Here is a 57,671-nt window from a genome sequence, read left to right as displayed (position 1 = left end):
ATCAATGGCTAAACTGCCTCATTCTTTGTGATCGCGCCATGTTTTCAATGGCGAAGGCCATTTATGTACATCGAAATCAAATCATACCTTTATCCATCAGCCTATCCATGAACGATCTGCTCAGACTAATTCGCTCGGATGCTGAGCCGTGTTTAGATATGGTGTTGTTTATGGGTACCATGCATTATCTGGTTTCCGGAGAGGAAGAAGCATCCAGGGAGACGATGAAGCTGGAGGAAGTAGACATGTTGCTTTATAAAACAGACTCTATTCTAGAGCGTATGTCGCGGCGCATTGTAGCTAATCCATCGAAGAGGTATCCGTCTATTTTTAAAGAAAACCCGTTCAATTAAATTGTTAAATTTTTTAATCTCCACATCAGAAAGGATGTTATTTGATATGCCTACATACAACAAGCTGGTGCGGGACCGGATTCCGCATATCATTATGTCTCAGGGGAAGGAATGTCGGACACGCATTTTGGACCTAGAGGAGTATAAGCAGGAACTGCGAACGAAGCTTCGTGAAGAGACAGAGGAATATTTTGCAGCAGATAAAGATCAGGACGCGCTGGAAGAGCTGGCGGATATGCTGGAAGTCATCCGAGCGCTGGCAGAAGTACATGGAGCGAATGTACCCGAGCTGGACAAGCTGCGGGCGGACAAAGCCGAGGCCCGAGGCGGATTCCAGGAGCGGGTATTCTTAATTGATGTCGATGAAGTTTAACGTCAAGCTCATTCGGATAACTTAGCGGATGAGCTTATAGCTCGAATACAACATGCCTTCGGGGTAAAGCTGTTGGCTCCGCATCTAAAATAGCTTTTCAATCAATTGCAACTACCCTCCATTGCCCCTCATTGTTTTTTATTAAAGTAATCCCCTCCCCTCACCACAAAGGTTAAAATTTTATAAAAAAAGTTCAAAACCTGCAAAGACCTTTCCCGGCCTGGAATGATACCATGTGTTTGCACATAAAAAAGGAGAGGTGCTCATTGCCTCACTTATGTAAGCGCTATCTAAATTCTAGTCTAATTAGCACTGACCTGAGGATTTTACAAAATCCTTACCTTCAAATGACCTGCATCACATGAGGAAAGGGGAACTTCATATGAAAAAAGGAGCTGTTGTCGTTTGGCTTCTGATTTTGGCCCTGATGCTTTCGGCCTGCAATCTGGCGGAGAGTGGAACGGGCAGCAAGGAAAAAGGCTATGTGGGTATTTCCATGCCGACCAAATCGTCCGAGCGTTGGGTAGGGGACGGGGAGAATATGGTTCGGTTGTTTCAGGAGCAAGGCTATAAAACGGATTTACAGTATGCCGAGGATGTGGTGGAAAATCAAATTTCCCAAATCGAAAATATGATCACCAAGGGCGTCAATGTCATGGTCATCGCTTCGGTCGACGGAAACACGCTGACGGATGTAATTCAGAAGGCACACGACCAAGGGATTCAAGTCATTTCTTACGACCGTCTGATTCGCAACACACCGTATCTGACGTATTATGCGACTTTTGATAACTTCAAGGTAGGCGTGCTACAGGCGGCATATATTGAGAAAAAGCTGGGTCTCAAGGATGGCAAGGGCCCTTTCAATATCGAGCTGTTCGGCGGATCGCCGGATGACAATAACGCCTATTTCTTCTTTAATGGTGCGATGTCTGTACTTAAACCATACATCGATTCCGGTAAGCTGGTCGTGCGCAGCAAGCAGATGACGATGGCACAGATCGCTACGCTGCGATGGGACGGAGCTTTAGCACAGTCGCGGATGGATAATCTGCTGAGTGCCTACTATTCAGGGGCCAATCTGGACGCGGTGCTCTCCCCGTATGACGGCATTAGCATCGGTATTATTTCATCCCTGAAAGGGGTCGGATACGGAACAGCGAGCAAGCCGCTGCCGATCATTACCGGACAGGATGCGGAGCTGGCTTCGATCAAGTCCATTGTGGCTGGAGAGCAGACACAAACCATATTTAAGGATACCCGCAAGCTGGCTGAGCAAACGGTTGTGATGGCCAACAGCATTTTACAGGGCAAGCAAGCGGAAGTGAATGATGTCAAATCCTATAACAACGGGAAAAAGATAATCCCTGCTTACTTGCTTGATCCAATCTCGGTGGATCGGACGAATGTGGAGAAGGATATTGTCGGCAGTCACTATTACACCAAAGAGCAAATTGGTCTCAAATAAGAGTAAGAATCCAACCGAAAGGAGCGTATCCCATGACTGGAATCATTTTGGAAATGAAGGGAATTACCAAAACCTTTCCTGGCGTAAAGGCATTGGAAAATGTAAATCTCAAGGTCAAGGAAGGCGAGATTCACTCGCTGTGCGGCGAGAACGGTGCGGGCAAGTCGACGCTAATGAAGGTACTGAGCGGTGTATATCCGCATGGAACCTACGAAGGGGATATTATTTTCCAAGGCAAAACGTGTGAGTTCAAGGATATCAAGCAGAGTGAGGAATTGGGCATCGTCATTATCCATCAGGAGCTGGCATTGATCCCGTATCTCTCGATTGCGGAAAATATTTATCTGGGCAACGAGCGCGCTAGCGGCGGCGTGATTGATTGGAAAGAGACTTTTGTGGGGACACGCGATCTGCTGTCTAAGGTCGGTTTGAGTGAAAATCCCAATACATTGGTTACGAACATCGGGGTCGGCAAGCAACAGCTGGTCGAAATTGCGAAAGCGCTCTCTAAAAAGGTGAAGCTGCTTATTCTGGATGAACCAACAGCGGCATTGAATGAGGATGATAGTGAAAATCTGCTTAATTTGATGCTGGAATTTAAAAAACAGGGCATTTCCTGCATTCTCATCTCCCACAAGCTGAATGAGGTCGCAAAGGTGTCGGATTCGATTACGATTTTGCGAGATGGGAAGACGATTGAGACGCTGGATATGAAAAAGGATGAGGTCACAGAGGATCGGATCATTAGCGGGATGGTTGGACGCGATTTGACCAGCCGTTATCCAGAGCGTCATGCCAAGATTGGCAAAGTTGTGTTAGAAGTGAAGGACTGGACGGTGTATCACGAGCATCATGCAGACCGCAAGGTACTGGATCAGGTGAATCTGAATATTCGCAGCGGTGAAATTGTCGGTATTGCCGGGCTGATGGGAGCAGGACGGACCGAGCTGGCGATGAGTATCTTTGGCAAGTCATACGGACGCAATATCTCGGGTCAACTGATTAAGGACGGTAAGCCGATCCAGAACAACACGGTTACGGACGCGATTAACAACGGCTTTGCCTATGTGACGGAGGATCGCAAGGAGTATGGCCTCATTTTAATGGATGATATCAAGCGTAATATTTCGTTAACTGGTCTGAGCAAGCTGACGAAGGGCGCTGTGGTCAATGAGCAGGAGGAAGTCGTCGTTGCAGAGGAAATGAAAAAAAGCATGAACATCAAAGCGCCGAGCATTTTACAGAAAACCGGTAATCTGAGTGGTGGCAATCAGCAGAAGGTAGTACTGAGCAAATGGATTTTTGCCGGACCGGATATTCTGATTCTGGATGAACCGACGCGCGGCATAGATGTGGGTGCTAAATATGAAATCTACACGATCATTCATCGACTTGCCGCTGAGGGTAAGGGTGTGCTAGTCATATCGTCTGAGCTGCCAGAGGTACTAGGCTTGTGTGACCGGATTTATGTCATGAATGCCGGGCGGATCACCGGAGAGGTTAGCCGTGAGGACGCATCGCAGGAAACGTTGATGAGATATATGACCAAGTCAGGAGGCGTGAAGCATGGAAACCATAACTAAACTATTTAAAAATAACATCCGCCAATATGGAATGATGATTGCGCTGGTCGTCATTATGATCTTGTTCGAGGTGCTGACAGGCGGCTTGCTGTTGAAGCCGATTAATATTACCAATCTGATTTTGCAAAACAGCTACATTCTCGTGCTGGCCATCGGGATGGTGCTGGTTATCATCACTGGGCATATTGACTTGTCCGTCGGCTCCATAGCCGCTTTTGTCGGTGCGGTTGCCGCCATTATGATGGTCGATTGGCAGCTTCCAGCGTGGATTGCTGTGATTGCAGCTTTGCTGGTCGGAGCGTTAATTGGGGCATGGCAAGGGTTCTGGGTAGCTTATGTACGGATTCCGGCATTTATCGTGACCTTGGCGGGGATGCTGCTCTTCCGCGGATTAACAATGATCGTGTTGGAAGGCCAGTCGATCTCTCCTTTCCCGGGAGGATTTCAGAAAATCAGTTCAGGTTTCCTGCCGGATTTCTCAGCTACCGGTTATAACCTGGTATCCATCATTGTCGGCATTGCACTTACAGTATGGTTTATCGTGAATGAAATTCGTGAACGCCGTTCTCAGCTTAAATATGGATTTGAGGTTCCATCACAGGCGTTATTTATACTCAAATTGATCGTAGTGGCTGCTGTGATTAATCTGTTCACCTTCATGCTCGCGAGCTATGCGGGGATACCGAACATTCTTGTCCTGCTGTTCATCCTGATCGTGGTATACTCCTTTGTCATGAACCGTACGATTATGGGTCGTCATGTGTATGCGCTGGGTGGAAATGAAAAGGCAGCGGGTCTGTCCGGTGTCAAAACGAAAAAAGTGACATTCTGGGTATTTGTCAACATGGGTGTACTGGCTGCCATTTCCGGTCTCATCTTTGCTGCACGTCTGAACGCGGCTACGCCGAGAGCGGGTACGAACTTTGAGCTGGATGCCATCGCAGCTTGCTTTATCGGTGGAGCTTCGGCGTCCGGCGGGATCGGCACGGTTTTTGGAGCGATTATCGGTGGTTTGGTTATGGGCGTACTGAATAACGGTATGTCTCTGATTGGCCTCGGTATTGACTGGCAGCAAGGCATCAAGGGCTTGGTACTGCTGCTGGCGGTTGCCTTCGATATTTACAACAAAAACAAAAGATCAGTCTAAGATCATATTCAATATTGTAAAATAAACAAACCTCCAGTCCCACTTGAAATTGTGATGCTGGAGGTTTGCTTGTATGTTAGGCCTTATGGCTATTAGCCAGCCCAACTAAGTCGTCACCATTTGTCCGCCGTTCACATGCAGCGTCTGGCCGGTAATGTAGGAGCCATCATCCGAAGCCAGCAGGACATAGGCAGGAGCCAATTCATAAGGCTGCCCGGCCCGCTTCATCGGCGTATTGCTGCCAAAGGTACGAATGACTTCAGGCGACTGTGTGGCCGGATTCAGCGGAGTCCAGATCGGACCGGGAGCAATGGCATTCACGCGAATACCTTGATCGACCAGATTATTAGCCAAAGCACGCGTGAAGCTGACAATGGCTCCTTTGGTAGCTGAATAGTCAATCAGATTCTTTTGCCCAACATAGGCTGTAACCGATGCCGTATTGACGATGCTGGCCCCAGCCCGCATATACGGCAATGCTTCTGTAGTCATATGGAAGAACGAAATAATATTCGTGTCAAACGTGTCACGAAGCTGCTGTTCACTGATATCCAGATACGATTCGCGCACAAACTGAACACCCATATTATTAATGAGGATATCAATACGACCGAAGGTTTCCATCGTTTTTTGAACAACCAGACAGCAGTTGCTTCTTAGCCTTAGATCACCCGGAATTAACAAACAACGTCGGCCAAGCCTGTGAATGACATCACGGGTTTCCATAGCATCTCGATGCTCATCGAGATAGGCAATGACCACATCGGCTCCTTCCTTGGCAAAAGCCACTGCAACCGCGCGACCAATGCCGCTGTCCCCGCCGCTAATAATAGCCACCCGATCCTGAAGCTTTCCCGTGCCGATATACTTTGGATTATCAAATATAGGGCGTGGAACCACCAGGTATTCCAACCCCGGCTGTCTATATTGATGCTGGGGAGGAAAAGCAATCGGAACTTCTTTACATTGGGTTTCTGTACCATAATAAGGATATTGATATTGCCAATTCATTTAATAATCCCTTCTTTTAGGCGTTTTGAAATCCAATATATTCGAAATAGGCGCAAACGGTGAATCGGGAGTTATCACCTTATGCCGAAATCGTCGCTCCATCTGCCGGAATATGGACACGCTTCTCCAGACCTTCACGATGGATATGTTCCGTAAGCTCGGAGCGAGTCAGTACACAATGGTTGATTGCTTCCATATGGACAGCAACGACTTGTGTGTAAGGGGCATGCTGTGCAACAGCCGTTACATCTTGGGCAGTCATAATAATGGGATCACCCACCGTAAACCGCGCTCCTCCAGCGTTCACGATCGTCCAGTCAGGGCGGAATTTATCCAGTGCCTCCGCGACTTCACTGCACCAAATGGTATCCCCGGCCACATAGACGACAGGCTCATCTGGAGCCTGAAATACAAAGCCAGATACGGGTCCCATCTGTTCCCCGATTTCTCCGGTACCGTGATGCCCGGTTGTACGGGTAATCTCGATTTTCCCGACTGAGCCAGCCACCGAAATCGGAGTAACCTGTGTAAAACCGTCAGCCATAATTTGTTCTTCATTTCCGGGCTGGCAGAAGACAGGAATTTGTTTGTCCAGCCAGCGTACTGCCGCCGGGTCCCAATGGTCTGGATGCAAATGCGTGACGATGACCACGTCAGGCTGTCCAAGCGTCTGCCATTGTGGTGGCAAGGGAACCAGCGGATTGCGGAGAGTGTTTTCCGTATTGGGAACTGGTGGATTTAGGCCAGCATCACTCAGCATCGGATCAATCAGAAATTTTACTCCAGCGTATTCGATCCATAAGGTTGCGTTGCGGATTAGTGTGATTTTCATATATAGAAGCTCCTTTAATCGTAAATGTTTTTTGACTGAGTGTATTTTCGGCCGTTCTTTGTTTCTGCTACAATCATATCTGACGCAAGAACATGCAGGCTACGGCCTGCTGAAAGGAAAACCAGCATTCTCGTTTCATGATGAAAGGAAAAATAACTATGGAACTATTCGTACCTGATGAGACCGACCTGCGCATTCTTCATCATTTAATTGAAGACAGCTCTTTAACGCACAAGGAGATTGGTCAGCTTGTTCATTTGACAGGCCAAGCAGTAGGGGCACGTGTTCGAAAAATGCAGGATGCAGGTATTATTGAAGGCTATACACTGCGCTGGAACCCGGAGAAAATTGGGCAGACGATTCATGCCTTTATTACGGTTTTTCTGAATTCAGGAACGACTCACAGTGCTTTTCAGACTTTTGCACGGGAGCATCCCTCTATTGTCGAAATCCATCGGGTAAGTGGGGAGGGCTGTTATTGGATGCGGGTGCGCATGTCATCACAGTCAGAGTTAAATACGATGCTGGATGAACTTACGAAGTTTGGTAACTACAAATTGAGCTTTTCAATTGGCGTAATTTAATAATAAAAGCTTTCGGCATTTGTGCCGAAAGCTTTTGTTTACGAGGGCTGTCGATGTCAGCATTATAGACTCATTTTAAAAATATGCTGTAAGCCGTGTTGTCCCATTTTAGTGTTACCTTCATTGATAAAGCCGCATTTGAGATACAGATTTTGGGCAGCTTGATTACGGGCATTGACGCCCAGTACAATCTCGCGAATATGTGGAAAGTGTCTAGAGATGAACTGTGGTAGCAGAAGCAGCCCATGTTTAGCGAACCCTTGTCCTTGATCTGCATAATGAATAGAAAACGCACGTAGCAACAATGCCTCAGAAGTATTCGTATAGTCTGCTAATTCATCTCCATCGTATAAAATGAAAAATCCAACCGGCCTTCCAGTAGCCGTAATGACAACAGGATGGCGGTGTGGGTCTTCCTTGGCTAGTGCCAGCATTTCAGCTGGCATTCCAGTAAATTGCTTCTGCTCCTCAGGCAAATAAAAGGTATGTAAAATAGCATCATGCTCACAATGGTAAGGGACAAGCTCTATATTATTCATCATTACCCTCCGATCTGGACAAATTTTAATCTATTATATCAGTCTCGTTTACTAAAAAAAGAAACCTGAACTCGCCTTACTTACGTATTATCCATACATAAACTAGCATAGTCAAAAGGAGGCGTCTACGCTTATGAAGCAGCTTATAGAATATCGGGAAAGTCAGGATGTATTGCACCAAGAGCTGAAGCATATTGAGAAGTGGGAGAAGGAGCAGAAGGATATTTTTTTCTGGGAAAAAATCGGTAGATGGCCCTTTATGCTGCTGGATCGGCTGACGCCCAAAATCATTAAAGACAAGCTGGAGCAACTGCTTAATGAGATGGGCAGCTTCATTCAGAATGGTGGCAAATATTTGGTGAAAGAAGAAACGGTTCTGAGCAAGTTAAACAAGACGGCCCGTGAATATATAATTCAGCAAAATGGTGCAGATTTCGCCTCGGATCCGGAGGATCAGCTCCGTGCCGAGGAAAATGCAGATGCGGAGCATAGTGAGGAATCCACGTGGGATTTGAAGCAGGCGGCAGAGCTACCACTAACGATCATGGATCAGACTGCGGACGATATGACGTCGGGACGCATTACCTTTGCCACCGCTCAAGGAGCAACCACGGGGATTGGCGGTGTGTTTACGATTGCGGCGGATATCCCTATTTTGCTCGGCTTGTCACTCAAGGTGCTTCAGGAAATCGCTTTGTGCTATGGCTTTAACCCCCATGATAAGCAGGAACGCATTTTTATTATTAAATGTATGCAATTTGCTTCATCCGATATTGTGGGTAAAAAGGCTGTATTAGAGGAACTGGCCTTGTTCGATGATCCTTCACGTCAGGCACAGGTTTTTTCCCAGATGCAGGGATGGAAAGAGGTCATTAACACCTATCGCGATCAGTTTGGATGGAAAAAGCTGCTGCAAATGGTCCCGATTGCAGGCATTTTGTTTGGCTCCATTGCCAATCGAAGTGCGATTAGTGACGTAGCTGAAGCGGGGAAAATGCTGTATCGGAAGCGTCGTATTTTAAAGCGTTTAGCAGAAGTAGAGAATGGGTTGGAGTAGAAGTAAGGAATGGAGCTTGAGTTAGTTGTTTATGAAGGTGTGCAGCGGCCAATGATGGCCGCCACACGTTTGCCTGTTACACTTCGGCTCCATTTTCTTCCGCCCAGCGATTCAGGGTTTTGTCTGTAGGAAGTAAGAAGGTTAAAATGCCGAGCAGTGGCAAAAAGCCGCACAGGAACATGATGTTGGTGATGCCTACTTTGTCGATCCAGTTGCCGAGCACGAGTGCGCCCACACCGCCCAGACCAAAAGCCAGGCCTGTAATGAGACCGGACACCGTCCCGATTTTGCCAGGCACGAGCATCTGTGCATATACGACTGTGACCGAAAAGCTGGACAACATAATAAATCCGATAATCGCCAGCAGGATTGCCGTCCAGAATTGGTTGGCATAAGGCAATAGCAGCGCCAGCGGTGCAGCTAATACCATGGACAGAAAAATCATATTGCGTTTACCAAAACGGTCTGCCAGCGGGCCGCCAAAAAAGGTGCCCAGCGCTCCAGCTCCGAGGAACAGGAAAATGTACAGCTGTGCGTCAGCCAATGGCATTTTAAATACTTCCATCAGGTAAAACGAATAGTAACTGCCGACCGAGGTCGAATACCACGAACGAACAAATACCAGCAGAATGAGGACAATCATGGCAAACATAATACGGCTGCGCACTTCGGGTTTCATGCGGCGTGTCGCCGTTTTTTTGCGTGCAATGCCTTCTGTACGCAGGACGTTACCGTACCAGCGGGCAATGAACGATTGCACTACAATTCCGGCTGCCGCAATGCCTGTGAACCAGATGGCGCCAAACTGCCCCAACGGGATAAAAATCCAGCTTGTGAGCATCGGTGCCAGCGATTGACCTGCATTGCCGCCGACCTGGAAAATGGATTGTGCCAATCCCCGGCGTGATCCTGCCGCCATATGGGATACACGCGAGCCTTCGGGGTGAAAGGCAGCTGAGCCTAAACCCACGAAGATGACTGCGATTAGCACCGCTTTATAATCGGCAGCATAGGCGAGCAGCAGCATACCAGTGAGCGTAAAGCCCATACCGATAGGAAGGATAGCGGGCGTAGGCCGTTTGTCCGAAAACAAGCCAATTACAGGCTGCATAATTGAAGCTGTAAAGTTGATGGCGAATGAAATCCAGCCGATCTGCGTGTAGCTCAGGCTCATAGATTCCTTCAAGATCGGAAAAATCGCTGGAATGACCGATTGAATCGAGTCATTGAACAGATGGACGAAACTGATCGCAATCAGAATCGCAAAAACGGTGCCTTTCGCTTGCGGCCCCTGGAGGGGGAGCGATTGGCCCGTTTCTTTTTTTGTAGCAGATTTAGTAGTCATGGCAACCTCCGGATATGTATGTATATTTTAAGATATAGGAAGCAATCCGTTTGCAGCAAATGGCTGAAAGTGGGATAAAGTCCCCCTTTACTCATCGCTGCTTGCCCATTCTGCTGGATACTCTTTATTACTCGATCCTCTAATTCACAATAGATTATCTTGCACTGAGTGCATTGTATCTGTATAAGATATCCTTTACTTATCATTTTACTCTCTAACATGCATAAATGGGTTCTATGTTGAATGTTGCTGATATTCCTTTTACATATAAATAAACAAGAAGAATTTAACAAAACTAAGCTCTTTATTTAACAAACTTAAGATATGATTCTTTATGTCATACAACTTGTTGTATAGACAATAGCTCCGTAGAAACAGTATGAAGAGCACAAGAGAAGAGAGGATCTGATTTGAGAATGAAATTGCTAAGGAAACTACTATCAGTTGCATTATTATCTTTACCTTTACTTCTAGGTTCTCTAGGTGGAAGTTATGCGAGTGCGGCCACGCTGCCAACGACAGTAACTCCAACAGAACCGTCATGGGGATATTTTGTAGATCATTATAAAAATAATAGTGCTGCTAATAAGACGGAAAGCTCCAATCCGACTCTCGGGCTGCTCTCTGAATTTAATAAGCTTTGGACTCCCGGCGCTACCTGGGACACAGGCACCAAATTAAACAGCAGTGTACTGGATGCTAATATTCAAAAAGTGATTGATATCGCTGCCCGTCGCACTTCCAGTGAGGGCGATGCGGCTTATTTGGATGATCGTCGAAATCAGAGCTACAGTGTAATCGATGGTCTGGGTTCGCTCACTGATGTATATCGAAAGAAGGCAGGCGCCACGACAACAATCAACGACGTCCCAGCCGATGCCACAACTAAAAAATACGAAGATGAGGGAACGAATGCAGGGGATACAAGCTCCAGTCTCGGCAACGTCGTGAATTTGGTCAATACCTTGCGCGGGGAATACTCTACGACGAACCCGGCTAAGTCTTACTTTAGTTATCCTCGTCCGTTTCGCTGGAGCGATAATTCAGTGATTGTCCCGAGCCTGGTCCCTGCGCTCAAATCTGATGCTACTAATGACGGTGGCTTTCCTAGTGGTCATACCAATGCTGCGTATCTCAGTTCTATTGCTATGGCCTATGCCGTGCCGGAGCGTTATCAGGAATTACTGACACGAGCTTCGGAGCTGGGCAATAATCGTGTTGTTGCTGGTATGCATTCCCCGCTTGATGTCATGGGAGGGCGTGTCATGGCAACAGCGATGGCTGCTGCCATCCTGTCTGATCCAGCCAATAGCAGCTTGAAGAAAGCAGCTTATCATGATGCTCATGAACAATTGCTGTCCCAAAAAGGTACGGCCCCAGATCGTTTCAGCAACTATGTTACAAACAAGAAAAATTATAATCAACGATTAACGTACGGATTCAGCCCGATTACTCCAACGACGAAGCCAATGACAGTGCCTAAGGGAGCGGAGGTGCTGTTGGAGACACGCCTACCTTACCTTGACAGCACACAACGCCGTTGGGTATTGGCTACCACGGGGATTCCTTCCGGCTATCCTGTGCTGGATGATGCTGAGGGATGGGGACGATTAAATCTGTTTTCCGCTGCGGATGGCTACGGTGCTTTTGTCAATCATGTTACGGTGAATATGGATGCTTCCAAAGGCGGTTTCAATGCATTGGATCGCTGGCGCAACAATATTTCTGGTGTTGGAAAGCTGACTAAAAAGGGAACAGGTACGTTGAAGCTTATGGGTAGCAATATTTATTCCGGCGGTACACAGATCGATCAAGGCATACTCGAAGGTAATTCGGAGACAGCTTTCGGAAGTGGTGCAGTTACGAATAACGGGGGAACTCTTCTTAAAAACAATTCTGGAAAGCTGATTGTTGGCGGGAATTACAAACAAACTGCCAAGGGAAAACTTGAACTCAACCTAGGTAGTAAAAATGACGTGCTTAAAATTAAGGGAACAGCCCAACTTAACGGGAAATTACGCCTGAATTTTTCTAACAAATATGTACCAGCTAGCGGTGCCACCATTTTAACCTACGGTAAACGCAATGGGGCATTCTCTTCCATTGAAGCAGCAGGTCTACCAAGCAATTATAAAGTGAAGGTTGTCTATACAGCCAATAGTGTTCAGTTAAAAGTCACGAAGTAACCAAATAGGACAATTTAAGGTGCACCTTTGGAATACACCGGATAAACCATGAAGTTATCCAGTGCCCATTCTTAAGGTGCATTTTTTGTTCCCGTAAAAAGCCCATTTCTCAGAGTTATTTATAGCCAAGGGTCTAAAAAGGTCAAAATTTGACCTTAATGTAGTAAAATAATCGCGCTGTTTGAAAGCGCAGTCATGTTATTCTTAAGAAGCATATTAGTCCAAGTTTTAAAGGTACAGACTAACTAAGAGGAACAGAGGAAAGGAAGAAGACTGATGAGTCTTGAGAAAGAATACGTTAAAATAGCCCAGGATGTCATTAAAGGGCTTGGCGGAGAAGACAATATTATTTCTATGGCACATTGTGCTACACGGTTGAGATTGATTGTAAAAGACAGGGACATTATTGATGATGAATTTATTGAGAATATTGATAAGGCAAAAGGGGTGTTTTTTACCTCCGGACAATATCAAATTATTTTTGGAACCGGTACCGTGAACAAGGTTTACGAAGCAATGGTCGGCCAGAATGTATCTGCTACATCAAAGGCAGAGCTGAAAGAGAAGGCCTCAACACAAGATGATAACTTTTTCAAAAGAATGATCCGTGTTTTCGGAGATGTATTTGTTCCCATTATCCCAGCATTGGTAGCTACCGGATTGTTTATGGGAGTTAGGGGCTTGGTAACTCAGCCTGCACTGCTTCAATTATTTGGACTTACACCGGATGATATTTCTGCGAATTTCATATTATTTACACAAATACTGACCGATACCGCGTTTGCCTTTTTGCCTGTGCTGGTATGCTGGTCAGCGTTCAGAGTATTTGGCGGGTCGCCGATCTTGGGGATATTGCTCGGACTCATGCTGGTAAGTCCTTCTTTACCTACATCCTGGGATGTCGCTCAACATGTGAAGGAACCTCTTTTATTTTTGGGCTTCATCAAAATCGCAGGCTATCAGGGTTCCGTTCTGCCGGCGTTCATTATAGGGATCGTGGGAGCGATGATGGAGAAGAGAATCAGGAAATCCGTTCCCGAAGCACTGGACTTGATTTTGACACCGTTTCTGACATTGTTGCTCACACTGGTACTGGGCTTGTTCGTGATTGGTCCCATCTTCCATGAAGTAGAGGTTTTAATATTATCGGCAGTTACAGCTATTTTGAAGTTGCCGTTTGGCATTGGCGGATTTATTTATGGCGGCATTAATCAGATTATTGTCGTTACTGGACTGCACCATGCGTTGAACCTGATCGAAATACAGATGCTGGTGGATGGCGGCTGGAATATGGTTAACCCGATCAGTTCGGCATCCATTTGTGCACAAGCGGGTGCGGCGTTAGCTGTCGGCTTGAAATCCAAAAGATTAAAAACCAAATCTATTGCCTACCCGTCTGCCGTGTCTGCACTGCTCGGCATTACAGAACCCGCTATTTTTGGGGTGAACATTCGATATGGCAAACCATTCGTGATGGGCTTGATTGGAGGAGCGGTTGGAGGATTCTTTGCACGTATCTTTAATGTTCAAGCAACAGGCATGTCGATTACAGCTATACCTGGTTTGTTATTGTATCTGAATAATCAAATTTTTCTGTATGCTTTGGTTTGTGTAATCGGTTTTGGTGTAGCATTTGCGTTGACGTGGATCTTTGGATTTAAAGAAAAAATAGAGAACAAATAAAATTTAGTGGAGAAAATCATGGACAACAAAACATTGCTTGAAAAATTGAACAGCCTATCAATAGAAGAGAAAATCGGCCAGCTCATCCAACTAACCGGTGATTTTTTTGAAGGTGACATGGATACGGTTGTGACGGGCCCTTTGAAAAAACTAGGGCTAAATACGGACTATAATATTTATAATACGGGCTCCATATTAAACATCACCAACCCGGAAAAAATAATCCGGTTGCAAACTGATTATTTGGAAAAATCGGTTCATAAAATTCCGCTGTTATTCATGGCAGATATTATCTATGGATACCGAACCATCTTCCCGATTCCGATTGCTCAAGCATGTAGCTGGAACTATGAGGAGATAGAGAGTGCGGCTTCGATTGCTGCTCAGGAATGCTACGATGAAGGCATTCATGTAACCTTTTCTCCTATGGTAGATATGGTTAGAGATCCTCGCTGGGGGCGGGTGATGGAATCGCCCGGAGAGGATACATTGTTGGCAAAGAAATATGCCCAGAGCGTAGTTCTGGGAATCCAGGGCAGCAACTTGGAAAGCACAGCCGTGCCAGCCAATAAAATTGCCGCTTGCGTCAAACATTTTGCTGCTTATGGAGCGCCTGTCGCTGGACGTGAATACAATGCCGTGGATCTATCGGAGCATGCATTGCGAGAATATTATTTGCCTGGATATCAAGCTGCAATAGAAGCGGGTGCCAAGCTTGTTATGACGGCTTTTAATACGTTGAATGGTATCCCTGCGACTGGAAACGAGTGGCTTAACCGTAATGTATTAAGACAGGAAATGAACTTTGACGGTGTATTGATCTCGGATTACGCCGCTATTGAAGAGTTAATCATGCATGGTTATGCCGAAGACGAGGCTTCCGCTGCCAGGCTGGCACTGTTGGCAGGTGTAGATGTGGATATGAAGACGGCAGTGTACGCTAATCAATTGAAAGATGTAATTTCTAATAATGACTATATGTTGGAGCTTCTGAATGAAGCTGTATATCGTGTCTTAAAGCTGAAAAATGATTTGGGGCTGTTCGAGGACCCATACCGCGGATTACAGGAAATTGTTAAACGTTCAACAAGCAGTATTCTGTCAGACGAACATAAACAAGCGGCACTGTCCTTGGCAGAAGAATCCGTTGTGCTGCTGAAAAATGAAAATAATGTATTGCCGTTGTCAAAGGAAACGAAGGTAGCTTTGATTGGTCCCTATGCAGAAGAAAATTCTACCTTGGGCATGTGGGCGATTAAGGGAGAGCAGACAGACACTATAAATTTGAAAACAGGGTTGTTACAGCTTGTTGGCTCCGACAATCTCTCGGTATGCAGAGGCAGTTATCTGCTACCTCCTGATGCAAGGGAAACGTTCGATAAATATGCGGACAAGCTGGCTGTTGAAACAGGTTCCGAGGAAGTTCTACTGCAAGAAGCCATTAGGAATGCAAATGAAGCAGAAGTCATAGTCCTTGCCTTGGGAGAAAGTATTTATCAGAGCGGAGAAGGTGGATCACGAACGAATCCGACGCTTCCAGAGCCGCAATTGAGACTACTTCATGAATTAAGCTTATTGGGCAAAAGGATTGTTCTGATCATATATAGTGGAAGACCTCTGATCCTTACCGATGTTGCTGGAAAAGTGGACGCCATTGTTCAGGCCTGGTATCCGGGAACGATGGGCGGAGAAGCGCTGGCCAATATACTATATGGGGAAGTAAATCCGTCTGGGAAATTAGCGATGACCTTTCCACGTAGCGTCGGACAAATTCCGGTATACTACAATGAGCTGAATACAGGAAGACCGAATTTAAAGGAAAATGGCTCTTATCGCTTTGCGTCCCGATATATAGATGAAGTGAACGAACCCTTGTATCCGTTTGGCTATGGCCTATCCTATACCTCATTTGAATACAGTCTGTTAACCGTCAGCCAAAAGGAAATGAAAACAAATGAGTCAGTGGATATCCGTATTTCTGTATCCAATACTGGAACGTATGCTGGGAAAGAAACGATTCAATTATATATTCGCGATAAATTTGCAAGTGTTGCAAGACCCGTTAAAGAATTAAAAGACTTTAAAAAAGTATTTTTACAAAGCGGCGAGACTACAATTGTGGAATTTTCAGTGGATGAGGACATGCTTAAATTTTATGGACGTGAAATGGAGTATAAGAGTGAGCCAGGCGAATTTGAGGTTTATATCGGTTCAAGCTCACAAGACATTTTGCTAAGCTTTAGTTTTACTTTGTTACCGGAGGATAAACATGAATAAAAGCGACGCTTATCATCTTAAATATCATATTACTCCTCCTTACGGGCTATTAAATGATCCTAATGGACTTGCCTTTTTCAATCAACAATATCATGTCTTCTATCAGTGGAACCCCCAAGGAACCGAACATCGAAATAAATGCTGGGGCCATGTTGTTTCGAGCGATCTGGTGCATTGGCAAAGAAAAGGTGTAGCACTGGAGCCTTCGGAATGGTATGACAAGGATGGCATTTATTCTGGAGGCGCTATAGTTCATGATGAAAAGCTGTATCTGTTTTACACAGGAAATGTAATCAGAAATGATGGAGTCAAGGAAAGCTATCAATGCGCAGCTATTTCGGAGGATGGGGAGCATTTTCAGAAAATGGGCCCTTTGTTCGAACATCCCAAAGGCTATACCAGACATGTCCGAGATCCGAAAGTATGGAGAGATCGGAACGGGAGCTGGTGGCTGATCGTGGGCGCTCAAAGAGAGGATCTGACTGGAGAAACGCTTATCTACAAATCTGCAGATTTGTCTGATTGGGAATACCAAGGATCATTTTTGGATCATGATCATGAGTTCGGATATATGTGGGAATGTCCTGATCTACTTCAATTTGCGGAAAATGATATTTTTGTCTTCTCTCCTCAGGGTTTACCGGAAGCAGGCGAATATTATAGAAACCCTAACCAATCGGGATATATTGTTGGGAAATTCATGGATACAGGAAAATTTAGCGGGAATCTTGCCCATTTCAAAGAGCTTGATCGGGGGTTTGATTTCTACGCGCCACAATCATTTAAGGTGAATGATAGAACCATTATGTTCGGATGGATGAGCGCCATGAATGAAGAAGCAGAGAGGGCTGTTCCAACCATTCAGGAAGGCTGGATTCATGCGCTGACCCTTCCTAGAGAAATAGTGTTGTCTAACGGTATGCTATACCAGAAACCATTACCGGAATTACAGTTGTTAAGATTGGATGGTGTGCATTCTAAGGAGAACATTCACAAAAATAGGGTTTGGATGCTGCCTTCCTTGCAGGTGGAATGCATTGTTCATTTTTCGAAGCTTACAGAGAACTTCAAAATGATAGTAAGAAATGCTGTGGAAATTGACTATGATTCAGAAGAAAACAGTTTAACCGTATGGAGAACCAACTGGTTGACGAACCAGAGGGAGTACAGAAAAGCAACATTAGCCAATCAACTTGTAGACATGCAAATATTTATAGAAAGCTCAAGTCTGGAGATTTTTGTGAACGAAGGCGAGGAAGTATTTTCTCTGCGTTATTTCTTGGAAGATACGGAACAGCGCAGTGTGATGCTTGATGCAGGAGATAATGAAGGAGAAATTGAGATTTATCAGCTGCAGGAATGTGGAGCCATAATCAATCATTAAAATGATATTTTTTATCTTTTACCTGCAGAACTACAAACAGGCAAGGAAAGGCTGTTCATTCTCCGTTTGCGAGAAGAACTGCCTTTTTTTGTCTTAGTCGGCTGAAGAGATTTCAGCTTGTGTAGGCATTTTACTATCGGTATAGTATGAGTATTAGAGTATATGACTGAATATAAATTACTGTTGATTACTCATAGCTGGTTGATGAGGTGTCGTATGAAAAAAATATATGAACATATTGAAATAGACAGAAGAAAAATGATTAACCTCTTTATGTTTCAATCGACAGATACAGAAAGAGTCATCCCCATGCATTTTCACAGCAATATGGAATTAATCTATTGTACAAGTGGAAGCCTCAAAGTGTGGCATGAAGGAAAGATAACCATTTTGAAGGAAAAGGATGCACTTTTTATTAATAGCAATGTACCGCACTCCACCCAAAGTATTACGGAAAACCAAGTTGTTGTATTGCAATTTCCAGCTACCTTTTTTGCCAATGAACAAGTATTCATCCAATTAAACACGCAAGAGAGACAAGTTGAACATACTATACTTTCTAAATTAAGAGAGTTATTTATGGATATATATAACCTGCATATTTCCAAAGGGAAATATGACTATATTTTAGAGCAAAGCCGAATTATTGAGCTTAAGTATTTGCTCGTTAATCATTTTAGTCAGACAGCAGACATACAGCCAGAGGTATTTAGCGAAAAGCAGCGAAAGATAAAGACGATCATGGATTTTATAAAAGAGCATTACGCTGAAAATATTAGTCTGGCGAAAACAGCCCGAATCTGCGGCTATTCAGAGGCGTATTTGTCGAGAATGTTTCATGAATATACAGGTCAGACGTTTACGGAGTACAAGCAAATTCTTTGTCTGGAAAAAGCAATCGATTTATTGGAAACAACGAATAAGTCACTTACAGAAATTTCTTACGAGGCGGGCTTTCCCAACGAAAAATCGTTTAGAAAAGCTTTTAAGGAAGTTATGGGTAAAACCCCTTATGAATATAAAAAATCAAAATTTGATCTGAGTGTGTAAACGACACAAGCGTAATCCTTTTATGGATGATTTCAATAGACTAGAAAATGGGGGCTGTCCCTGAGTCATTTTGTGACCTTTGGGACAGCCCTTTGTTTATTTGTATGCAAGTGCACAGAGAGGATCAGCCTAACGATTATCCACTGTCTCTGGGTACATATCATGGTTCATCATACGATGCTCTGCCATCTGCTCATACTTGGTTCCCGGTTTGCCATAGTTGGTATACGGGTCGATCGAGATGCCGCCGCGTGGCGTGAATTTGCCCCATACTTCAATGTAGCGAGGGTCCATCAGCTTAATCAAGTCATTCATGATGATATTGACACAGTCTTCATGGAAATCACCGTGGTTGCGGAAGCTGAACAGGTACAGCTTAAGGGACTTGCTTTCAACCATTTTAATATCAGGAATGTAGCTGATGTAGATGGTTGCAAAATCAGGTTGTCCTGTGATCGGGCACAGGCTGGTGAACTCTGGACAATTGAATTTTACAAAATAATCGCGGTACGGGTGTTTATTATCAAAGCTTTCGAGAATGGCAGGATCATAGGCAAAAGTGTATTGTGTGCCTTGATTGCCAAGTAGGGTAACGTCGGTCATTTCTTCAGGTTTTCTTCCGGTCATGTTGAGTGAGGCTCCTTAAAGTTGGTTTAGTTTGGTAAAAGGGAGAGGGAGTTATGGTGGTGGGGAGGTCGCTTCGCGAAGGATTTGAGCTTCCGATCGCTGTTGAAATGGGATTCTTTCTGATAAAAGATCTATAGGTTAGAATCCCATTTCAAAGGCGAACGCTAACGCTTCTCCAGCTTCAAATCCTCCGCTCCGCTGCCGACCGCCGTCATCACCATAAAGTCCCTACCCGTTTACATGTGGGTTGGGCAGAAGTGAAATTTCGCTCCTTATATTTAAGGAGCGTTATTTTATTGAGAAACCCCGTCTCGCGGACGAGGGCTTCTCTTGATTTATAGTTATAGATGTTGAAAAGTACTACGGTGAATTTGGCGTATATTGTGTATCACATACAGACCATATGGAATATATTGTATATGCATGTTATACACCGCGTTTGTTGCCCCATACGAGGGTGTGGAGCTGCGGGAGTACTCTTACATCGTTTAGTCTGGAATCGTCCATGACGCGGTCGATAAGCCATTCATAACGATGGAGCAGAGACTCCGCGATCTGTCCGGTGTTCTCCGTGTTCACATCTGGGTTACCCGTCTGGAGGAACAACGGTATATGTGGATATCGCTCGTGAATGGTGCGGGCATATGCAAGATCAGTGTCATCGAAGATGACGACTTTCAGGCTGCATGCTCCAGCCATCTTTTGGTTTGACAGACGGGTTACGATATCATCCAGCACCTCCCAGTTGGTCGTCATGCCAGAGCTGGGCGGCTTCGGGGATAAGGTCACTTCATCGATATCGTACAGCCATTCCTGCCAACGGGAGCCTTGTGTTTCGACAGCGGTGGCAATGCCTTGACTGCGTAGCAGGGTAATCAGCGCCCCAAGCTGTGGCAGCAGGGCAGGATTGCCTCCGGAAAGGGTCACATGCGAGAACCGTTCGCCGCCGATGGACTTTAGTTCCTGCCAAATATCTGTGGCACTGAGACGTCGAATTTGATCCTTGGCGCTGCCGTCCCAGGTAAAGGCGGAGTCGCACCATGAGCAATGGTAGTCGCAGCCTGCGGTACGAACAAACATCGTTTTACGACCAATGACCATACCTTCACCCTGAACGGTGGGACCAAACACCTCAAGTACAGGAATAGGGGCTGCTTTAGCCCTATCGAGAGTTGTCGTAGGTTGGTGAGTAGTTACGGTATTAGCATTTACGGTATTACTCATCGAACATCCACTCCCGTCGGAACTCGGCGTAGCTGGTAGGTGTCTCGAACAACCTTACAAATTCGGTACGTCCACCTTCAACACGATTGCAGTATGCATCCGAGGTCAAGGCAGACTCCATTTGTTCAAAGATCCAGACGACCATATTTTCCGCCGTTGTATTCATTGGAGGAAGCGTCTCATTCAAGTAACGGTGATCCAGAAAAGGCTCAATTCGCTCTTTCCAGATCGTTTTGATATCACCAAAATCCAGCGTTAGACCTGTTTCTCCCGGTATTCCGCTTATGCCAAATACGACGATATAAGTATGTCCGTGCAGATTTTTGCATTTGCCTTCGTAACAGTGCAAATGGTGTGCTGCATCGAACGTAAATTGTTTGCTAACAAGTACACGCTTGCGGTGATAGCGCAGCTGAGAGCGCTCAATGTCTGTCCCGAACTGCTGGAGCTTGTCGACAATGCGAAAGGTACCTGGCTCACGCATGACCTTCAACTCCTTGGGAGGAAGCTCCGCGCACCGCGAGATACTGCTCTAGTCCGGCACGACGGAGATTACAAGCAGGACATTCGCCACAGCCATCGCCAATGATGCCGTTATAGCACGTTAGTGTACGGGTTCTTACAAATTCAAAAGCTTTCAGCTCATCGGCCATTTGCCAGGTTTCGGCCTTGTTCAACCACATGAGCGGGGTATGAATCACAAAGGGATAGTCCATCGAAAGGTTCAGTGTGACGTTCAGCGATTTAATAAAGGAATCCCGGCAATCGGGATAGCCGCTGAAATCTGTCTCGCAAACGCCTGTAATGAGGTGGCGCGCTCCTTTTTGCTTGGCGAGAACCGCTGCGAAGCTCAGGAACAATAGATTACGACCGTCTACAAATGTGCTAGGCAGTTCGCCTTCCTCTTGAGTAATGTCAATGTCGGTGCGTGTGAGGGCATTCGGGGCAAGTTGGTTGAGCAGGCTCATATCCAGTACCGTTTGCGGAACACCCAGCTCGCTGGCGATTCCGGCGGCAACTTCGATTTCCTGCTTGTGGCGCTGACCGTAATCGAACGTCACAGTTTCTACTTCGGCAAAATGTTTTTTTGCCCAAAATAAACAGGTTGTACTGTCTTGGCCGCCGCTGAATACGACGACTGCTTTTTCGTTTGTAAACATAAAAAAACCTCTCGATCTTCTTGGAATGGTGTAAGACACAGCGTCTTGTCACGTGGAAGAAAGAGAGTTCTTGAACCGGCTTCAACAAAAAACAGGCCTTGCCCCGCAAGTTCATTTTCATATGCGGAGGACAAAGCATCGTTAGTTTTTTATAGAGGGAGTTCGCGAACCTCTCCCATGCGTTATGCATGGATTTTCTTCATTAGCATCTGCCACGAGGACAGACAGCTTCATTAATAGCATTGCCATTATAGCATGGCAGGACTATTTGATAAACACTCCACCAAACGGAATGATTTCCCTTAAAAGTCGTTTGATCACGCCATCGTCGTTCATATCCTGCTGAAGCCGCCGATGATGCTCACCGGCATGAAATAATACAGTACCATGTCCAGTCATTTTAAAATGATAGTTCATATGCTGGCTGGCCAGATGGTTACCGTATACGGTTAACTCCAGCTTGGCATTTTCTGGATAGGCTATGACGCTGCTCGCATCGACATAGATCGGCTCTGACGGATGAAGTTGTTCTTGACATACCAATCCCTGTGTCAAAATACCAATGTGACCTATACCGTCAAATTTCATTTTAATGACATCACGGCTAAACAACATGTTTTTCATGCTTAGTAGCTTGGTACGCATTTGGATGCCGGCGCTGTACCAGAACAGGTTGCGAAAATCGTATAACAGATCATCGCTTCCTTCAAGCTTGATCATCTTCAGACTAAAGCCAGGAGGAAGTGCGGCAATTAGTCGGCAAGCCCCTGTGAAATCGGCCTGAATCAGTTTGTGCTTGCGGTACATGCCTTTAATATTCATCAGCTTATCACTACGGCCTGCACTGGGGCCGCGATACGCGATAATTTGCTGCGGATGCAGAACGTGCAGCTTTTCCCCTTCAGTCAGGTCGAGCGTTACGACTGAACCGACGCTTTCATCATGGTGTTGTCCTGCTTGTATGTCCATTCAGACCTTTCATCCTTTCAGGCAGTTAGTATCTTCCCGAACGTCGACGCATCCCGTAACGCAACAGTCGGATACCGATAAAATAACCGGCCAGCAGAATGATAGCCGTGATGATGAGCATTTTATTTCGGTGTGAAGCCTGATCGCGCTGGGTTTGAAGATTTTTTAATTCTGTAACAGTGTCGTTCAGTTTGCGGTTTTGCTCCAGCAGTTGGGCGTTCTGCTTCTGATAGGTTTCAATGCTGGTGCGGGCCTTTTCCAGATCTTCCTGTGTTTGTCGGTAGCTTTCCTTGAGTTGGTACACATCGCCGGGCAACCGCGAAAACTGCTCAAAGCCTTGATATACATCATCCCAATAAGCAGCATGAACTTCGGGTACACGAGTTACCCCAAAAATAAACAAAAGTGCTATAGCAGCGCAGACAATGCGGCGGTACAAAGCCAAGCGACAAGTTGCTCGTGCCAAGAGATGTCCCCCTTTTGATAAACCAAGATGTTAGATGTTACAGATCATTACCCATAACACATGGTTACGTACAATATAATGATTTGGATGCAGGTTTTAGAATATACAGACGACAAATACGGGAAAAGATGATCAAAAAAACTCGATATATTAGTTTAAGTGTACCTTAAAACGGGTATATCAAGGAAGCGGCAACATTCCGGCAGTTTTCCCAACAAACGAGTAAAGAACAACCCGCACCTGATCAGGGCTTGAAGAGGAATATATGAGCTGAAATATATTAAAAATAGATATAGAAGGAGATTTTGAAAGATGAACGACAGAGAGCAAAACTATACCATTTTAAAAATTACTGTTAATGGAAAGCCATTATCAAAGGAGCTCATCGTGGACAGCACTACTTTTGCTCCTATATCCGATGTTTGCACAAAGACGAATGTTTCTTTAACGGAAACTTCAATTTCATAAGTTTAAATATATGAAGTAGACTATCATGTAGCCCGGCATACGCCGGGCTATTTTTGCGTATTTATGCAATTGGAAAGGATTAAAATGTTATTTCGCGAATTAGGTCCCCTTTCATAAAGATTACCATGTATAATTTTCACAATCAAACATATGTTCCCTGACAATATAGTGTCAGATAACACTGTTAATTTAGAGTTACATGTTCTTTTAGGGGGAATTTACCAGTGGTGAAGTCAATGCTCAATGTAACGTACACATGGGACAGAGAGTCTATATCGGCGAATGGGTCCAAACAAGTAAATCTACTGATAGAATGGGGCTATGGAGCTATACGTAAAAGAAAAGGGAACCTAATACCGAAGGCAGCGGGATGTGACCTTCAACTTCAGTTCAATCCAGAAAACGGGGTAAATCTATTAAAAGTTGAAGGGGTGAGACTCGGGTTTAAAGAATCAGAAAACGGTGATTGCATGTTTGTTCACTGTGGTGATGTATGGCGGGGCAAATATAGACAAGCTATTTTGACGTTTTCTATCCCTGCTCACGCGTCCGGAAGACATACGATTGGAATGATCGAGTGGAGCTGGCGCAAGCCATCGCAGGAAAAGCGAACGCTGATCCGGACGGACCAGCTCTATATCCATTACACGCATCATCTTGGTTTGCTGAGCATGCCATCCAACCCGAAGGTGGAAAAATACATAAAGCTGAATGAGACGTCCCCAATTGTGAAAAAGGCATTGCGTATGTACGAGAAAGGGGAGCCTGAGCGAGGAGCGTTCATCCTTACGAGACAAGCAGATGAATTGCTTATATGTGCAGCCAGAAGCGAAGACATGGACTATCTGGAGGAAGCCGAGTTACTTTTGTCCCTACGCAATAAATGGAGTGGGCCTTTTGTATCGTTTAAAGCGTATAGCTCTAAGGTCTTTTTTAATAAGGAAATATCGATAGGAGATGTTCATTTTACGGAGAATGATAGGCTGAGATAGATAATTATGCTAGTTTATTTGAGCAAATTAGTGAGTCTAATTTACTATCTTTTTGTAAAGGAGAGACTTCCTTGACTGATCGGTTGATACGTTTAATGCGGATTATTACTATTGTTCAGGCAAATCCGGGGATATTGGCAAGAGAGCTTGCCGAACGTTGTGAAACATCAGAACGTACCATATACCGAGATATGGAGGCGCTAAGCGCTATGCATATTCCGATCGCGAATATGGGGCATGGCAAGGGGTACATTTTTATTAGCAATTTTGCTTTGTATCCTCTGAATTGGACAGAAGAAGAGGCAGAGGCTTTTACCAAGCTGGGAGAGATGATGGAAACGATAAAGCCTCTTTTACCGCCAGCTTTTGAAAGTGCTTATGAGAAAGTGATGGCCTCTAGTCAGAAAAAAAAGATGGACCAGACGAGCTTCGCGCAGGAAATGAAAAATATCATCCGGCTCGGCTCGACACTTGATCGGGAAAACCAGCCCTATCTGCTCAGGCTGATTGTTTTGGCGAGTCTTACGCAGCAGACAATTGAAGCGGAATACAGCTCGCCTCAAAATGAAGATGTATCATTGGTGCAAGTAGATCCTTATTGTTTGGTTCCTCAAGACCGGCGGTTCTATATGCTTGGTTTTTGTCATAAGCAATCCGCCATGAGAACCTTTCGGATCAGCCGCTTTCGGAATATGAGGATTTTGCCGTATACGTTTCAAAAAAATACATCTGAAATGGAAATGTTTTTTAAAGGTACCTGGTCGGTGACCAAAGGAAATCAAAATATTCGGTTTGTGGTACGTTTTTCTGCCGATTCTGTATATCGGGTCAAAGAAGAGGAACTGTTCATCAAGCCTCTTCTCAAGGATTTGCCGGATGGAAGTTTGTTGTTTGAGGTGACGGTCAATCATGACCGTGAATTTCTGGATTGGCTCACATCCTATGGAGCTGAAGCCGAGATTCTGGAACCTTTACGGTACCGCAAACGTATGCAAGAAATGCTGCGAACCTGGGGGGCGTTTTACTTCGATAAGAAGGCTGGAAATCAAGAATAACAGGGGGGAAGATCCCCCGGGACGGGCCGGGGAGCTATCTGCTTAACGGTCCTTAAACAGGTTGGCGAGATTGCCGAAGGGACTGTACTGCTCCTGTTCTTCTTCTGGCGAAGAGTAGACGAGCTTTGAGCCGCGACTTTCTTCATCATCGGCAGCATTATGAACTAATGTAAGACGATCAAAATGGTGCATGAAAACCTGAGCAGTATTCACGGCATCATCCAGTGCTCGATGCTGTTGACCGTCAAACTCAATGTTGCACAATTCCAACGCCTGAGACAGGCTCAACTGACGATACTTTCCATTGGAACTAAACAGACGGGAAATTTGCTTCTGTATATCATTTGTATTATGAATCCAACCGAGATCTACATGATGAGTACGACAATGGGATACCAGCTTCTGACGGTCATCCGGGCCCCATGCGCATAAATAATAGGTCGAATCCGTGCCTAGCCAGGCAATAAATTGCTTCACAGCTTCAGGAAAGAGTGGAGCGGCATCAATGTCTCGTTGAGTAATACCCGTAAATTGAACAGTATCTGTAGAGATTACAGGCCGATTTGATGGTCTCACAAAACTGTGAAACGTATCCGCCACGAATAGACCATCTTCTCCATGAATAACTTTGACGGCACCGATATCAATGATTTCGGAGGAATATCTGGCGTTACGGCTAACGGTAAATTCAAGATCATAAATAATGTATTGCATTTAAAGGACTCCTTCCACACACATAACTGATCCCGATGGATACCGGGACAAATGTTCTCTGCCCGAATAACTCTTCTCCATCATACCTCTCGGTTCACAACTTGTCAGCGGTTAAAAGGCTTGCTTTCAAAAAAAATATGCGATGTCCAAATGGGCTTGGACTATCGCATATCTAAAAACTCCTAACATATAGCAGTATCCGAAAACACCTGGATTCCGAACGCTGCTGTTGCTAGCTATTGAATTAGGCCGGGAGGTCTAACTTTTGCCCCGGATAAATGCGGTGAGGATTCTTCAACTTATTCAACTGCTGAAGCTGTTGCCAGGTAGTGCCGTGTTTGCGGGAAATGTCATACAGTGTATCCCCAGATTTCACAACATACACATGGCTATTTGCAGCTTGTGCAGTGGTCGATGCCTGCTGTGGTTTGCTAGTTTGAGACTTTGCAGGTGCTGGTTTCGCAGCCGCTATGGAATCGGATTGCGGTATCTCCTGCAGAGGTGCTGGCGTCGTGGTCGGAGCAGACGGCACAGCTTGTGTGGCAGGGACAGAAGCTTTTCCGTCTGCCTTGGCTTCTTGAATACGCCCGGCCGCTTGTACTTGCAGGCTAGCAGAGCCCACTTTTTGCATATAGCGGATTAACGCTTCATCCAGCGATCCGAACATACCTGCCTGTGGGTATTTAGCGAACATCGTATATTGGTCACCGCCTACAGCAGTAAAATCATTGGTAGCCAGTGTGTATGTTGCCTCAGGATCAAGGGCCTTTCCACCAATCAGGATGGAGTGAACACGGCTGCCTTTGGCTGCTGAGGTGTCTATTTTGAACGAGATGCCGGATACTTGTGGGAAGCCCCCGCTCGGTTCCGGGTAGGAGGCTGCGCCATTTTCCAGTGCGGCCTGAAGGTCAGAGCCTTTCACTTTCAGGGTAACGATTTGGTTACCGAAAGGCAGTACGGTGATGACGTCTCCCTTGGTAACCGTGCCTGCTTTGATGGAAGCACGGATGCCGCCACCGTTTGTTAAAGCCACGTCTGCTCCCGAAACGTCACGCATAGCATCGGTGAGCAGGTCGCCGAGATTGGTTTCACCCGCACGTACCTTTTCGCGCGCTCCTTCCAGATCTACACTTGTTTGTGCTACAACCTCTTTAAGAATAGGTTCTTGTTCTTTCTGAATGGAGGCGATTAATGCAGCAATTTCAGCGTTGGGCTGAACGTCAGCAGCTTGAGTCGAATCGATCAGCTTCGCTTGCTTTTGGACAACCTTACCGCCGTCTACCCATAGATCCACTACACCCAGATACTTGGTGTATTCACCTGCACTAGCGATCAACGTGCCATTGTCACCGAACAAGCCTTTTTCCAGCACGGTATGGCTGTGTCCGTCGATGAAAATATCAATGCCAGGCACTTCCTTCACGACCTTGAGGCTGGTGTCTTTGCTGGACGCATCTTGTCCTAGGTGACCCAGAGCAACAACAACATCCACTTTGCTGCGGATTTCGTCTACGGCCGCTTTGGCTTCAGCCGCAGGGTCGGTGAATTGAATGCCTTCCACATTTTTAGGATTGGTTTTATATGCCGTTTCAGGCGTAGTTAGGCCGATAATACCGATTTTAACGCCATCCACTTCTTTAATAGTATACGGTTGGAACAAACGTGTTCCGTCTGTTTGCTTAATGTTGGCGCTCAGTACAGGGAACTGAATCTCTTTACTCAGCTCAACCAGATGCTTCCAGCCGTAATTAAACTCATGGTTACCGGGAACCATTGCATCATAGCGCAGCTTGTTAATTACTTTTACGATACTTTCACCATTGACCAAAGTAGCGAAGGTCGTTCCATGAACGGTATCCCCATCATCCAGCAGTAATGTATTAGGATTGGCGGCGCGATATTGATCGATAATGCCCGCCAGCTTGGCGAAGCCCATTTCCTTGTCGTTGGCGACCACGTGGGCATGGGTATCATTCGTATGTAGGATGGTGATGTGTTTACCGCTGACTGGAGACGGTGTTGTTCCCGTTCCTGCTGTTCCCGCATTAGCAACTGGGTCCGCTGCTGCTGTGCCGAGACAACCAAGTAGAAGCGCGGCGGTCGTCAAGATCGACGAGAGTTTTTTCCATGAGTTCATGTTGTTCCTTCAACCTCCCATAAAATGAATGAATTAGAGAAACCGCTTACGTCCACATTTTATCAGATGATTGTAAAAATAACTCTTATTGTATATCAAAGCACTACATTTTTTTGAGATATCGGTTGTTAAATCCACCGTCTAGTTACCTATATTATAGAGGCAGTAATAGACAATCAACTCATAGAATAGGAACTATTGTTCTGTTTTGTGATCAAAAAAAAGGGCAGTCTCTTTGGGCAGCCCGATCCGGGGTAAATAGTGATCCAATGTTTCGTCAGCCAACGGTGGATTCCCTGCACTCAGCAACAGCACAGCAAAGCGATTAGCCTGTTGTTCAAATTTTCCTGGAGAAAAGTAGGAATGTTCCTCCATAAAAAAGCGGCTAATGCCTTTATGCAGTCGGTCATGTCCCAATTCATGCGCACAGACGAACCGTTCCCATTCTGGTGTAAGGCCGTTGTGAATGACGATAAATCTTCTGCGCAGCTTGTGATAATACAACCCTTTGGTTGTGGAACCCAGATCGCAATATCGGATATGGATGCCTAGGGCTTTCGCAATATCGAAGGGGCAATTGGTACGGTATTTTCGGACAAGTTTGTGAATGAGTTCGTTCATGCGTTCACCTGCTATCCCTGATCTTTGCTCGCCCCGGGATCTGCGGGCTTTTTATGTTTGTTCATTTGCTTGGCTTCCCAGAACAGGCCTGTCAGTACGTCCTTGATCCGTTGACGGTCTTTTTCATCGAGCGGAATGCCATCAAACATTAATTCGTCGTCTTCCTCCAGCATTTTTTTAAAATCCCGGCGGTCTTTGGAGTTTGCCCATTCTGGTACAGTAGAACGATAAAGCTCATGCGGATTTTGCTCTATAGAATCATCATCTGCCCAATATCCGGCGGCCTTCATCATTTCGGTATAGGATACGCTGAGCGCGTCTGCTATTTTGCGGAGGGTGGAGGGTTTGGGAACTCCACGCAGTCCATTTTCGATGCGGGAAATTTGTGAATTACTAATACCTGCGGCATCTGCCAATTGGTTGATGCTCAATTGCTTGTGCTCACGCTGCTGTTTTAGGTAGGTTCCGAATGCTGGCTGTTCCACAATGGAGCTCCTTTCTGCAATAGAATCATAGATTCAGCTCTATTATACCATTAGGTAAATAGTAAAAGCACGTAATATGCCAAAAGGCATAGAAAAGTAGAGCGAATATCCTGTTTTTGGGGCTATATTGCTTTTTTTCACGATGGATACCTATCCTAAATAATGTTATGTTATACTCAAGATACGAACAAAAGGGGAACAAAATGTAAATAAGTGCGTTTTTTATTTAAAAATACATCATTGTCAAAAGGCATAATATAAGGAGTGTTGCTTTTCATGAGAAATAACTTACCCGAATTAGACCGTCGCAAAACGCAGAATGCATTGGAGGGTGTATTTGAGAAATACCGGATTTATAAAACAATAACCTTTATGGATCGGGAAAGCTTTATTACTGCTGGCTATACGGACCGCCCGAACGGACCCACGAATGTGACAAGCGATCCAACAGCCCGGACTGCTGTATATAATGTAGATGCTCCTGCAGCCCGCTTGGCCTATTGCCAAATGGTGGATGCTGTAGTGAGCCGCTTGAATGAACGTGAACAGCTACTCATCCGTGAACGTTATTTAAAAGATGACGATGTGTTCGATTACAAGGTTTATAATTATGTGTTGGACCCACCAGTCAGCAAGGATACGTATACGAAGCTTCGCACGCGTGCTTTTTATAAAATGGCGCTAGCGCTGGCAGACCAAGGCGTTTTGAATCTGGCAAGCTTGCAGAAGGGCGCGGATCGAAGACTGGGTTCGGTAAATGCATAGGGGTCACAGTCTGTGGCTCTATTAACTTAGACAGCAAGGAGTATGAACCATAAAGGTGAATAAGAAGCATAGGTCTCAATTAAAATGGGAACGGAGGACGGATGTAGTGAGAAGTGAACCAGAAATGATGAATATGCTTGTAAAGTTTGCTATGAACGATAAAAGAATACGATTGGTCACGATGGAAGGATCACGTACAAACTTCAATGTTCCTCCTGATTCATTTCAAGATTATGATACTTCTTACTTTGTAACAGATATGGATTCTTTCAAGGAAAGTGATCAATGGCTGAACGTGTTTGGGGATAGGCTTATGATGCAAAAACCCGAGGATATGGAGCTTTTTCCATCAGAACTAGGTAACTGGTTTTCATATATCATTCTTTTTGAGGATGGAAACAAATTAGATCTGACACTGATCCCTATAAACGAGGTAGAGGATTATTTTACGAATAGCGATGGTTTAGTTGAGGTTCTGCTCGACAAGGATGTGCTGATCCAAGAGGAAGTGATCGCAAACGATCATCAATATTGGATTAAAAAGCCCACTGCAAGGGAATTTGATGATTGCTGTAATGAATTTTGGATGGTTTCAACTTATATCGTAAAAGGATTGGCGAGAAAAGAAATCCTGTTTGCTATTGACCATTTGAACGAGATTGCACGACCTAATTTGTTGCGAATGATGGCTTGGAAGATTGGATCAGAGCAAGGGTACACCTTTAGTGTAGGAAAAAACTATAAATTTATAAATCAGTATCTTCCTAATGAAGATTGGAAAAGCCTACTATCGACTTACTCAGAGAACGGCTATCAAGAAATGTGGCAGTCTTTACTTACTTGTTATTCATTGTTTAGAACATACGCTAAGGCTGTGGCAAGCAGTTTGAAATATGAGTATCCAGAATACGATGAAGCCATTACTAGGTACACTGTAAATATTTATAATTCATTGAATTGAACGATATAATAACCGCCTTTTTAAAGGGCGGTTATTTTTTTGTTTGCACATCAACAATGAGATTAAACGCATTTTTAATATAAGAACAAACGTTCGCAAAATATCACCTAACTTCATCCCTAGTCTCTACTTTTATCGTCCATTTCCCCGGCAACGCAATCGTTATAAGGGTGTAAGATTATATCATCGGGAATCAAGACAAGAGGACATACCGAAGACACACACCGTCAAACGTTAGCCGGCCAATAGGGCCGGTTTTTTCATGCGGTCATCGTCTTTGTCACTTCCCGGGAATTCGATGTATAGAAAGGAGGAGTCGTGTTGCCTAAGCAAGGGATGCTGCAATGCATGAGTACAAGGCTACGCCGGCTGAGAGCATGGAAGTGGAAAAAAGCCTGGCTAAACAGCCACAGCATGCGAGCACAGGATACGCAAGGGTGGCATGCCACAGGATGAGACAAGCCTTTAAGCAAAAGCTCATTGACATTATTCCGGCGCTGCAAGGGCGTGTATACGATGTTCAACCCCCGTCGCAGACGGCAGAGGAGCCGTATGCGGTTATGGTGCTGGGCGAGGAAATCTGGAAGTCTTCCTGGGCCGGTTACCGGCAGGTTGTCCGCATCAAGCTGTACGCAGGACAAGCGGGGCTGGCGCAGGCCGATGTATGGGCGAATACCCTGATTGCCGGACTGCACCGGGCATCGGTGACAGGTAAAGGTGAGGACACGTCTGCTTTTACCGCGCACTATTTGGGCGTGCGGGATGCAGAAATGCTGGACACGGTTACGGGCAAGGCCTATAGAACGCTGCGTTTTGGCGTGTATGTGCCTGAAACAGAAGGTGGATCGGCCGCTTCAGCACCTGATGCAGCACAGCCGGAAGAATGGCTGGCAGCACTGGTCGGCTGGACGCAGAAGCAACTGGGCGAATTGTGGTCGGTATACGCCGACGCATGGCCCGCACAGCCGGGAAGCCACGCGGTATTATGGCGGCTGAGCGGCTGTGAAACCCGGATGGCAGGAGCCTCCATGTATGAGCTCCGCAAACGGTTCATCGGGCATATCACCGCCCCGGATACCACCGAAGAGAATCGCGCAGCTTCCGCGCTGGTCGAAGGCTTTGCCGCTCAAATCCAGCTTCCTCTGGAGCAGGACAAGGGCCGTTATATGTCTACGGCTGAAGCCTCAGCCGATTTGCAGGCAGATGCCATTTTAGACGGTCAGCTTCGGCTGACGCTGGTACAGCGGCGTATGCGTCCGGCTGAGGAAGCGGCATTGATTCGCAGAGTGGAAATTCATCCTATTTTGAAATGAGGTGGTCCGAGTGACCTTGGAAAACCAAGAAAAGGCCCCGGTACATGACGGGCAGGAAGCGAGTGGCCCACGCTACACGCTGGAGGAACTAAAGGAGCACGCAGAATCATTGTTTTCTGTGAAAGAAGAAGTGCTGGCAGGCGCCTTTTTTGGCGCACAAGACAAGCTGTTTACGGTAGCAGAAGCACACACTAAAATCGAACAATTTATGAAAGCGAAGGTGGATTAATTATGGCAGGCGGAACATGGGAAAACACGAATAAACCGGTATTGCCGGGTTTGTATATGAATTTTCAGGCAGCAGCAGCTTCAGCGATTCAAGGTGGATCACGTGGTACGGTCGTTGTACCCGTCAAGGCAAATTGGGGCCCTGTACGTGAGTTTGTAGAGGTTGGCAGTGAAACGGCTATTAGCCAAATCTTCTCCGGCGACAGTGAGAACGGTGCGACAGCATATTCCACATTGTATCTGGCTTTGCTGGGAGGTCCGAAAAAACTGCTCGCTTACCGGTTGGCAGATGACACGGCTGCTGAAGCGTCTGTAACGCTGAAAAGCGGTGGCGAGACCCCGACCGACGTGCTGCGTTTGAAGGCTTTGTACACAGGAAGCCGCGGTAATGGTTTTGCCGTAACGGTACAGCCGACTTTGGGTGACGAGCAAGCTCGTGAGGTGCGCCTTTATGAAGGAACCAAGCTGCTGGGTACGTACAAAGGCAGTGACGGTACGGCTGCTTCGATTGCCAAAGCGCTGAACGAAAATAGCGAAAACGTATGGGTGAAGGCCGAGGTTGTCGGCGAAGGTGGCATTCCAGCGGATGTTAGCGGCGTGCATCTGACAGGCGGCAATAGCGGCAATAGCAAGCTGGTTAATGCCGATTACATCGCCATGCAGGAAGCACTTGAAGGACAGGAGTTTAATGTGCTGGCCCTCGATTATGCAGCCGATCTGGCATTGCTGCAAAGCTTTGCTGCCTGGATCAAACGTGTGCGGAGCGAAGGCAAAGGCGTCATCGCTGTATTCGGCGGTTCTGCGGCAGACGATGTGTCCAAAACAGCTGTCAGCTTGGCCTCTGCACGTTCCCTGGCGCTGAACCATGAAGGCATCGTGAATGTGGGTACAGGTGTACGCCTGGCAGGTACGGACTACAGCTCTGCCCAAACGGCTGCCTATGTAGCCGGGCTGATTGCAGGCCAACGTTTGAACCAATCCGCAACGTACGCGGTTACGCCTTTTGAGGATGTAACCCGCCGCTGGACACGTTCCGAGCAGGAACAGGCTGTCCGTAACGGGGTGTTCCTCCTGTTCTTCGACGGCCGTCAGGTCAAAGCGCTGCGTGGAATCAACAGCTTGGTGAACCCGTCTGCCGGACAAAACAACGCATGGAAGAAAATCCGTTCCATCCGTGTTATGGATGCCATTAACGCTGACTTGCAGCGTGCAGCCGAAGAGACTTACATTGGCAAAATCAACAACACGGTGGAAGGCCGTCTGGCACTCATCGGTGCGATCAAAGAATACCTGGCACAGCTGTCGCTGAGCAACGTGATCGAGGCAGATGGCTACGATGTCATTCTCGACCCAGCCTACTACGGTGATGCGCCAGTCATCAAACCGGAGCCGGATCAAGTGTTCCTGCAATGGAACGTGAAGCTCACCGACGTGATGGAGCAGCTGTTCGGCACATTTTACGTGCAATAAATAAGCATTTTACGCGTATAAGCATTTCGCATGCAATCAGCAGAAATAAAGTAGCTTTTTAACAACGAGGATTTTGTGAAATCCCGAACTATATTATGAATTATTTTGAGGAGGAAAAAGAAATGTTGGATGCTTCAAGAGTTATTTTAGGTACGTTTGGTCAGGCGCATGTGGATGGGGTGTGGCAGACGAACATCAATAAGCTGGAAGCCAGCGTGGAAATGGAAAAACGCGAATTGAATCTCGTCGGCAATGAGTGGAAGGTGCATAAGCGCGGTATCAAAAAGGGAACGGGAACGATGAGTGGCTACAAGGTTACGTCCGACATGATTCGTCGTGGCTTTAATCGTTTTGAGATTATTACCAAACTGGATGATCCAGAAGCCTTTGGACATGAAAGTATTCGTCTCATCCGTTGCACTGCTGACAAAATCCAGTTGGCCAACTGGACAGCAGGCGAGGAAGTACAGGAAGAAACGACCTTCACTTTCGAAGGCTATGAACTGCTGGATCCGATTGTAGCAAACTAAATTGGTTAACGGGGAATGGGATACTGTCAGGTGTCCCGTTCCCCAAATACAAATAAGAATTTGCGAAATTCTGAAATTAACAATAAGGGAGAATGACTTATGAGCTTGAATGAGAATATGACAGAAGAACAAATTTTGGACAGTCTGTTTGAAGCCGCTGAAAAACTGCCCGAGGAAACCGTTCGTATCAAGCGCCTGGATATGAAAATTGTGCTGCACGGACTGACCTCTAGCAAAGTAGACAGCATTCGTGAACGTTGCACGATTCGTCGTACCGTGAAGGGTGCTGTGGATGAAAAGGTAGATACCGAGACGTTCAACGCCTTGTTGATTTCGGAAGCTACCGGAAAGTTGGAAGTGAAGGGCCTGTCTCTTAACGGTTGGGGAGATCCTCGGATTACAAGTCGCTTGAAGCTGTCTGGTGGCGAACAGTCTGTCCGCCGTATGCTGCTGGCGGGTGAACTGGACGCAGTAGGGGATAAGGTATTGGAACTGTCCGGTTTTGGAGTTGAGATTGCTGATCTAAAAAACTAATCGGCTCCGGGGGAATGACGACGATGCTGTACCACTTGTGGGTCCGGCACCATCTCCGTCCCGGAGACTTTTGGCGGCTTCCCCGCGGTGAGCGCATGCTGCTGCTGGCGTTTGCCGAACAGGAAATGGATAGCATAGCAGCTTCAAAAGCATAAGCAAGGAGGTGAACATAATAGATGGCAGAAGCATTAAATTACCGCATGAATCTTGTGATCGATCCCAAAAACGTCATTAAGGCGAACAGAGAATTGCGTGCAATGGAACGTTATTTTGAGCGGATTCAAGGCCGTGTTTTGAAAATCGGACGTACCCGCATGGCTCCTGAGATTGTACTGAACGATATGGCCTCCAAAGGCTTGGATAATCTGTTCAACAAGATTAATCGGGTCAAATCCCAGATTATAAACGCCTCGGGGAATGTGGATTTAAAGGTGAAGAGCAGCAGTAGTGTTTCCATTGACGGCATTGCTGATCTTAAAAAGGCGCTAGAAGATAACACAAAAGCAGTTAAACTTAATGCTTTCTTTAAAGAAGACAAGCCTAAAGCAGAGGAGAAAAAGCTTCCTGATTGGGCTGAGGCGCTGCAAAAGTATAATGAACCAGCCAAGGTTGTACAGGAAGTATACAAAGGGGTTACAGGTGAAGATTTAAGTCTTCAAACGTTTAAAAAGATGCCCGCCGCCTTTATGGAGACCAAACAAACGTGGAAGGAAGGCGGTGCAAAAGGAGTACTTAAAAAATTCTTTTTTCCGGATAAGAAAGAAGAGGTAGCCGAAGGTAACACTGAAGGCGCATCAGGTAATACAGACCTTTCGGAGATTAAAGAATTAATTAAGAAATTAATTCAAGTTACCTCTGATAAATCTACTGGTGGGTTTGGCGGTGGACCTGGCTTAGGAAAAAGGAACAGACGTACAGGAGGCAGAAGGTCTGGAAATAGAGGCGGTGGCCGTCGACCCTCGGGTGGTCAAGGAGATTTTAATTCAAGAGCCGGAGAGATCGCAAGGATTAATACTAGAGATCGGAGTTCAACACAAGGAAACAGAAATGGACGACAAAGTACAGGTTCTGCAGAATCCAATCCACGAATTAATCCTAACCGAAGAGTCCCAAGTCCAAGAAATAATCCGAGAAGTCCTCATGGTCGCCGCTCTTCCAAGTCGCGTGGCGTTCTTAGCTTTGCAGGCGACTTGCTAGCTGGTGGAACAGATATAGATGCTTCTTCTGTTCTGGATATGGTAAGTGATAGCGGATTAGTTGAAAAAGTGAGTAAAGGTCTTGGTGTAAGCAAAAAGTTCATTAGTGGGCCTCTTGGGGTTCTGGCAGATGCAGCAAGCATAGCTACAGCAGCTCCGGGCAAGGAACGTGCACAAGCGATTGGTTCCACCGTAGGTGGAGCGGTTGGGAGTACGGTAGGCGGAGCTATAGGAACATTCTTGCTTCCGGGTGTTGGTACTGCCGTTGGCTCATATGTAGGCGGTTTAGCGGGTGACTTTTTAGGGGGAAAAGTGGGCGGCTGGATATCAGACCATGGATCTGAAATTAAGGAGAAGGCATCCAAAGTAACCGGTTGGCTTTCTGAGAAGAGCGAAGCCTTTGGTGATAGCATCTCTAATTTCTTTTCTTTCGGTAAAAAAGATGAACCTAAGAAAGAGCCAGCTAAGCCACCTGAAGCTCCTAAACCTGCCGTACCGCCTCAACCTGCTGTAGCTGTGGCTACCAAACCGTTAACACCTATGCCACCTTTTCCGGGGTTACCACCCGGCTCTCAAGTAATGTATGGACCTCCACAACCGGGTGCCAAAGGCGTCCCTAATCCTTATGGACCGCTGGCTATCGCTAACCAGGGTGTAAACCCAAGTCCATTATTGAACACTGCGGCGCATGCGAACAATGGCGCCAAAGCTAAAGGTAAGGCTAACGGTAATCCCACTCCTCAAGTTGTACAGATCAGTCCTGAACAAATGGGAACATTGTCTGGCTTTTTGAAGGATTTTAAAACTGAAACCACCAACCAATTTAATCTTCCTGCGGGGGCTGTACAGGTTACTGTACACGAGAACAAGCTGGATGTGGATGGGCTTATTACGCAGATTGGCTACCGTCTCAAAGCTGAAATTTTGCGTGCAACGCAGAACACCAAGCCAACTGGAGCTATGTAATGCAGTAGATGGTAGCAATAGGGAAGGAGGAGAAAGATGGAATTTAGTTTGACGGATGGGAAGGGAAAAAAGTTTCAGTTTCCAGTAAATCCCGAGGAAGTAACGATCTCACGGCAAAAAGGATTTGATACAACGACGATTTTGTCCTATGGGGAGTTTGACTTTCCGCAAGGGGAGAAGGTGAAGGAAATCTCCTTCTCTTCTTTTTTTCCGAAAGAATACAATCCAGCATATTGCACATACGAAGACATCCCTGATCCGCAGGAGGCCATGAACACGTTGAATGGCTTTTTGTTATCCAAGAGCCCGCTACGCTTTATCATTACGGAGACAGCTGTGAATGTACCGGTAATTGTGGCTTCTCATAATTCAACCTTTCGGGGCGGGGAATATGGGGATGTGAATTTTGATTTGTCACTACGAACCTGGAGTGAAATGAAAGTAGCCAAAAAAGCTGGCACTGGCTCGAAGTCCACGACAGTCAACAAAAAGCCTCGCACGGATATGAAAGAAAAAAAGAAAACTTACACGGTTAAATCGGGAGATTCCTTGTCCAAAATTGCCAAGCTGGAGCTGGGAGACAGCTCTCAATGGAGTCGTATTTATCAGCTTAACAAAAAGACCATCGGGAAAAATCCGAATGCGATTAAACCGGGGCAAAAGCTGGTGTTGTCATGAGTTATAAAGTCATTTTACAGGATAAATATGATCTGTCGCCGCTTGTGGAGAACATTAATTTGAGAGATTCACTGGAGCAAATTGCTTATCAGGGCACGGTCAATTTGGTGGTTACGCCGGATATGCCGCCCATCTCTCCAGGGATGTCGATTCGGGTAAGTGGGATTCCTTATGGTAAAAAGGATTATGTCCCGTTGCTGTCTCCAGCCGTTATTTGGGAAGTAGAAACTTCGAACAACGGACTCAAGCGTATGACGTTCACGCTATATGACCGTACGGTATATTTGGACAAGTCCGAGGATGAATATTTACTCCCTGCCAAGCAGACGGCTACCCAGCGTTTTCAGAAGTATGCGAGGGACTGGAAACTGAAAATCGCTTCTTTGCCGGACACAAAAAAGCAGCTCGGGCGCGCTGTATACCGAACACAGTCCATTTACTCCATGATGCTGGGCGATCTGCGGGAGACAGCCAAGGCGGGGGGGAAGCTATATCATCCACGTATGATTTCTTCCGGCTTGGAGCTGTACGAACTGGGCACGAACAAAGATGTGTACGTCTTGGAGAGAGTGACCGATACGACACAATCCCGAACGTTGGAAGGCGCAGCCACGAGAGTAAAGGTGTTGGCTACGGCGGCCAGTGAAACAGGGAAAGAGGTTCCTTCCAAGGTGATGGCACTTGAGGAAAAGGACATTGCCAAATATGGAACACTTCAGGTGATCGTACAGGATGACGAGGTGAAATCGGGTGCGGCGGCACGTGAGTTGGCCAAAAGTAAGCTGAGAGGCATACAACAAACGATATCGGTAAATGCGCCAGATATGAACACGATTCGAGCAGGAGACGCGGTAATATTAGGGACCATGAAGCTGCTGGTAATTTCAGTAAGCAGGGAATTGGGCAACCCTGGCAGTATGTCGCTGGAGCTCGGAACGTATGACGATGTAAAAAGGAGGTTTTACCTTGAATAAGGACCCCTACGGGCATTTAGCCACTGCGCTGCAATCTTCATTTCATAAACATACCAAGCAAGCGTTGAGTGGAGTAGGTGCAGTATTAGGTACCATCACCTCCACAGGACTCAAGTTGGACGATTTTAAACATGAGCTTCAGGATTATCTAGTCGCCGAGCTGCCGGGACTGCTATCTGTACCACGCCATATGTACAAAGGTACCTCAACCTCGGTGGAATCAGAAAATTGGGAAGGCAAAGAGCTGAAAACTTCCTTTTATATCGGGGAAGATGAGCTGGAGGATGTAAATCTGAGTCTGAACAAAGGACTTAAGCCTGGGGATCGTGTACTGGCGGTGCGGGTGAATAGTGGCAACGATGTGGTGGTCGTGTGCAAGGTGGTGAATGGACGTGGCTAATTTGTTTCCAGAAACAGACGATATGATTTGGACAGACACAGATGTGACCGATCCAGATGTGCTGGAGGATAATCGTGCGGTATTTGGGCGAAGCTGGAGGTTTGATTTTGAAGCCGGCGAGTTTGTTATGAGCCCTAGCCGTAAAATCGTGACTACAGGCGAGAAAGAAGCCTGGGTACAGTGGTGTGAAAAAGCGATTCGCACTCCTCGCTACCGTCATGTGATCTATTCACCTGACTATGGAAGTGAGCTGGAGGAGCTGATTGGCAGCAGCTATGGGCACGCTGTGCAGGAAAGTGAAATTAAACGCATGGTCACAGAGGCGTTGCTAGCAGATGCACGTACGGCTAGTGTGGATCAATTCACGTTTCGCTGGGAAGGCGAGGCATGCTATTTTAGCTGCCAGATTACGAACGTGCGGGATGAAACGGAAATTGTGGAAAGTGTGGTGATCTAATGGCAGACTTGCCGGAATATTTGGTAGACCAGACGGAAGAAGAAATTTTAAATCGGATGCTGGAAAAAGTGCCCTCGGACATCGATAAGTCTGAGGGCTCTTTTATTTGGGATGCGCAGGCGCCGGTGGCATTTATGCTCTCTGAAGCCGCAATCTGGGCGCAGGAGCTGCTGCGTCGGGGGTTTGCCAGCACAGCAGCCAGCGATAACCCAGATTTTCGCTCGCCGGAGCTGGATTTGCGGACAGCAGAACATGGAGTGACACGGCGGGAAGCCGTTGCGGCCTCAGGTAAGGTTACGTTCACGGGTACAGCGGGAACAATCGTCCCAGCGGGAACGTTGGTGGCGACTCCGGCAGATGATGTATCCGGGGAAGCCTCCATTGAGTATGCGACCACGGCATCGGTCACGCTGGATGAGCAGGGTACAGGGGAAGCGGCCATTCGAGCGGTCAATCCCGGACGCAGCGGCAACGTGCCAGCAGGCGTCATCCAGGTGATGGCTACTCCGATTAGCGGGGTTTCCTCCGTGATCAATACGGAGGAAACCAAAAGCGGCACAGACGTTGAGAGCGACCAACTGTTACTGGAGCGTTTTTATGCCAAGGTGCGGAAACAGGGCACAAGTGGCAACAAGGCGCAGTATACCCAGTGGGCGAATGAGATAGCTGGCGTTGGTGGCGTGGAGGTTGTTCCGCTCTGGAAAGGGCCAGGAACAGTGGGGTTATATGTGCTGGATACGGATAAACGAGCAGCCAGCCCGGATATCGTGGCTGCAGTGCAGAAGTATATTGATCCGACCCAGGATGGGCAAGGCGAAGGGCTAGCACCAGCGGGCCCCGTGGTGACGGTTATGCCAGCGGCTGAAGTGGAAATAAACATTTCGGTCAAGGTACAGCGCACCAAAGAGAAGCCGTCCACACTGGATGAAATCAAAAAACTGATTGAAAACGGTGTGCGGACGTATTTGAAGCAGCTTGCTTTTTACAAGGCAGATCCGTTGGTACGGTACACCCGGATTTCCGCTGTGCTGCTGGACATTCCGATTATTATTGATTTCTCTGAACTGAAAATTAATGGACAGAGCAATCAGAATATTGAGATTGGATCAGGTCAGGTAGCAGTACTGGGGACGGTGAGCGTCAGTGAGTAACGATAAAACAAACAGTTTTGAAGATTTATTGAATAACACAGACCAGGGAAAACGCGCAAACCGTAGTGGCACTTTTGCTAACAGGGTAGCAATAGCGGGAGATACAGTGGATCAAATGAGCAGCGAGCGGGGACGCGAGCTGCTTTCCTATTTGCCCGCCTATTATGAAACCTCACGTGTGATGCGTTCCAATATGGATGCTAAAGGAAGCGAATTGGACGCCTTGTATCTTGCAATGGATGCAACGGTGGGACAGTTTTTCGTACGTACTGCCACCTGGGGGTTGGAACGCTGGGAAATGGAGCTGGGGATCGAAACCGACCTGGCGAAGCCATTGGATCAACGGCGTGCCGTGGTGGAATCAAAGCTGCGAGGAGCAGGAACTTTTTCCGGCCGACTTGTCAAAAACGTAGCTGAAGCGTACGACGGAGGAACGGTAGAGGTTACTTTTCACCCCGCCGAATGGGGATTTACGGTCAAATTTATAGATACCATTGGGATTCCACCCAATGTGGAGGACCTTAAAGCAGCCATTGAGGAGATCAAGCCTGCTCATATGGCGGTGGAGTACAAATTACGCTACCTGACCATTGCCGAAGTAGAGTCTATGACCCTCTATGAAAATGAACATACAACACAGGATAGGTATTTAGGAGGTGGCGCATAACATGGCAAGCGAAAAAACACCGAATCTTGGTTTAAATCAAATTGACCGTACATCGCCCAAAACCACGTATTTTGATCTGGAGAAGTACTTGGATCAAAACTGGCGGTCTGTAGATGAATTTGCAGGTGAGGTGAATGACGGTGTAAATGAGTTTAAGAAGCGCCTGGATACGACGGAACGCAAGGCGGTAACTTTGGAACCTGGGTTACAGATTGTTCATGCGGAAAAGGCTGCGCCATTTTCATTGACGGGGCTGAGCGGGCGTACGTTGGTGAATTTGTTGGGACGCATGGGTAGTTGCGAGACAGTAAGCGAATGGTCCTCAAACGTAGCTATTGCAATTGATAATAATAACAAGACCAACGGTAGTAGCTCGTTTAAAATTACTCTGGGTAGTGTACCGGCAACCGCGTCTGCAAGTTTTTTGACCACACCTGGACGAAAATATATCGCAATAGCGGACGTGAAAAGTGTTAATAGCAGCAAGGTGGCGATATCAATAAATGGTATTGCCGGTGCTGTGGGTAATGAGGTAAATTCTGGCTCTGTTTTTGCGCCGTCTGTTGTACGGTTCACGGCGAAGGAGTATTTTCATATTGTTACCATCACTGGCACGGGTGCGACTGGTAATACATTTAATATGGATAGTGTGCGCGTATATGAGATTAGTGATACAGATTATGCAGTAGCTGCAAGTCTTACGCCTGCACAGGCCGCAGCTAAGTATCCGTATGTTGATAGTGTAATGCCTGTGCGTAATCCCTATACGATTCGGTATGGTGAGAACTTACTTCCATCCGTCCGCGAGTGGGTTAATAACGGAGGTCTGACCGATGCCCGAGTCGTAATTAAAGGAGAGTATGAATTTTCTATAATGACTACCACCGAACCACAATGGAGGGCGGCAGCGTCGGTAAAAGTAGTCCCCAATACGCAGTATACTTTGTCTGCTACGCATGATGGACTTTTAGGGATATATGGGGTAAACCAGCAGGCAGTTATTATTAACGGTGTTACAGCGAGTTCAGTTAGTTTCAATTCAGGAAATAACACTTTTGTAGACATCTCATTGACAAACAGGTTAGGTGTAGCCGGGACGTTTACGGGTAAGAACTTCATGCTCAACATTGGCAACATAGCCCAACCGTTCAAACCGCGCCAGGATTCCATGTTAGCGTTGCAAACAGACCTATACGCCGATCCAGTTACAGGAGCTAATGCGGATACAGTGTTTGAGCGTGATGGTCAATACTTCAAAGTGAAAAGGTTTGAAAGTGTCCTACTAGATGGCAGTAGAATAACTAAAGTGAATAATGTAGTGTCGGGGGTAGGATTCAAAGCCCTTTATCCTGTAGTGTCCGGTGTAAATTATGCGTTTGTTGGCAATGGATCGGCAGTAAAGTTTGACGGTAAGATACTATTGTGGGGTGGTCAAGACACAATAGCCGACAGATGGGGGATAGATGCGAATTCGCCTAATTTTGCCATCTCTGTACCTGTTTCAGACAGTGGATGGGCTGATAGCTACCCACCTACATTAGACGACATCAGAGCCTACTTTTTCGGGTACAAGGCTTATGACGCTAATACCCTAACACCAGCACAAGCACAATCAGCAACAACGGCAACGTGGAACGGTACAGGTACTAAGTATTGGGTGCAAAGAATAGGTGCGCCTAACTTTACCCAATCTGCACCACAACAGTCTTATGCAGGGTACACACCGTATCAACTTGTATACCAGCTTGCAACACCTACTGTGGAGCCTATCGTATTCGAGGGGCAACTATCATTTGTTGAGGGCGATAATCAGGTTGAAGTAGGTACGGGGTTGATAGTTAGGGAGGGGTCCAAACCTGGACAATCCAATAATCAAATGTGGATTAACGGCTCTTTAAATGGGCTTGGTAAACTCCAGTTCCGTACTAATAAAATTTTTGCAGTTTATAAAAACGGCAAAAATGATAATTGGTCTGCAATCGGACACGCTTCCGATGTAATTGATGTATACGGATTTACACAGGCCTGGATACCTTTATATAAGTTCGATTCAGCAGCATCCTACAGCACAACATATTTGACGCTTGAAACCTCGCCAATTGTACCATTCATTGGCTCTTATGCAGCGAATGAAAAAACGCTGCTTGCAGACTTGGTGGACAGCGTACAGCAAAACACAGCGCGAGTGTCGGTGCTAGAAAACAAGAAGGCTGACAAAGATAATCCTGCATGGCTTACACCTACGTTGCTTAATGGTTGGACGGGGGATATGCAGTATGTGAGGTTGTCGGATGGGTTAGTGGTGTTTAGAGGCGGTATTAGAGACGGAGCTGTAACGCCAGGTACGAGGCTGTTTATCCTACCCGTAGGATATCGGCCTAAAAATAACATGGAAATAAGATTAAGAACCTCTGACGGAGCTAATGATGCGCCCAACTCCACGATTATTATATATACGTCGGGCGCGGTTCTAAGCCAAAACAATTGGTACAATAAGGGTGCTTGGTTTGATGGATTGTCATTCCTAGCTGAACAATAAGGAGGTCTTACACATGAAAGCAGTACCTAAAGTAAATACAAACGGCCTCTATCTTGAGGACGAGCTGGTGGATGATACCTTTTCAGGTATCGTCCCTTTTTATACTCCATCTTCACCTACGCTATCTGATACAAACCAGCAACTAGACACCCATCGGCTTGCTGACAGTAGCTTTAGTACCACAGATGGAACAAATTCAGAAAGCATCCTTGCTGGTTATACAGTAGGGATTCCAGTGCCATCTGGTCTATATCAGCCCCGTTTTGACATCCAAGGTTGGCTGACCTATGAAGCGGAATATAATCAAAAGCTGATAGAAGCACAAAAAGCCCTTGATCAGTTGAACAACGAATCCCAAGCTTTATTTCAGAAGCTGCATGATGAATGGCGAAATAAGCAGGAAAACGAACGCGGGGATGAACCTGTATATTTTGCTCAGACATTTACGGCTCCAGAACGAAAAGACCCGGCGACGTTCTGGAGTGAAGGGTTGAGTGATGAAGCAATTAAGGAACTGACACAAAAAGCAGGGCAACAGCCAAGCGAGACAGAACAACTGAAGCAGCGGATTGCAGATCTCGAAGTGACGTTGACCCAGCTCATGCTTAGTAACACTGGAAAATAACGTGTACTGACGATTATATGTAACAACAATCTTTATAAAAAGAGGTGAAGTCATAACCATGGCAGCTTTAACAGAGGCTCAAATACGTATTTGTGCTAATGCATGCATCACTCGCTATGAGCGCGGAGAAGGCGATATAGCAACGTTCATGGGAAGCTACGCTTTAAATGAAGAACAGCGTGAACAAGTAATGACGATTATTTTATCCAAGCGTTCTGATTTAATAGCGGGCAACGTAGAAGATTCGTCATCAACCGATGCTTCAAATGAACAGGAAGAAACGGTTAAATGGTATAACTCTATTTTCCGTAAGAAAACAGTATAGAGAACAAAATAAAAATCGTTGTTTCTATGCCCTTGGATCAACCAAGGGCATTCACTTTACACCTAGGTTCAAAAGGGGGAACAAACATGCATGAAAAGATCGATCAGATTTGGCTGGGGTTTTCCACGGGGACCTTGATCGGTTATTTTTTCGGGGGGTGGACTACAATGTTGACGTTGCTGTGGTGGATGGTCGTGATCGACTTTTTCACCGGATGGGCAGCGGCCTGGATTAATGGGGAGCTGAAAAGCCGCCAAGGGTATTACGGTATTTTTCGCAAGGTTACCGTGTTTTTGCTCATTACGGTAGCCCATCTGATCGACGGTATTCTCGGGGATGCACATTACTTCCGGGATGCCGTCGTTTTCTTTTATTTGGCGAACGAGCTGTTGTCCATTATAGAAAATGTGGGCAGAATGGGAGTGCCGATGCCGGATATTTTGCGGAATGCGGTAGCCATTTTTGAGTCCAAATCGAGTGGGGAAAAAATAAAGCCAACCGACCCTTCCGACAAAGAAAATAAAGCTTCATAAAAGTGCTGACCGTCGCCATTACAAAAAAGGAAGACTACCTTTCGCCTTTTTTCGGCGTAAAAGTGGAAAAGCCCAGACCGTTTCCATGGTCCAAGCATATACAACAGAGACAGAGTGCTACAACATTATGAATGACAAGGAGGGAGCGCCTTATGCAAAATCGCAGCCCTAATGCTGCCGAAGGCATTGACGTATCCCGATATCAGGGAACGATTGATTGGAAACGTGTGCGAGCCGATGGTAAATCGTTTGCATTTATTAAAGCAAGTCAAGGACAGCGTTACGTTGATCCGACGTTTATTACGAATGCAAAAGGGATCAAGACAGCCGGGCTTCTGCTGGGAGCTTACCATTTTGTAGATGCGACCAGTGTAAACGCAGCCAAAGCGGAAGCCAGACATTTCGCCGAGGTGCTGGATCAGGTGGGTGGTGCGAAAGCGCTGGACTTGCCAGCGGTGATGGATTATGAAAATAATCCGGGAAAGCTTAATTCGGCCGCGATTCATGAGGTAGCGCTGGCATTTTTGACGGAATTTGAACGAGTAAGCGGCCGCAAGCCGATGGTATATACGGGCAATGCTTTTGCTGCCCATTTTAAAGCCCTACTGGGTAGTTATAAGCTGTGGATTGCACGTTATAGTACACGGGTACCCAGTGATACAACAGCATGGAGGCGCTGGGACTTCTGGCAATACAGCGACAGTGGACGGGTTGATGGCATTCAAGGGCCTGTTGATCTGAATGTATATGCCGGAACAGAGGCTGAGCTACGCCAAGCATTTGCAGGAGAAGAGGGGGAAGAGCCAATGACAGCAGAGGAAAAAGCGGCATTTAAGGCCCTGCAGCAGCAGGTCACCGCCCTTGAAAATAGTAGAGATGTGCTCAAGCAAACATTAAATGAACAGAGTGCTTACATTAAAAAGGTGGATCAGCGAGTAGCTGAACTGGAGGCGCGTCAGGCTATGCCTGTACCGGCCTGGGCCAAGGAAGCGATGGTTGCTGCCGTTGCAGTTAATCCGGCAAGCCCGATTGTGGATGCGAAGTTGCCAAGCAGTTATGATTTTTATCGCTTACTGGTCGTGCTGAACCGTCTGGGTGCGTTTAAAACAACCAAGTAATCTTCGAAGGACCTCATTACTGCCCATCCCACTTTTAAATAAAATGAGTAAAACAGCTACGTTCGAAGCCTAAATAAACAGGCGGTTAAATGCGGCCGCCTGCCCTTATGGCTAAGTGATGTTCTTCATGACCTCCAAATATGCTGAATCCCGAAAAAGGGTAACTGCAAAATGTACCTTTATTCGAAAAGCAACTCAATATCCTCCTGACTAATCTGAGCAGTTTCAAAGTCCGAAGGTGTGAAATGAACATTCTGCTGACGAACCATAAAATCAATGATTTGAATTATAGCTTGGACATACATATTCGGAATGAGGACGATTGCTTTTGAAATGACCTGCCAATTGGAAGAGCAAGAAGAACGTGTTGAGCTTTTGGCAATTCTGAGACGCTGTCACTGCAGCATGTTTACCAGCCAGATCGAGCTGTAACAGCCCATGTATGTTTGTTTATTTCAGAACATACCTGGGAATTAGGATATAAAGGATGGGAATTGTATTGTAAAGGGGAAATGTATACCCATAAAGTGCCTGGCGATCATTTTTCCATCGTAAAAGGTCCTCAAGCCGTATCTGTAGGTTTGGTGCTGAATACATTTTTGAGGTAATAACATGCTCCTGCTTGGAGGTTGAGGACCACAAGCAGGAGCTTTTATTTGATATGAACGTGTGAATTGATTTGTAACATTAATTAACATGATGTATAAAAACATATGGTAATGTATGAAAAACCCCCTTGTCTGCTTCCAGATTTTATAGTAAAGTATCCAATAATCAACTTTGTATGAAACTAATATTCACTATCTGTGAGTATTTATCACACATTCTCCATGACCTAACACAATCCTCTTCCCTTTTATGACATTACATCTATTCCATTACCCTACTGCATCTCTAACACCACTAGATTATGAATGCTGTCTGTGCCTGTATTCTTCAATAAAAGCCTGTCCAGAACCTTCATACCTTCCCTACTACTACACCTATTTGATGAACTCGGAACTTGGGGCTACAGCTTGAGGACAAGCTTGTCATGCCAATCCAAAGAATTGGTATTTATCCGGTATCAACGAATTAACAATATATAAGGTGTGAAAGGGGTTCGCTGCATGAGCAAAAAGTACGTAAAACACAAAATCTGGACCGTATTGCTGGTACTTGCGCTAGGAACTGTTTTGGTGCTTTCTGGTTGTGGGGGATCAGGTGAAGGAGCAAAACCAGAAGCAGGACAACCTTCAGGTGGAGCGGGAGAAGGCGCGCAGGACACGTTGATTTATGGGCGTGGCGGGGATTCCGTGGCGCTAGATCCTGCCATTGTGACTGAAAGTGAGTCGTTAAAAATCGGAATGCAGGTGTTTGATACACTACTGGAATACAAGGAAAGTACCACGGAGATTCAGCCGGGGCTCGCAGAGAGCTGGGAAGTATCACCGGACGGACTTGTCTATACGTTCAAGCTGCGTCAGGGCGTAAAATTCCATGACGGAAGTGACTTTAACGCAGAAGCGGTTGTGTTTAACTTTGACCGCTGGGTTGATCCGAAAAGTCCATACAAATTTGAGGGTGACTCGTTTGACTATTATGATTCTATGTTCGGGCCCGATGGAAGTAGAGTGATTAAGGAGGTTAAAGCGGTGGATGCGAGTACCGTTCAGTTTACACTGAACAAGCCGCAGGCTCCTTTTTTACAAAATATCGCTATGCCATCCTTTAGTATTGCAAGTCCCAAGGCTATTAAGGAGAAAAAGGCTGATTTTAAGAGTAATCCGGTCGGCACAGGGCCGTTTGTATTTAAGGAATGGAAACGAAACGATACGATCACATTAGAAAAGAATCCAACTTATTGGAAAGAAGGACAGCCAAAGCTGGCTAAGGTCATCGTTCGTTCTATCCCAGACAACACTGCGCGATTTAATGCTCTGCAAAACGGGGAAATTGACCTGATGGAAGATTTGAATCCAGATGATGCGAAGCAGTTGGAAGGTAACAGCGAGTTGGTAAAAATCGAACGTCCCTCCTTTAATGTGGCATACATTGGATTTAATTTAAAGAAAAAGACATTTAATAATCCCAAGGTGCGGCAGGCGCTGAATCACGCAGTGAACAAACAGGCCATTATTGATGCATTGTTTGCGGGGGAGGCCAAGCCTGCGGTCAATCCGATGCCACCTACGTTATGGGGATACGACGAAAGCATTCAGGACTACACTTATGATCTGAATAAGGCTAAATCTTTGCTAGCGGAAGCGGGTTTCCCTAACGGACTTCCAGAGCCGCTAACCTTCTATGCAATGCCTGTATCTCGTCCATACATGCCTGACGGCAAAAAGGTAGCAGAGGCCATTCAAGCTGATTTTGAAAAAATAGGAGTCAAAGTCAACATCCAATCTCCAGAATGGGCTACGTATCTGGATGATCTTAAAGCTGGAGAGAAGGATGATCTGTACATGTTGGGATGGAATGGGGACAATGGCGACCCGGATAATTTCCTTTACACATTGCTGGACAAGGATACGATCCCAGGCAATAACCGCAGTTTTTATGTGAATGAGGAACTTCACAAAATACTGGTAAAGGCGCAGGTTGAGGTTGATCAAGATAAGCGTGCGGAATTGTATAAACAAGCACAAGTCATTATTAAACAGGATGCACCTTGGATTCCCTTGGTTCACAGCACACCGTTGATGGCAGGCAAAGCCAATCTTAAGGGTTTTGTACCTTCTCCGGCAGGTATTGAAGCGTATAGTAATATTTATTTTGAATAGCCTAAACGCAAGCAGGCGGTGAATAGCATATGAGTTCATATATTGTAAAAAGGCTGGCCATATTGATTCCCGTATTGCTGGGGATGACGCTTATCGTGTTTTCGATTATTCATGCTATTCCCGGTGATCCGGCAGAAACGATACTCGGGGACAAGGCCACGGAACAGTCCAAACAGGCGCTGCGTGAGCAATTAGGGCTGGATAAGCCATGGTTACAGCAATATGGGACCTATCTAAGTGAACTGGCACGAGGGGACTTGGGCGATTCCATTCGCACCCGGCAGCCGATTGCCCGGGAAATGGTCCCTTATCTGGCGGCTACGCTGGAGTTGACGGTAGCAAGCATGTTTTTTGCCGTTGTCGTGGGTATGAATGCAGGCATCGTGAGTGCCTGGAAGCGAAATTCCTGGTTTGACTATGTCAGCATGGTCATTGCCCTGGTCGGAGTATCGATGCCGATTTTTTGGTTAGGCTTGATGGAGCAATGGATCTTTGCTAATAAGCTGCATTGGCTCCCTTCCATCGGACGCATGAATTCCCGTGATCCGGTGGAAGCTGTGACACATCTAGCCGTGATTGATGCGTTCATAGGTGGACGTATGGATCAGGTGTGGACCGTCATCAAGCATTTGATCCTGCCCAGTATCGCACTGGGGACGATTCCAATGGCGGTCATAGCGCGTATTACCCGTTCCAGCATGCTGGAAGTTATGGATGCGGACTATATCCGCACGGCTCGGGCGAAGGGGCTGGCATCTTTTCAAGTCGTGTACAAACATGCGCTTAAAAATGCTGCGATCCCTGTGCTTACTGTCATCGGTCTTCAGACTGGATCGTTATTGGGAGGCGCCGTACTGACAGAGACCATATTTGCCTGGCCTGGCATCGGACGGTACATTTTTGAAGCGATCAGCTCGCGTGACTATCCGGTTATCCAAAGCGGAATTTTAATCATTGCGTTCCTGTTCGTCATCATTAATCTGATTGTCGATTTGCTGTACGCTGTTCTCGACCGGCGTATTCGTTATCAGTAATGAAGTCGTCAATTGGTCAGAGGGGAGGTTGTCCGATGTCACAATTTTCAATGCAACCCAATAACATACCGACAACACGCAGTCCATTGGCATATTCGCCTGTCGTGTCAGGCCCTTGGAGAGATGCGTGGAGAGCTTTTCGCCACAACAAGATGGCTTTAGTCGGTCTGGGCATTATTATGTTCTTTGTCATCATTGCTTTGATCACGCCCTGGATTGCTCCTTTTGACTATAAAGAGCAAAATTTGGTGAGCCGCTTGCAGTCTCCTTCCGCAGAGCATTGGTTCGGTACCGATGATCTTGGTCGTGATTTGCTGACTCGTACGCTGTATGGCGCCAGAATCTCGTTGTGGGTCGGTTTCTTGTCCGTTATTGGTTCAATGATTGTAGGAACGGCCTTAGGATTAATTGCCGGATTTTATGGAAAATGGGCTGATATGATCATTTCGCGCCTATTCGACATCTTACTGGCATTTCCGGGGATTTTGCTGGCAATTGCTATTGTGGCGATTCTGGGGCCTTCGTTGGAAAATGCGTTATACGCCATTGCCATTGTCAATGTACCAACGTATGGGCGATTGGTTCGCTCCAAGGTGCTGAGTGTTAAAACGGAGGAGTATATTACTTCTGCGCGGGCGCTTGGGGCTAATAATCGGCGCATCATACTCCGTTATATTTTGCCTAATAGCCTGACACCGATCATCGTACAGGGAACATTGGGGATTGGAACGGCCATCATTGAAGCAGCAGCGCTCGGATTTCTCGGTTTGGGTGCACAACCTCCTGAGCCTGAGTGGGGCAAAATGTTGTCCGATTCGCGGCAATATATCCAAAATGCGCCGTGGACAGTTATTTTCCCAGGCATATCTATCATGCTGACCGTATTGGGCTTTAATCTGATGGGGGATGGCCTGCGGGATGTTTTGGACCCAAGAGCAAAGCGTTAGAGCAAAAGTGGTGAGGTATATAAAGTTGAGTAAAGAGGTGTTCTCTGGCCTGAATCAAATGGCTGTGGGACACCTTTTTGCATGAGCATTTTGCATAATTCCGTTTTTGAAAATTAGGCATCAGTATCTTAAGCCTGAGCGAACAGCATTTTAGCTCGGTTTCTCCTTGAATTCGAAAAATGGACAGACCTGCAGAATTTCTGTTGAATCAAAAATTTAAGCGGTAGCTTTCTTTAATGGACGGGCCATGGCTAACGCAGAAGCAAGCAACACAATGGCATTTAGGTATTGGTGAGTGGTCACCTTTTGAATCCCCCAGATGTGCATGGCATTTGCGGTCAAATAGGTTTTCATCCGAGAATTACAACGTTCCACGCTCGTTCTTTCGTTGTATAGTTCTTTCCAACGTTGCGTATCTCGGTGTGGACTTGAATAGCGGCGTACATCCCTTTTTATATCTACCTTGACGACCATCCCATAGTGGGAGGATGAAGGACTTACCTAAAAGCCCACCATCGCTTACTCAATCCGCCTGCGGAATCGCTGGTAGAGGAGAGCCGTACCGACTGGAGACGCTACTAACCTTCTCCCCGCTGCTTCGCAGCGTATGGGAATGGAAGGAAGCAATGATCCTATAGTCTAATCTTCAGACAAACGACCATTATGCCAAAGTTGTTGATAATACGGATGTGTTTTTTGTAATGCTTCATATGTGCCTTGACCTGACAGGCGTCCTTCTTCAAAGACAAGGATTTGGTCTGCACTTGTAATCGTGGATAATCGATGGGCGATGATGATCGTCATCCGGTTTTTCGTTAACGCTTGAAGGGCAAGCTGCACTTCACGCTCTGATTCGTTATCTAAGTTCGATGTCGCCTCATCAAGTAATAAGATTCTCGGATTTCGTAAAATCGCACGAGCAATCGCAATACGCTGTTTTTGACCACCTGAAAGCTTAATACCTCCTTCACCAACCTCTGTATCGAGGCGTTTGTCCAGCTGCATGACAAAATCATAGGCATAGGCTGCTTTTAATGCGGCAAGTACCTCTTGTTCGCTTGCTCCAATCGTCCCGTACATGACGTTGTCACGAATCGTTCCATTTAATAACGGTGCATTCTGACTTACATAGCCAAACAGCCCACGCCACTCTGTTAAGTTAAATTGCTCAATGTTTTCGTTACCATACAGTATCGCACCTGATGTCACGTCATAAAATCGTTCAATAAGGGAGAACATCGTCGTTTTCCCACCACCACTTCGGCTGACAAAGGCGGTCGTTTCATTTGGTTCTAACGTAAATGTCATGTCATTTAATACATACTTTTCATTATATTTAAACGATACGTTTTGGAAGTGGATAGGTAGTGGTGTAGCAGATACTGGTTTCCCGTCTTGTACTTCACGCTTCACATTGAGTGCTTCAACAATACGCTCTGTCGCACCAAGTGTTTTTTGTAAATTGGTAAAGAACGTCGCCATTTGTGTAAATGGCATAATAATTTGCACTAAATAAATCATAATGGCAACAAGCTCGCCTGAAGTGATTGCTCCTGTTGCTACCTGTGAGCCGCCATAACCGAAAATCGCAATCAATACGACCATCATGAGTAGCGTCATCAGTGGCGAAAGAATCGCAACAATCTTCGCTTCCTTTAAACCGTACTTGTACAGCTGCTGAATTTGCTTTTTACCGCCTGCTAGCTCCTGCTGCTCCGTTTGCGACGCTTTCACAAGACGAATATTCGATAAAATACGTCCTAATCGTCCGCCAAAGCCTGCTAGCTCATCCTGATTTTCTACTGAGATGGCATACATTTTTTCGCCTAATGGATACGTCACAAAAATTGTCAGTGGCACAGCAATCAGGAGTAGCAATGTCATTTTCCAGTCAATCCATAGTAAAACAACAACGGCACCTAGGATCGCAAATAGTCCTGACACAAAGGACACGAGCTGCTCGGTCACAAACTCCTTCACGACATTTGTATCCTGCGTAATGCGGCTCATCGTTTCGCCTGATTCATGCGCATCATAATACGATAAACGTAAATGTAGCATATGTTCCCATACTTCTGTCCTTAAATTCGCGACAACCTTTTCACCTAAACGGCGCATCAGATAAAACGCAATGGCACTTAACATCGCTTGCACAATTAAAATCGCAATGACTGGCAAGAGTGATGTTACGGCAAAACCCGCATCTGAAATTTGATTAATGAGCTTCATCGTTAACAGGGGGACAGCAAGCCCAGCTGCAACCTCCACTAAACTAATGAAAAATAAAAAGACTAATTGCCCCTTCGCCATTTGACTGCGATTCATCAATGCCCAAAGCTGTGAGACCTTTCCTTGCATTACGTTTCACTGCTTTCTTTTGTCATGACCTTTTCAAAACGGAAAAACTCATAATCTGCATCAGATTCAGGCTCTTCTCCTTCAATACTCGGTCCTGGATTGCCTCGATGATAAAACTCCACAATTTTAAAGCCACATTTATTCACATAAAAATGGATGTTCCGCTTTTCAAAATACGGTGTATGTAGCTCCCAAACCTTCGTCTTTGGGAACGCTGCTTCTATCGCTTCCCATGCCTTTGTACCAAGACCTTTGCCGTGTGCATTAGCCTTTGTATATAAGAAGTCCACTTCGTTTCGCTGTGTGTCGGGATTAATTTTTAATACGATGCCACCGATTCTTTCGCCATTTAGTACAATTTGACGCACAACCGAATCTTTTGCAGTAAGTGAATGCTCGAAATCCTCATCGGATGGGATTGGTCCCATTTCTGTTGGATCCTCTGCTTCTTGAAAACTATCTTGTAACCCTTTCATAAATGCCTCTTGTAATTCTTCCTTAAATATTGCTAGCTCTTCCTGCGGTACAGGGGCTATCGTAATTTGTTCATTTTGTTTTGTCATCTCTAAAACACCTTTCTCTTAAACTGATTAAAATATTCGTCCAATTGTTAAAAATAGTAGACTCCAAAGTAAAGCACTCACCCCAGCATATAGCATGTACGATTTTAGAGGCATATATAAAAACCGCTGCGTACCCGTAGTTTTCAATTAATTGATCAATATACCCCATGGCACTCTTCCTCATCAACCTAAGTGCGTTCAACACCTTAGTAATTGCTTGTCTCATTTATGTTTTCGGGTTATGTTCGCAAGGAATAGTGTAAGGTATGGAGTAACTCCAGAGTAAAGAAAGAAGTGAAAAGAGATGAAAAATACATTCGAAAAAACATATTTGACAGGCGAATTTGCCAAGTTACTTGAAATCAATAAAGATACATTGCTTTATTACGATAAAATCGATTTATTTAAGCCTGCAGGCACCTTTGATAATGGCTATCGCTACTACACATTTGAGCAGTTCGATCAATTTGTAGCGATTCAATCGCTTCGTGCAGTTGAGGTACCGATTAAAGAACTCAAAACGTATTTTGACGCGCCTAACGTACAAGCGTTACAACAATTAGCAATGGAACAGCAAGAAAAAGTGGCAATGGAAATTCAAAAGTTACAAGATATTCAGTTTTTCCTAGAACGAACGGTTGCCCTGACAAAAGAGATGGAAGAAGTATCAATTGGAGAAGTATTGGTGAAGCAATTACCAGCCGAACCTGTTGTGTATAGCGACGAGAAAATAGATTGGTCGTCGTTATCAATGGAGGAACTTTACGAGCAAACTACGCCATTTTTAAAAAAGCTTGGGATTAAAAGTACAGCCGCATACGGTACTGTGTATACAAAAGGAGATTTTTTAAATAAGAAGTTTGAAGGCGTAAGCTACCTATTTTGTCGCCTAGATGACCCGTCAGCAAGAATGAAACCAGCTGGACACTACGTGGTTATTTATCATCAAGGACCTTATGATGAAATCTCACAGACTGAGACTTATAATACGCTACTCGCTTATTTAGAACAGGAGCAGTTGGCGTTAGATGGTGATATTTATGAGGAATATTTACTGCACTCGATTGCAGCAAAAGAGGAAAAAGATTATATTACAAAAATTAGTGTGAAAGTAAAAACGCGTGAGGCGAGTTATCAACCTCTTTAAAGCTTGTTATACTTTACGTCTATCTTGATAGATAGGCGTTTTTAATTTTTCAAAATCTCTCTCAACAGCAAGCCTGATAATTAGGTACATAGTTAAAATGATAGCATTAGGGGGCAATTCAACAGGTCTTAGTTAATAAATAATCTTCAACAATCGGGTGCGTTTATGAAGTAACGTTGTAGAAAATAATCAAACTCAAAACCATTAAATATAAAGTCTAGTTTTATTTTATTATGCTATTTACCCTATATTAAGTTTTTTTGGACTTGCTTTTTTATTACTCATCGTCTGAACACTGGCTTGGCTTGATAGGCGATAATGCGCTAGTTTGACGCTTACATATAAATGAAACTCATGTGAGCTTTCCTGAGGCGTGAAAAAAATGTATAATCACTCCAATTGAGTACGTAGGGAGTGAGCTTTATGACATGGCAGGACAAGAGAGAGCATCGGCAATTCGCGGAACAGACACGAAGCGACGCTTCACGGGCAGCATATGAACGGGATTACTCCCGATTGATCCATTCACCGACTTTCCGTCGATTGCAAGGGAAATCACAAGTATTTGGCGCAGGCACAGGAGATTATTATCGCACACGGCTGACACATTCTTTGGAGGTAGCGCAAATTGCGCGTGAGGCAGCACGAAGCTTGCTGCGCCGTCATCCAGAGGTAGAGTTGGAACAGGCGGATAACGCAGGACTGATCATTGACCCTGAGGTGGTGGAGTGTGCATCGATAGCACATGACTTTGGCCATCCACCGTTCGGACATAAGGGAGAAGAGGTGCTGGACGGGATCTTGGATCAACTGATTGAGACGAAGGTAGAAAAGATATCATCCGCCGGAGGCTTCACGCCAGAGTCCAAGCGTGGACAGGAGGCCTATGCGCGTGAGCGACGAATTTATGAGCATTTTGAAGGGAACGCACACAATTTCCGGCTGATTATGTTTTTGGAGAAGCGTGAGAATGTGGATGGCTTGAATTTGTCTGACGCTGTGCTGCTCGGGATCAACAAATACCCGTACCCAGGAATTTTGAACAAAAAAGGGTTGTACCTGCATGAGTGGGAATATATACGTTCTATTCGCGAGGATTGGGGCATCCCTGAAGGAAAAAAAACGCTGGAGGCCCAGCTCATGGATCTCTGCGACGATATTGCTTATTCCGCGCATGATCTGGAGGATGGGATTAAGGCAGGGAAAATTGAGGTACACGAGCATTTCTTATATGATCCATATTTGATTCGTCTGATTACGGAGAAAATTACCACGTTGGAGGATAGCTTCTGGCAAGGCTGGCAGCTGGCTGAGATTGAGCAGAAGGTAGCGGCAGTGCTGAGCGGATTTTTGAAGGTGTGGAATGGCAAGATGCCGATGTGTGAACACGATTATTCTCGCACCCGCCGTGAAGTGAAGGCATACTGGGTTAGCCTGTTTGTCAGCAGCTTAGGTGTAATTGATGATGGAAACTGGAAAAAGGTAACCTTCGTACGGGATGGAAGCGAAGATTTGGATATGCTGCGCACGGTGAGTGTATTGAAAAGCTTTGCTTGGGTCACCATGATCCGCGATCTGCGCGTACAGCGTCTGCAAAAACGCAGTGAATGGATGCTCAGACGGTTATGGTTGGCTTT

General features: G+C 45.9%; 57 protein-coding genes, 2 pseudogenes and 1 riboswitch (2 of these 60 only partly in view). Of the genes and pseudogenes, 42 read left to right on the top strand and 17 right to left on the bottom strand.

Annotation, left to right across the window (positions count from 1 at the left end; genetic code table 11):
• The 5 genes from KSP24_RS10145 to mmsB all read left to right on the top strand — a co-directional run.
• A protein-coding gene (locus KSP24_RS10145) for a hypothetical protein (protein WP_064962431.1) crosses the window boundary here: on the top strand, window positions 1-353 show its 3' portion. The gene continues 151 nt to the left of window position 1, outside the view; 353 of the gene's 504 nt are visible here — the last part of the coding sequence; its start codon lies off the left edge, out of view; its stop codon occupies window positions 351-353.
• A gap of 46 nt (window positions 354-399) precedes the next feature.
• The gene (locus KSP24_RS10140; protein WP_058711971.1) at window positions 400-726 is read left to right on the top strand and encodes a nucleoside triphosphate pyrophosphohydrolase; all 327 of its coding nucleotides are present in this window, start codon (window positions 400-402) and stop codon (window positions 724-726) included.
• Window positions 727-1,108: 382 nt separating this feature from the next.
• A complete protein-coding gene (gene chvE, locus KSP24_RS10135) occupies window positions 1,109-2,194 on the top strand; it encodes a multiple monosaccharide ABC transporter substrate-binding protein (RefSeq protein ID WP_064962430.1) in 1,086 nt (361 codons plus the stop codon).
• Window positions 2,195-2,226: 32 nt separating this feature from the next.
• Complete coding sequence (gene mmsA / locus KSP24_RS10130; RefSeq protein WP_025678894.1) at window positions 2,227-3,777, top strand: multiple monosaccharide ABC transporter ATP-binding protein; 1,551 nt, start codon at window positions 2,227-2,229, stop codon at window positions 3,775-3,777.
• The gene (gene mmsB, locus KSP24_RS10125; RefSeq protein WP_040101955.1) at window positions 3,761-4,924 is read left to right on the top strand and encodes a multiple monosaccharide ABC transporter permease; all 1,164 of its coding nucleotides are present in this window, start codon (window positions 3,761-3,763) and stop codon (window positions 4,922-4,924) included. The genes mmsA and mmsB overlap by 17 nt, the downstream gene beginning before the upstream one ends.
• Before the next feature lie 105 nt (window positions 4,925-5,029).
• Here mmsB and KSP24_RS10120 read toward each other — a convergent pair whose 3' ends face one another.
• Both KSP24_RS10120 and KSP24_RS10115 read right to left on the bottom strand, forming a co-directional pair.
• Window positions 5,030-5,935 carry a glucose 1-dehydrogenase gene (locus KSP24_RS10120; protein ID WP_025679445.1) on the bottom strand — a complete coding sequence of 302 codons (906 nt, stop codon included), beginning with the start codon at window positions 5,933-5,935 and terminating at the stop codon, window positions 5,030-5,032.
• A gap of 79 nt (window positions 5,936-6,014) precedes the next feature.
• Complete coding sequence (locus tag KSP24_RS10115) at window positions 6,015-6,767, bottom strand: MBL fold metallo-hydrolase (protein WP_216975051.1); 753 nt, start codon at window positions 6,765-6,767, stop codon at window positions 6,015-6,017.
• A gap of 158 nt (window positions 6,768-6,925) precedes the next feature.
• On the opposite strand from KSP24_RS10115, the gene KSP24_RS10110 reads away from it, so the two are divergent.
• The gene (locus KSP24_RS10110) at window positions 6,926-7,351 is read left to right on the top strand and encodes an Lrp/AsnC family transcriptional regulator (protein WP_025679449.1); all 426 of its coding nucleotides are present in this window, start codon (window positions 6,926-6,928) and stop codon (window positions 7,349-7,351) included.
• A 62-nt stretch (window positions 7,352-7,413) separates the two neighbouring features.
• Here KSP24_RS10110 and KSP24_RS10105 read toward each other — a convergent pair whose 3' ends face one another.
• Window positions 7,414-7,890 carry a GNAT family N-acetyltransferase gene (locus tag KSP24_RS10105; protein WP_082689669.1) on the bottom strand — a complete coding sequence of 159 codons (477 nt, stop codon included), beginning with the start codon at window positions 7,888-7,890 and terminating at the stop codon, window positions 7,414-7,416.
• Between the two features lie 133 nt (window positions 7,891-8,023).
• On the opposite strand from KSP24_RS10105, the gene KSP24_RS10100 reads away from it, so the two are divergent.
• Window positions 8,024-8,947 carry an EcsC family protein gene (locus KSP24_RS10100; RefSeq protein WP_216975050.1) on the top strand — a complete coding sequence of 308 codons (924 nt, stop codon included), beginning with the start codon at window positions 8,024-8,026 and terminating at the stop codon, window positions 8,945-8,947.
• Between the two features lie 76 nt (window positions 8,948-9,023).
• Here KSP24_RS10100 and KSP24_RS10095 read toward each other — a convergent pair whose 3' ends face one another.
• A complete protein-coding gene (locus tag KSP24_RS10095; RefSeq protein ID WP_025679454.1) occupies window positions 9,024-10,292 on the bottom strand; it encodes an MFS transporter in 1,269 nt (422 codons plus the stop codon).
• Between the two features lie 416 nt (window positions 10,293-10,708).
• Between KSP24_RS10095 and KSP24_RS10090 the strand changes: the two genes are divergently transcribed.
• From KSP24_RS10090 to KSP24_RS10070, 5 genes are all read left to right on the top strand, one after another.
• Window positions 10,709-12,478 (top strand): acid phosphatase, encoded by a 1,770-nt coding sequence (locus KSP24_RS10090; protein WP_216975049.1) that lies wholly within the window; start codon window positions 10,709-10,711, stop codon window positions 12,476-12,478.
• Between the two features lie 276 nt (window positions 12,479-12,754).
• The gene (locus KSP24_RS10085) at window positions 12,755-14,161 is read left to right on the top strand and encodes a sucrose-specific PTS transporter subunit IIBC (protein WP_013369753.1); all 1,407 of its coding nucleotides are present in this window, start codon (window positions 12,755-12,757) and stop codon (window positions 14,159-14,161) included.
• An 18-nt stretch (window positions 14,162-14,179) separates the two neighbouring features.
• On the top strand, window positions 14,180-16,438 hold the full coding sequence (bglX, locus tag KSP24_RS10080) for a beta-glucosidase BglX (protein ID WP_216975048.1): 2,259 nt from the start codon (window positions 14,180-14,182) through the stop codon (window positions 16,436-16,438).
• Window positions 16,431-17,822 (top strand): glycoside hydrolase family 32 protein, encoded by a 1,392-nt coding sequence (locus KSP24_RS10075; RefSeq protein WP_216975047.1) that lies wholly within the window; start codon window positions 16,431-16,433, stop codon window positions 17,820-17,822. Before bglX ends, KSP24_RS10075 begins: the two co-directional genes overlap by 8 nt.
• 216 nt (window positions 17,823-18,038) lie before the next feature.
• Window positions 18,039-18,872, top strand: a complete 834-nt coding sequence (locus KSP24_RS10070; RefSeq protein ID WP_013369756.1) for an AraC family transcriptional regulator — start codon at window positions 18,039-18,041, stop codon at window positions 18,870-18,872.
• A 129-nt stretch (window positions 18,873-19,001) separates the two neighbouring features.
• Here the strand turns inward: KSP24_RS10070 and queF are convergent, their stop codons facing one another.
• The 6 genes from queF to KSP24_RS10040 form a co-directional block, all read right to left on the bottom strand.
• Window positions 19,002-19,499: a preQ(1) synthase gene (gene queF / locus KSP24_RS10065; RefSeq protein WP_007429143.1), complete on the bottom strand. Its 498-nt coding sequence runs from the start codon at window positions 19,497-19,499 to the stop codon at window positions 19,002-19,004.
• A gap of 426 nt (window positions 19,500-19,925) precedes the next feature.
• Window positions 19,926-20,723, bottom strand: a complete 798-nt coding sequence (gene queE / locus KSP24_RS10060; RefSeq protein ID WP_025679464.1) for a 7-carboxy-7-deazaguanine synthase QueE — start codon at window positions 20,721-20,723, stop codon at window positions 19,926-19,928.
• Window positions 20,716-21,207 carry a 6-carboxytetrahydropterin synthase QueD gene (gene queD / locus KSP24_RS10055; protein ID WP_013369759.1) on the bottom strand — a complete coding sequence of 164 codons (492 nt, stop codon included), beginning with the start codon at window positions 21,205-21,207 and terminating at the stop codon, window positions 20,716-20,718. Before queD ends, queE begins: the two co-directional genes overlap by 8 nt.
• On the bottom strand, window positions 21,200-21,883 hold the full coding sequence (gene queC, locus KSP24_RS10050; protein WP_025679468.1) for a 7-cyano-7-deazaguanine synthase QueC: 684 nt from the start codon (window positions 21,881-21,883) through the stop codon (window positions 21,200-21,202). Before queC ends, queD begins: the two co-directional genes overlap by 8 nt.
• A gap of 135 nt (window positions 21,884-22,018) precedes the next feature.
• Window positions 22,019-22,062, bottom strand: a riboswitch (PreQ1 riboswitch).
• 85 nt (window positions 22,063-22,147) lie between these two features.
• Window positions 22,148-22,852: an AIM24 family protein gene (locus tag KSP24_RS10045; protein ID WP_025679469.1), complete on the bottom strand. Its 705-nt coding sequence runs from the start codon at window positions 22,850-22,852 to the stop codon at window positions 22,148-22,150.
• A 25-nt stretch (window positions 22,853-22,877) separates the two neighbouring features.
• Entirely contained in the window at window positions 22,878-23,318 is a 441-nt protein-coding gene (locus KSP24_RS10040; protein ID WP_013369762.1) for an SH3 domain-containing protein, read from the bottom strand.
• 312 nt (window positions 23,319-23,630) lie between these two features.
• Between KSP24_RS10040 and KSP24_RS10035 the strand changes: the two genes are divergently transcribed.
• The 3 genes from KSP24_RS10035 to KSP24_RS10025 all read left to right on the top strand — a co-directional run bounded on the left by KSP24_RS10035 (window position 23,631) and on the right by KSP24_RS10025 (window position 25,833).
• Complete coding sequence (locus KSP24_RS10035) at window positions 23,631-23,786, top strand: hypothetical protein (protein ID WP_013369763.1); 156 nt, start codon at window positions 23,631-23,633, stop codon at window positions 23,784-23,786.
• Between the two features lie 224 nt (window positions 23,787-24,010).
• On the top strand, window positions 24,011-24,778 hold the full coding sequence (locus KSP24_RS10030) for a hypothetical protein (RefSeq protein WP_013369764.1): 768 nt from the start codon (window positions 24,011-24,013) through the stop codon (window positions 24,776-24,778).
• A 71-nt stretch (window positions 24,779-24,849) separates the two neighbouring features.
• Window positions 24,850-25,833, top strand: coding sequence for a helix-turn-helix transcriptional regulator (locus KSP24_RS10025; protein ID WP_013369765.1), 984 nt, complete (start codon window positions 24,850-24,852; stop codon window positions 25,831-25,833).
• Between the two features lie 42 nt (window positions 25,834-25,875).
• Here KSP24_RS10025 and KSP24_RS10020 read toward each other — a convergent pair whose 3' ends face one another.
• From KSP24_RS10020 to KSP24_RS10005, 4 genes are all read right to left on the bottom strand, one after another.
• Window positions 25,876-26,547, bottom strand: a complete 672-nt coding sequence (locus KSP24_RS10020; protein WP_013369766.1) for a 3'-5' exonuclease — start codon at window positions 26,545-26,547, stop codon at window positions 25,876-25,878.
• Between the two features lie 244 nt (window positions 26,548-26,791).
• Window positions 26,792-28,684: a 5'-nucleotidase C-terminal domain-containing protein gene (locus KSP24_RS10015; protein WP_216975046.1), complete on the bottom strand. Its 1,893-nt coding sequence runs from the start codon at window positions 28,682-28,684 to the stop codon at window positions 26,792-26,794.
• Between the two features lie 195 nt (window positions 28,685-28,879).
• Window positions 28,880-29,305, bottom strand: a complete 426-nt coding sequence (locus KSP24_RS10010; RefSeq protein WP_216975045.1) for an ImmA/IrrE family metallo-endopeptidase — start codon at window positions 29,303-29,305, stop codon at window positions 28,880-28,882.
• Window positions 29,306-29,316: 11 nt separating this feature from the next.
• Entirely contained in the window at window positions 29,317-29,790 is a 474-nt protein-coding gene (locus tag KSP24_RS10005; RefSeq protein WP_013369769.1) for a helix-turn-helix domain-containing protein, read from the bottom strand.
• 276 nt (window positions 29,791-30,066) lie between these two features.
• Here KSP24_RS10005 and KSP24_RS10000 point away from each other — a divergent pair, with 276 nt between their 5' ends.
• The 24 genes from KSP24_RS10000 (at window position 30,067) to nikC (ending at window position 51,966) form a co-directional block, all read left to right on the top strand.
• On the top strand, window positions 30,067-30,555 hold the full coding sequence (locus tag KSP24_RS10000) for an ArpU family phage packaging/lysis transcriptional regulator (protein WP_013369770.1): 489 nt from the start codon (window positions 30,067-30,069) through the stop codon (window positions 30,553-30,555).
• 106 nt (window positions 30,556-30,661) lie between these two features.
• Window positions 30,662-31,516: an aminoglycoside 6-adenylyltransferase gene (ant(6), locus tag KSP24_RS09995; RefSeq protein WP_216975044.1), complete on the top strand. Its 855-nt coding sequence runs from the start codon at window positions 30,662-30,664 to the stop codon at window positions 31,514-31,516.
• A gap of 321 nt (window positions 31,517-31,837) precedes the next feature.
• Window positions 31,838-31,972: a hypothetical protein gene (locus KSP24_RS25470; RefSeq protein ID WP_258013951.1), complete on the top strand. Its 135-nt coding sequence runs from the start codon at window positions 31,838-31,840 to the stop codon at window positions 31,970-31,972.
• Window positions 31,969-32,829 carry a hypothetical protein gene (locus KSP24_RS09990; RefSeq protein ID WP_254207714.1) on the top strand — a complete coding sequence of 287 codons (861 nt, stop codon included), beginning with the start codon at window positions 31,969-31,971 and terminating at the stop codon, window positions 32,827-32,829. Before KSP24_RS25470 ends, KSP24_RS09990 begins: the two co-directional genes overlap by 4 nt.
• A 10-nt stretch (window positions 32,830-32,839) precedes the next feature.
• Window positions 32,840-33,058 (top strand): YqzN/YkzM domain-containing protein, encoded by a 219-nt coding sequence (locus KSP24_RS09985; protein WP_013369774.1) that lies wholly within the window; start codon window positions 32,840-32,842, stop codon window positions 33,056-33,058.
• A 2-nt stretch (window positions 33,059-33,060) separates the two neighbouring features.
• Window positions 33,061-34,527 (top strand): phage tail sheath family protein, encoded by a 1,467-nt coding sequence (locus tag KSP24_RS09980; RefSeq protein ID WP_025678600.1) that lies wholly within the window; start codon window positions 33,061-33,063, stop codon window positions 34,525-34,527.
• 122 nt (window positions 34,528-34,649) lie between these two features.
• The gene (locus KSP24_RS09975; protein ID WP_016821317.1) at window positions 34,650-35,057 is read left to right on the top strand and encodes a phage tail tube protein; all 408 of its coding nucleotides are present in this window, start codon (window positions 34,650-34,652) and stop codon (window positions 35,055-35,057) included.
• Window positions 35,058-35,156: 99 nt separating this feature from the next.
• Window positions 35,157-35,591 (top strand): phage tail assembly chaperone, encoded by a 435-nt coding sequence (locus tag KSP24_RS09970; protein WP_007429164.1) that lies wholly within the window; start codon window positions 35,157-35,159, stop codon window positions 35,589-35,591.
• A 23-nt stretch (window positions 35,592-35,614) separates the two neighbouring features.
• Window positions 35,615-35,746: a hypothetical protein gene (locus KSP24_RS25465; RefSeq protein ID WP_019686368.1), complete on the top strand. Its 132-nt coding sequence runs from the start codon at window positions 35,615-35,617 to the stop codon at window positions 35,744-35,746.
• Between the two features lie 21 nt (window positions 35,747-35,767).
• Complete coding sequence (locus KSP24_RS09965; protein ID WP_216975042.1) at window positions 35,768-37,753, top strand: tape measure protein; 1,986 nt, start codon at window positions 35,768-35,770, stop codon at window positions 37,751-37,753.
• A 36-nt stretch (window positions 37,754-37,789) separates the two neighbouring features.
• Window positions 37,790-38,431, top strand: coding sequence for a LysM peptidoglycan-binding domain-containing protein (locus KSP24_RS09960; protein WP_216975041.1), 642 nt, complete (start codon window positions 37,790-37,792; stop codon window positions 38,429-38,431).
• Window positions 38,428-39,405, top strand: a complete 978-nt coding sequence (locus KSP24_RS09955) for an XkdQ/YqbQ family protein (RefSeq protein WP_216975040.1) — start codon at window positions 38,428-38,430, stop codon at window positions 39,403-39,405. Before KSP24_RS09960 ends, KSP24_RS09955 begins: the two co-directional genes overlap by 4 nt.
• On the top strand, window positions 39,398-39,805 hold the full coding sequence (locus tag KSP24_RS09950; protein WP_013369781.1) for a hypothetical protein: 408 nt from the start codon (window positions 39,398-39,400) through the stop codon (window positions 39,803-39,805). Before KSP24_RS09955 ends, KSP24_RS09950 begins: the two co-directional genes overlap by 8 nt.
• A complete protein-coding gene (locus tag KSP24_RS09945; RefSeq protein WP_013369782.1) occupies window positions 39,792-40,262 on the top strand; it encodes a DUF2634 domain-containing protein in 471 nt (156 codons plus the stop codon). Before KSP24_RS09950 ends, KSP24_RS09945 begins: the two co-directional genes overlap by 14 nt.
• Window positions 40,262-41,413: a baseplate J/gp47 family protein gene (locus KSP24_RS09940; RefSeq protein ID WP_216975039.1), complete on the top strand. Its 1,152-nt coding sequence runs from the start codon at window positions 40,262-40,264 to the stop codon at window positions 41,411-41,413. Before KSP24_RS09945 ends, KSP24_RS09940 begins: the two co-directional genes overlap by 1 nt.
• A gap of 115 nt (window positions 41,414-41,528) precedes the next feature.
• The gene (locus tag KSP24_RS09935) at window positions 41,529-42,080 is read left to right on the top strand and encodes a YmfQ family protein (protein WP_254207735.1); all 552 of its coding nucleotides are present in this window, start codon (window positions 41,529-41,531) and stop codon (window positions 42,078-42,080) included.
• Window position 42,081: 1 nt separating this feature from the next.
• Entirely contained in the window at window positions 42,082-44,619 is a 2,538-nt protein-coding gene (locus tag KSP24_RS09930) for a hypothetical protein (protein WP_216975037.1), read from the top strand.
• 13 nt (window positions 44,620-44,632) lie between these two features.
• Window positions 44,633-45,244 carry a hypothetical protein gene (locus KSP24_RS09925; RefSeq protein WP_216975036.1) on the top strand — a complete coding sequence of 204 codons (612 nt, stop codon included), beginning with the start codon at window positions 44,633-44,635 and terminating at the stop codon, window positions 45,242-45,244.
• Between the two features lie 58 nt (window positions 45,245-45,302).
• Window positions 45,303-45,569, top strand: a complete 267-nt coding sequence (locus tag KSP24_RS09920; protein WP_216975035.1) for a hypothetical protein — start codon at window positions 45,303-45,305, stop codon at window positions 45,567-45,569.
• An 86-nt stretch (window positions 45,570-45,655) separates the two neighbouring features.
• Window positions 45,656-46,102 (top strand): phage holin family protein, encoded by a 447-nt coding sequence (locus tag KSP24_RS09915; RefSeq protein ID WP_040101929.1) that lies wholly within the window; start codon window positions 45,656-45,658, stop codon window positions 46,100-46,102.
• Between the two features lie 152 nt (window positions 46,103-46,254).
• Window positions 46,255-47,220, top strand: coding sequence for a glycoside hydrolase family 25 protein (locus tag KSP24_RS09910; RefSeq protein WP_090736406.1), 966 nt, complete (start codon window positions 46,255-46,257; stop codon window positions 47,218-47,220).
• A 1,109-nt stretch (window positions 47,221-48,329) separates the two neighbouring features.
• On the top strand, window positions 48,330-49,985 hold the full coding sequence (locus tag KSP24_RS09905; RefSeq protein ID WP_216975034.1) for an ABC transporter substrate-binding protein: 1,656 nt from the start codon (window positions 48,330-48,332) through the stop codon (window positions 49,983-49,985).
• A 29-nt stretch (window positions 49,986-50,014) separates the two neighbouring features.
• Window positions 50,015-51,019 carry an ABC transporter permease gene (locus tag KSP24_RS09900; protein ID WP_040101926.1) on the top strand — a complete coding sequence of 335 codons (1,005 nt, stop codon included), beginning with the start codon at window positions 50,015-50,017 and terminating at the stop codon, window positions 51,017-51,019.
• A gap of 35 nt (window positions 51,020-51,054) precedes the next feature.
• Window positions 51,055-51,966 carry a nickel transporter permease gene (nikC, locus tag KSP24_RS09895; protein ID WP_040101925.1) on the top strand — a complete coding sequence of 304 codons (912 nt, stop codon included), beginning with the start codon at window positions 51,055-51,057 and terminating at the stop codon, window positions 51,964-51,966.
• Window positions 51,967-52,182: 216 nt separating this feature from the next.
• On the opposite strand, the pseudogene KSP24_RS09890 reads toward nikC, so the two are convergent.
• A pseudogene (locus KSP24_RS09890) lies at window positions 52,183-52,458 on the bottom strand (transposase); the annotation flags it as partial.
• On the opposite strand from KSP24_RS09890, the pseudogene KSP24_RS09885 reads away from it, so the two are divergent.
• Window positions 52,459-52,592: pseudogene (locus KSP24_RS09885) on the top strand (ISL3 family transposase); the annotation flags it as partial. It abuts the pseudogene before it with no gap.
• A gap of 13 nt (window positions 52,593-52,605) precedes the next feature.
• Here the strand turns inward: KSP24_RS09885 and KSP24_RS09880 are convergent.
• Together KSP24_RS09880 and KSP24_RS09875 are read right to left on the bottom strand one after the other, a co-directional pair.
• Complete coding sequence (locus KSP24_RS09880; RefSeq protein WP_216975033.1) at window positions 52,606-54,324, bottom strand: ABC transporter ATP-binding protein; 1,719 nt, start codon at window positions 54,322-54,324, stop codon at window positions 52,606-52,608.
• Complete coding sequence (locus KSP24_RS09875) at window positions 54,324-54,887, bottom strand: GNAT family N-acetyltransferase (protein WP_216975032.1); 564 nt, start codon at window positions 54,885-54,887, stop codon at window positions 54,324-54,326. The genes KSP24_RS09880 and KSP24_RS09875 overlap by 1 nt, the downstream gene beginning before the upstream one ends.
• Window positions 54,888-55,191: 304 nt before the next feature.
• Here KSP24_RS09875 and KSP24_RS09870 point away from each other — a divergent pair, with 304 nt between their 5' ends.
• Together KSP24_RS09870 and KSP24_RS09865 are read left to right on the top strand one after the other, a co-directional pair.
• A complete protein-coding gene (locus KSP24_RS09870) occupies window positions 55,192-56,034 on the top strand; it encodes a MerR family transcriptional regulator (protein ID WP_040101921.1) in 843 nt (280 codons plus the stop codon).
• A gap of 423 nt (window positions 56,035-56,457) precedes the next feature.
• On the top strand, window positions 56,458-57,671 hold the 5' portion of the coding sequence (locus KSP24_RS09865) for a deoxyguanosinetriphosphate triphosphohydrolase family protein (RefSeq protein WP_216975031.1). 202 nt of this gene lie beyond the right edge of the window; 1,214 of the gene's 1,416 nt are visible here — the first part of the coding sequence; it begins with the start codon at window positions 56,458-56,460; its stop codon lies off the right edge, out of view.

Origin of the sequence: Paenibacillus sp. AK121 (assembly GCF_019042715.1) — a bacterium.
GTDB classification, from domain to species: Bacteria; Bacillota; Bacilli; order Paenibacillales; family Paenibacillaceae; genus Paenibacillus; species Paenibacillus polymyxa_C.
Note: the sequence above shows the minus strand (reverse complement) of the source record. Positions and strands in the feature narration are given on the sequence as shown.

Excerpts from the sequence above, each read along its gene's own strand:
- KSP24_RS10140 (WP_058711971.1), top strand. The coding sequence starts at position 400 with ATGCCTACATACAACAAGCTGGTGCGGGACCGGATTCCGCATATCATT.
- chvE (WP_064962430.1), top strand. The coding sequence starts at position 1,109 with ATGAAAAAAGGAGCTGTTGTCGTTTGGCTTCTGATTTTGGCCCTGATG.
- mmsA (WP_025678894.1), top strand. The coding sequence starts at position 2,227 with ATGACTGGAATCATTTTGGAAATGAAGGGAATTACCAAAACCTTTCCT.
- mmsB (WP_040101955.1), top strand. The coding sequence starts at position 3,761 with ATGGAAACCATAACTAAACTATTTAAAAATAACATCCGCCAATATGGA.
- KSP24_RS10120 (WP_025679445.1), bottom strand. The coding sequence starts at position 5,935 with ATGAATTGGCAATATCAATATCCTTATTATGGTACAGAAACCCAATGT.
- KSP24_RS10115 (WP_216975051.1), bottom strand. The coding sequence starts at position 6,767 with ATGAAAATCACACTAATCCGCAACGCAACCTTATGGATCGAATACGCT.
- KSP24_RS10110 (WP_025679449.1), top strand. The coding sequence starts at position 6,926 with ATGGAACTATTCGTACCTGATGAGACCGACCTGCGCATTCTTCATCAT.
- KSP24_RS10105 (WP_082689669.1), bottom strand. The coding sequence starts at position 7,890 with ATGAATAATATAGAGCTTGTCCCTTACCATTGTGAGCATGATGCTATT.
- KSP24_RS10100 (WP_216975050.1), top strand. The coding sequence starts at position 8,024 with ATGAAGCAGCTTATAGAATATCGGGAAAGTCAGGATGTATTGCACCAA.
- KSP24_RS10095 (WP_025679454.1), bottom strand. The coding sequence starts at position 10,292 with ATGACTACTAAATCTGCTACAAAAAAAGAAACGGGCCAATCGCTCCCC.
- KSP24_RS10090 (WP_216975049.1), top strand. The coding sequence starts at position 10,709 with ATGAAATTGCTAAGGAAACTACTATCAGTTGCATTATTATCTTTACCT.
- KSP24_RS10085 (WP_013369753.1), top strand. The coding sequence starts at position 12,755 with ATGAGTCTTGAGAAAGAATACGTTAAAATAGCCCAGGATGTCATTAAA.
- bglX (WP_216975048.1), top strand. The coding sequence starts at position 14,180 with ATGGACAACAAAACATTGCTTGAAAAATTGAACAGCCTATCAATAGAA.
- KSP24_RS10075 (WP_216975047.1), top strand. The coding sequence starts at position 16,431 with ATGAATAAAAGCGACGCTTATCATCTTAAATATCATATTACTCCTCCT.
- KSP24_RS10070 (WP_013369756.1), top strand. The coding sequence starts at position 18,039 with ATGAAAAAAATATATGAACATATTGAAATAGACAGAAGAAAAATGATT.
- queF (WP_007429143.1), bottom strand. The coding sequence starts at position 19,499 with ATGACCGGAAGAAAACCTGAAGAAATGACCGACGTTACCCTACTTGGC.
- queE (WP_025679464.1), bottom strand. The coding sequence starts at position 20,723 with ATGAGTAATACCGTAAATGCTAATACCGTAACTACTCACCAACCTACG.
- queD (WP_013369759.1), bottom strand. The coding sequence starts at position 21,207 with ATGCGTGAGCCAGGTACCTTTCGCATTGTCGACAAGCTCCAGCAGTTC.
- queC (WP_025679468.1), bottom strand. The coding sequence starts at position 21,883 with ATGTTTACAAACGAAAAAGCAGTCGTCGTATTCAGCGGCGGCCAAGAC.
- KSP24_RS10045 (WP_025679469.1), bottom strand. The coding sequence starts at position 22,852 with ATGGACATACAAGCAGGACAACACCATGATGAAAGCGTCGGTTCAGTC.
- KSP24_RS10035 (WP_013369763.1), top strand. The coding sequence starts at position 23,631 with ATGAACGACAGAGAGCAAAACTATACCATTTTAAAAATTACTGTTAAT.
- KSP24_RS10020 (WP_013369766.1), bottom strand. The coding sequence starts at position 26,547 with ATGCAATACATTATTTATGATCTTGAATTTACCGTTAGCCGTAACGCC.
- KSP24_RS10015 (WP_216975046.1), bottom strand. The coding sequence starts at position 28,684 with ATGAACTCATGGAAAAAACTCTCGTCGATCTTGACGACCGCCGCGCTT.
- KSP24_RS10010 (WP_216975045.1), bottom strand. The coding sequence starts at position 29,305 with ATGAACGAACTCATTCACAAACTTGTCCGAAAATACCGTACCAATTGC.
- KSP24_RS10000 (WP_013369770.1), top strand. The coding sequence starts at position 30,067 with ATGAGAAATAACTTACCCGAATTAGACCGTCGCAAAACGCAGAATGCA.
- KSP24_RS09990 (WP_254207714.1), top strand. The coding sequence starts at position 31,969 with ATGAGACAAGCCTTTAAGCAAAAGCTCATTGACATTATTCCGGCGCTG.
- KSP24_RS09980 (WP_025678600.1), top strand. The coding sequence starts at position 33,061 with ATGGCAGGCGGAACATGGGAAAACACGAATAAACCGGTATTGCCGGGT.
- KSP24_RS09975 (WP_016821317.1), top strand. The coding sequence starts at position 34,650 with ATGTTGGATGCTTCAAGAGTTATTTTAGGTACGTTTGGTCAGGCGCAT.
- KSP24_RS09970 (WP_007429164.1), top strand. The coding sequence starts at position 35,157 with ATGAGCTTGAATGAGAATATGACAGAAGAACAAATTTTGGACAGTCTG.
- KSP24_RS25465 (WP_019686368.1), top strand. The coding sequence starts at position 35,615 with ATGCTGTACCACTTGTGGGTCCGGCACCATCTCCGTCCCGGAGACTTT.
- KSP24_RS09965 (WP_216975042.1), top strand. The coding sequence starts at position 35,768 with ATGGCAGAAGCATTAAATTACCGCATGAATCTTGTGATCGATCCCAAA.
- KSP24_RS09960 (WP_216975041.1), top strand. The coding sequence starts at position 37,790 with ATGGAATTTAGTTTGACGGATGGGAAGGGAAAAAAGTTTCAGTTTCCA.
- KSP24_RS09955 (WP_216975040.1), top strand. The coding sequence starts at position 38,428 with ATGAGTTATAAAGTCATTTTACAGGATAAATATGATCTGTCGCCGCTT.
- KSP24_RS09945 (WP_013369782.1), top strand. The coding sequence starts at position 39,792 with ATGGACGTGGCTAATTTGTTTCCAGAAACAGACGATATGATTTGGACA.
- KSP24_RS09940 (WP_216975039.1), top strand. The coding sequence starts at position 40,262 with ATGGCAGACTTGCCGGAATATTTGGTAGACCAGACGGAAGAAGAAATT.
- KSP24_RS09935 (WP_254207735.1), top strand. The coding sequence starts at position 41,529 with ATGAGCAGCGAGCGGGGACGCGAGCTGCTTTCCTATTTGCCCGCCTAT.
- KSP24_RS09930 (WP_216975037.1), top strand. The coding sequence starts at position 42,082 with ATGGCAAGCGAAAAAACACCGAATCTTGGTTTAAATCAAATTGACCGT.
- KSP24_RS09925 (WP_216975036.1), top strand. The coding sequence starts at position 44,633 with ATGAAAGCAGTACCTAAAGTAAATACAAACGGCCTCTATCTTGAGGAC.
- KSP24_RS09920 (WP_216975035.1), top strand. The coding sequence starts at position 45,303 with ATGGCAGCTTTAACAGAGGCTCAAATACGTATTTGTGCTAATGCATGC.
- KSP24_RS09915 (WP_040101929.1), top strand. The coding sequence starts at position 45,656 with ATGCATGAAAAGATCGATCAGATTTGGCTGGGGTTTTCCACGGGGACC.
- KSP24_RS09910 (WP_090736406.1), top strand. The coding sequence starts at position 46,255 with ATGCAAAATCGCAGCCCTAATGCTGCCGAAGGCATTGACGTATCCCGA.
- KSP24_RS09905 (WP_216975034.1), top strand. The coding sequence starts at position 48,330 with ATGAGCAAAAAGTACGTAAAACACAAAATCTGGACCGTATTGCTGGTA.
- KSP24_RS09900 (WP_040101926.1), top strand. The coding sequence starts at position 50,015 with ATGAGTTCATATATTGTAAAAAGGCTGGCCATATTGATTCCCGTATTG.
- nikC (WP_040101925.1), top strand. The coding sequence starts at position 51,055 with ATGTCACAATTTTCAATGCAACCCAATAACATACCGACAACACGCAGT.
- KSP24_RS09880 (WP_216975033.1), bottom strand. The coding sequence starts at position 54,324 with ATGCAAGGAAAGGTCTCACAGCTTTGGGCATTGATGAATCGCAGTCAA.
- KSP24_RS09875 (WP_216975032.1), bottom strand. The coding sequence starts at position 54,887 with ATGACAAAACAAAATGAACAAATTACGATAGCCCCTGTACCGCAGGAA.
- KSP24_RS09870 (WP_040101921.1), top strand. The coding sequence starts at position 55,192 with ATGAAAAATACATTCGAAAAAACATATTTGACAGGCGAATTTGCCAAG.